55 protein-coding genes and 1 riboswitch (1 of these 56 running past the window's edge) are annotated in these 57542 nt (G+C 59.2%); of the genes, 15 read left to right on the top strand and 40 right to left on the bottom strand.

The window, feature by feature from the left end:
- From FHX15_RS19520 to epmA, 9 genes are all read right to left on the bottom strand, one after another.
- Positions 1-83: the 5' portion of an oligosaccharide flippase family protein gene (locus FHX15_RS19520; protein ID WP_184400017.1), read on the bottom strand. 3229 nt of this gene lie to the left of the window's left edge; 83 of the gene's 3312 nt are visible here — the first part of the coding sequence; its start codon is at positions 81-83; its stop codon lies beyond the left edge, outside the window.
- An 89-nt stretch (positions 84-172) separates the two neighbouring features.
- Entirely contained in the window at positions 173-1351 is a 1179-nt protein-coding gene (locus FHX15_RS19515) for a glycosyltransferase family 4 protein (protein WP_184400239.1), read from the bottom strand.
- A gap of 46 nt (positions 1352-1397) precedes the next feature.
- Positions 1398-3872 carry a glycoside hydrolase family 2 protein gene (locus FHX15_RS19510; RefSeq protein ID WP_184400016.1) on the bottom strand — a complete coding sequence of 825 codons (2475 nt, stop codon included), beginning with the start codon at positions 3870-3872 and terminating at the stop codon, positions 1398-1400.
- Positions 3873-3888: 16 nt separating this feature from the next.
- Positions 3889-4869 carry a DUF1839 family protein gene (locus tag FHX15_RS19505; RefSeq protein WP_184400015.1) on the bottom strand — a complete coding sequence of 327 codons (981 nt, stop codon included), beginning with the start codon at positions 4867-4869 and terminating at the stop codon, positions 3889-3891.
- Entirely contained in the window at positions 4860-5768 is a 909-nt protein-coding gene (locus tag FHX15_RS19500) for an amino acid--[acyl-carrier-protein] ligase (RefSeq protein ID WP_184400014.1), read from the bottom strand. Before FHX15_RS19500 ends, FHX15_RS19505 begins: the two co-directional genes overlap by 10 nt.
- 4 nt (positions 5769-5772) lie before the next feature.
- A complete protein-coding gene (locus tag FHX15_RS19495; RefSeq protein ID WP_184400013.1) occupies positions 5773-6954 on the bottom strand; it encodes an acyl-CoA dehydrogenase family protein in 1182 nt (393 codons plus the stop codon).
- A complete protein-coding gene (locus FHX15_RS19490) occupies positions 6954-7205 on the bottom strand; it encodes an acyl carrier protein (RefSeq protein ID WP_184400012.1) in 252 nt (83 codons plus the stop codon). Before FHX15_RS19490 ends, FHX15_RS19495 begins: the two co-directional genes overlap by 1 nt.
- 265 nt (positions 7206-7470) lie before the next feature.
- Complete coding sequence (locus tag FHX15_RS19485) at positions 7471-8523, bottom strand: lysine-2,3-aminomutase-like protein (protein ID WP_184400011.1); 1053 nt, start codon at positions 8521-8523, stop codon at positions 7471-7473.
- Complete coding sequence (epmA, locus tag FHX15_RS19480; RefSeq protein ID WP_184400010.1) at positions 8520-9584, bottom strand: EF-P lysine aminoacylase EpmA; 1065 nt, start codon at positions 9582-9584, stop codon at positions 8520-8522. Before epmA ends, FHX15_RS19485 begins: the two co-directional genes overlap by 4 nt.
- Before the next feature lie 149 nt (positions 9585-9733).
- Here epmA and efp point away from each other — a divergent pair, with 149 nt between their 5' ends.
- A complete protein-coding gene (efp, locus tag FHX15_RS19475) occupies positions 9734-10303 on the top strand; it encodes an elongation factor P (protein ID WP_184400009.1) in 570 nt (189 codons plus the stop codon).
- A 129-nt stretch (positions 10304-10432) separates the two neighbouring features.
- Here the strand turns inward: efp and FHX15_RS19470 are convergent, their stop codons facing one another.
- The 6 genes from FHX15_RS19470 to metA all read right to left on the bottom strand — a co-directional run bounded on the left by FHX15_RS19470 (position 10433) and on the right by metA (position 16326).
- A complete protein-coding gene (locus FHX15_RS19470) occupies positions 10433-11161 on the bottom strand; it encodes an SIS domain-containing protein (RefSeq protein WP_184400008.1) in 729 nt (242 codons plus the stop codon).
- Between the two features lie 10 nt (positions 11162-11171).
- The gene (gene nagA / locus FHX15_RS19465) at positions 11172-12323 is read right to left on the bottom strand and encodes an N-acetylglucosamine-6-phosphate deacetylase (RefSeq protein WP_184400007.1); all 1152 of its coding nucleotides are present in this window, start codon (positions 12321-12323) and stop codon (positions 11172-11174) included.
- Positions 12323-13354, bottom strand: a complete 1032-nt coding sequence (locus tag FHX15_RS19460) for an SIS domain-containing protein (protein ID WP_184400006.1) — start codon at positions 13352-13354, stop codon at positions 12323-12325. The genes nagA and FHX15_RS19460 overlap by 1 nt, the downstream gene beginning before the upstream one ends.
- A complete protein-coding gene (locus FHX15_RS19455) occupies positions 13351-14124 on the bottom strand; it encodes a GntR family transcriptional regulator (protein ID WP_184400005.1) in 774 nt (257 codons plus the stop codon). Before FHX15_RS19455 ends, FHX15_RS19460 begins: the two co-directional genes overlap by 4 nt.
- 117 nt (positions 14125-14241) lie before the next feature.
- Positions 14242-15264, bottom strand: coding sequence for an aldose epimerase family protein (locus FHX15_RS19450; protein WP_184400004.1), 1023 nt, complete (start codon positions 15262-15264; stop codon positions 14242-14244).
- A 138-nt stretch (positions 15265-15402) separates the two neighbouring features.
- A complete protein-coding gene (gene metA / locus FHX15_RS19445) occupies positions 15403-16326 on the bottom strand; it encodes a homoserine O-succinyltransferase (protein ID WP_184400002.1) in 924 nt (307 codons plus the stop codon).
- A 47-nt stretch (positions 16327-16373) separates the two neighbouring features.
- Positions 16374-16451, bottom strand: a riboswitch (SAM riboswitch).
- A gap of 148 nt (positions 16452-16599) precedes the next feature.
- On the opposite strand from metA, the gene FHX15_RS19440 reads away from it, so the two are divergent.
- A complete protein-coding gene (locus tag FHX15_RS19440; RefSeq protein ID WP_184400001.1) occupies positions 16600-18441 on the top strand; it encodes an ABC transporter ATP-binding protein/permease in 1842 nt (613 codons plus the stop codon).
- Between the two features lie 67 nt (positions 18442-18508).
- Here FHX15_RS19440 and FHX15_RS19435 read toward each other — a convergent pair whose 3' ends face one another.
- The 6 genes from FHX15_RS19435 to FHX15_RS19410 all read right to left on the bottom strand — a co-directional run bounded on the left by FHX15_RS19435 (position 18509) and on the right by FHX15_RS19410 (position 23718).
- Positions 18509-19135, bottom strand: a complete 627-nt coding sequence (locus tag FHX15_RS19435) for a hypothetical protein (RefSeq protein WP_184399999.1) — start codon at positions 19133-19135, stop codon at positions 18509-18511.
- A gap of 148 nt (positions 19136-19283) precedes the next feature.
- Positions 19284-19682: a VOC family protein gene (locus FHX15_RS19430; RefSeq protein WP_184399997.1), complete on the bottom strand. Its 399-nt coding sequence runs from the start codon at positions 19680-19682 to the stop codon at positions 19284-19286.
- Between the two features lie 103 nt (positions 19683-19785).
- Positions 19786-21606 (bottom strand): ABC-F family ATP-binding cassette domain-containing protein, encoded by a 1821-nt coding sequence (locus FHX15_RS19425; RefSeq protein ID WP_184399995.1) that lies wholly within the window; start codon positions 21604-21606, stop codon positions 19786-19788.
- A 3-nt stretch (positions 21607-21609) separates the two neighbouring features.
- A complete protein-coding gene (locus tag FHX15_RS19420; protein WP_246779003.1) occupies positions 21610-22266 on the bottom strand; it encodes a thiamine diphosphokinase in 657 nt (218 codons plus the stop codon).
- 156 nt (positions 22267-22422) lie between these two features.
- Positions 22423-23097, bottom strand: a complete 675-nt coding sequence (locus tag FHX15_RS19415; protein WP_184399991.1) for an OmpW family protein — start codon at positions 23095-23097, stop codon at positions 22423-22425.
- Positions 23098-23190: 93 nt separating this feature from the next.
- Positions 23191-23718 carry a MarR family winged helix-turn-helix transcriptional regulator gene (locus FHX15_RS19410; protein ID WP_184399989.1) on the bottom strand — a complete coding sequence of 176 codons (528 nt, stop codon included), beginning with the start codon at positions 23716-23718 and terminating at the stop codon, positions 23191-23193.
- Positions 23719-23835: 117 nt separating this feature from the next.
- Here FHX15_RS19410 and FHX15_RS19405 point away from each other — a divergent pair, with 117 nt between their 5' ends.
- Together FHX15_RS19405 and FHX15_RS19400 are read left to right on the top strand one after the other, a co-directional pair.
- The gene (locus FHX15_RS19405) at positions 23836-25380 is read left to right on the top strand and encodes an MDR family MFS transporter (protein ID WP_184399987.1); all 1545 of its coding nucleotides are present in this window, start codon (positions 23836-23838) and stop codon (positions 25378-25380) included.
- A gap of 380 nt (positions 25381-25760) precedes the next feature.
- Positions 25761-27305: a M48 family metalloprotease gene (locus tag FHX15_RS19400; protein ID WP_184399985.1), complete on the top strand. Its 1545-nt coding sequence runs from the start codon at positions 25761-25763 to the stop codon at positions 27303-27305.
- A 52-nt stretch (positions 27306-27357) separates the two neighbouring features.
- Here FHX15_RS19400 and FHX15_RS19395 read toward each other — a convergent pair whose 3' ends face one another.
- The 5 genes from FHX15_RS19395 to FHX15_RS19375 all read right to left on the bottom strand — a co-directional run bounded on the left by FHX15_RS19395 (position 27358) and on the right by FHX15_RS19375 (position 33658).
- The gene (locus FHX15_RS19395; protein WP_184399983.1) at positions 27358-28221 is read right to left on the bottom strand and encodes an RNA polymerase factor sigma-32; all 864 of its coding nucleotides are present in this window, start codon (positions 28219-28221) and stop codon (positions 27358-27360) included.
- Between the two features lie 379 nt (positions 28222-28600).
- Positions 28601-29173, bottom strand: coding sequence for a CarD family transcriptional regulator (locus tag FHX15_RS19390; protein WP_113319836.1), 573 nt, complete (start codon positions 29171-29173; stop codon positions 28601-28603).
- Positions 29174-29570: 397 nt separating this feature from the next.
- A complete protein-coding gene (gene fdxA / locus FHX15_RS19385) occupies positions 29571-29909 on the bottom strand; it encodes a ferredoxin FdxA (RefSeq protein ID WP_184399981.1) in 339 nt (112 codons plus the stop codon).
- Positions 29910-30104: 195 nt separating this feature from the next.
- Positions 30105-30509, bottom strand: coding sequence for an RNA-binding S4 domain-containing protein (locus FHX15_RS19380; protein ID WP_184399978.1), 405 nt, complete (start codon positions 30507-30509; stop codon positions 30105-30107).
- Between the two features lie 2 nt (positions 30510-30511).
- On the bottom strand, positions 30512-33658 hold the full coding sequence (locus tag FHX15_RS19375) for a helicase-related protein (RefSeq protein ID WP_184399976.1): 3147 nt from the start codon (positions 33656-33658) through the stop codon (positions 30512-30514).
- A gap of 834 nt (positions 33659-34492) precedes the next feature.
- On the opposite strand from FHX15_RS19375, the gene FHX15_RS19370 reads away from it, so the two are divergent.
- The 3 genes from FHX15_RS19370 (at position 34493) to FHX15_RS19360 (ending at position 35268) form a co-directional block, all read left to right on the top strand.
- Positions 34493-34648 (top strand): DUF3309 family protein, encoded by a 156-nt coding sequence (locus tag FHX15_RS19370; RefSeq protein ID WP_017962528.1) that lies wholly within the window; start codon positions 34493-34495, stop codon positions 34646-34648.
- A 26-nt stretch (positions 34649-34674) separates the two neighbouring features.
- Entirely contained in the window at positions 34675-34929 is a 255-nt protein-coding gene (locus FHX15_RS19365) for a YMGG-like glycine zipper-containing protein (RefSeq protein ID WP_183749815.1), read from the top strand.
- 192 nt (positions 34930-35121) lie between these two features.
- Entirely contained in the window at positions 35122-35268 is a 147-nt protein-coding gene (locus tag FHX15_RS19360; RefSeq protein WP_184399974.1) for a hypothetical protein, read from the top strand.
- Between the two features lie 88 nt (positions 35269-35356).
- Here FHX15_RS19360 and FHX15_RS19355 read toward each other — a convergent pair whose 3' ends face one another.
- Together FHX15_RS19355 and FHX15_RS19350 are read right to left on the bottom strand one after the other, a co-directional pair.
- Positions 35357-36082 carry a beta-ketoacyl-ACP reductase gene (locus FHX15_RS19355; RefSeq protein ID WP_184399973.1) on the bottom strand — a complete coding sequence of 242 codons (726 nt, stop codon included), beginning with the start codon at positions 36080-36082 and terminating at the stop codon, positions 35357-35359.
- Between the two features lie 66 nt (positions 36083-36148).
- Complete coding sequence (locus tag FHX15_RS19350) at positions 36149-37330, bottom strand: acetyl-CoA C-acetyltransferase (protein ID WP_184399971.1); 1182 nt, start codon at positions 37328-37330, stop codon at positions 36149-36151.
- Positions 37331-37563: 233 nt separating this feature from the next.
- On the opposite strand from FHX15_RS19350, the gene phaR reads away from it, so the two are divergent.
- Entirely contained in the window at positions 37564-38136 is a 573-nt protein-coding gene (gene phaR, locus FHX15_RS19345; RefSeq protein WP_184399969.1) for a polyhydroxyalkanoate synthesis repressor PhaR, read from the top strand.
- Here phaR and FHX15_RS19340 read toward each other — a convergent pair.
- The 5 genes from FHX15_RS19340 to mtgA form a co-directional block, all read right to left on the bottom strand.
- Positions 38131-38529 carry a hypothetical protein gene (locus tag FHX15_RS19340; protein WP_184399967.1) on the bottom strand — a complete coding sequence of 133 codons (399 nt, stop codon included), beginning with the start codon at positions 38527-38529 and terminating at the stop codon, positions 38131-38133. The two genes, phaR and FHX15_RS19340, sit on opposite strands and share 6 nt — an antisense overlap.
- 143 nt (positions 38530-38672) lie before the next feature.
- Entirely contained in the window at positions 38673-38858 is a 186-nt protein-coding gene (rpmF, locus tag FHX15_RS19335) for a 50S ribosomal protein L32 (protein WP_026186748.1), read from the bottom strand.
- A 156-nt stretch (positions 38859-39014) separates the two neighbouring features.
- Positions 39015-39662, bottom strand: a complete 648-nt coding sequence (locus FHX15_RS19330) for a glutathione S-transferase family protein (protein ID WP_184399965.1) — start codon at positions 39660-39662, stop codon at positions 39015-39017.
- A 12-nt stretch (positions 39663-39674) separates the two neighbouring features.
- The gene (locus tag FHX15_RS19325; protein WP_184399963.1) at positions 39675-40397 is read right to left on the bottom strand and encodes a DUF1868 domain-containing protein; all 723 of its coding nucleotides are present in this window, start codon (positions 40395-40397) and stop codon (positions 39675-39677) included.
- 96 nt (positions 40398-40493) lie between these two features.
- Positions 40494-41231: a monofunctional biosynthetic peptidoglycan transglycosylase gene (gene mtgA, locus FHX15_RS19320; RefSeq protein ID WP_184399961.1), complete on the bottom strand. Its 738-nt coding sequence runs from the start codon at positions 41229-41231 to the stop codon at positions 40494-40496.
- 155 nt (positions 41232-41386) lie between these two features.
- Between mtgA and FHX15_RS19315 the strand changes: the two genes are divergently transcribed.
- A complete protein-coding gene (locus FHX15_RS19315) occupies positions 41387-42301 on the top strand; it encodes a polyprenyl synthetase family protein (RefSeq protein ID WP_184399959.1) in 915 nt (304 codons plus the stop codon).
- Between the two features lie 57 nt (positions 42302-42358).
- Here FHX15_RS19315 and ispG read toward each other — a convergent pair whose 3' ends face one another.
- The 3 genes from ispG to FHX15_RS19300 all read right to left on the bottom strand — a co-directional run bounded on the left by ispG (position 42359) and on the right by FHX15_RS19300 (position 45733).
- On the bottom strand, positions 42359-43606 hold the full coding sequence (ispG, locus tag FHX15_RS19310; RefSeq protein WP_184399957.1) for a flavodoxin-dependent (E)-4-hydroxy-3-methylbut-2-enyl-diphosphate synthase: 1248 nt from the start codon (positions 43604-43606) through the stop codon (positions 42359-42361).
- Positions 43607-43701: 95 nt separating this feature from the next.
- Positions 43702-44895, bottom strand: coding sequence for an MFS transporter (locus tag FHX15_RS19305; protein WP_184399955.1), 1194 nt, complete (start codon positions 44893-44895; stop codon positions 43702-43704).
- 61 nt (positions 44896-44956) lie between these two features.
- A complete protein-coding gene (locus FHX15_RS19300; RefSeq protein WP_184399953.1) occupies positions 44957-45733 on the bottom strand; it encodes a DeoR/GlpR family DNA-binding transcription regulator in 777 nt (258 codons plus the stop codon).
- 211 nt (positions 45734-45944) lie between these two features.
- Here FHX15_RS19300 and FHX15_RS19295 point away from each other — a divergent pair, with 211 nt between their 5' ends.
- The 4 genes from FHX15_RS19295 to FHX15_RS19280 all read left to right on the top strand — a co-directional run bounded on the left by FHX15_RS19295 (position 45945) and on the right by FHX15_RS19280 (position 49284).
- Positions 45945-46814 carry a DMT family transporter gene (locus FHX15_RS19295; RefSeq protein WP_312861862.1) on the top strand — a complete coding sequence of 290 codons (870 nt, stop codon included), beginning with the start codon at positions 45945-45947 and terminating at the stop codon, positions 46812-46814.
- Between the two features lie 154 nt (positions 46815-46968).
- Entirely contained in the window at positions 46969-47742 is a 774-nt protein-coding gene (locus FHX15_RS19290) for an amino acid ABC transporter substrate-binding protein (RefSeq protein ID WP_184399949.1), read from the top strand.
- Positions 47743-47845: 103 nt separating this feature from the next.
- Positions 47846-48526 (top strand): amino acid ABC transporter permease, encoded by a 681-nt coding sequence (locus FHX15_RS19285; protein WP_184399947.1) that lies wholly within the window; start codon positions 47846-47848, stop codon positions 48524-48526.
- Positions 48523-49284 (top strand): amino acid ABC transporter ATP-binding protein, encoded by a 762-nt coding sequence (locus FHX15_RS19280; protein WP_184399945.1) that lies wholly within the window; start codon positions 48523-48525, stop codon positions 49282-49284. Before FHX15_RS19285 ends, FHX15_RS19280 begins: the two co-directional genes overlap by 4 nt.
- Before the next feature lie 43 nt (positions 49285-49327).
- Here the strand turns inward: FHX15_RS19280 and FHX15_RS19275 are convergent, their stop codons facing one another.
- The 3 genes from FHX15_RS19275 to FHX15_RS19265 form a co-directional block, all read right to left on the bottom strand.
- On the bottom strand, positions 49328-49900 hold the full coding sequence (locus FHX15_RS19275) for an NADPH-dependent FMN reductase (RefSeq protein WP_184399943.1): 573 nt from the start codon (positions 49898-49900) through the stop codon (positions 49328-49330).
- Between the two features lie 168 nt (positions 49901-50068).
- Positions 50069-53533: a pyruvate carboxylase gene (pyc, locus tag FHX15_RS19270; RefSeq protein WP_184399941.1), complete on the bottom strand. Its 3465-nt coding sequence runs from the start codon at positions 53531-53533 to the stop codon at positions 50069-50071.
- A gap of 117 nt (positions 53534-53650) precedes the next feature.
- Positions 53651-54391 carry a LuxR family transcriptional regulator gene (locus tag FHX15_RS19265; protein WP_184399939.1) on the bottom strand — a complete coding sequence of 247 codons (741 nt, stop codon included), beginning with the start codon at positions 54389-54391 and terminating at the stop codon, positions 53651-53653.
- 318 nt (positions 54392-54709) lie between these two features.
- Between FHX15_RS19265 and FHX15_RS19260 the strand changes: the two genes are divergently transcribed.
- Positions 54710-56473, top strand: a complete 1764-nt coding sequence (locus FHX15_RS19260; protein ID WP_184399937.1) for a glucan ABC transporter ATP-binding protein/ permease — start codon at positions 54710-54712, stop codon at positions 56471-56473.
- A 154-nt stretch (positions 56474-56627) separates the two neighbouring features.
- Here FHX15_RS19260 and FHX15_RS19255 read toward each other — a convergent pair whose 3' ends face one another.
- Positions 56628-56789, bottom strand: a complete 162-nt coding sequence (locus FHX15_RS19255; RefSeq protein ID WP_246779002.1) for a hypothetical protein — start codon at positions 56787-56789, stop codon at positions 56628-56630.
- A 164-nt stretch (positions 56790-56953) separates the two neighbouring features.
- Here FHX15_RS19255 and FHX15_RS30785 point away from each other — a divergent pair.
- A partial coding sequence (locus tag FHX15_RS30785) for a hypothetical protein (protein ID WP_210290780.1) occupies positions 56954-57542 on the top strand: 589 nt, incomplete at its 3' end.

Raw genomic sequence — 57542 nt, 5'->3', positions numbered from 1 at the left:
ATCGAGGACGCGAACCCCGTCACAAGAAGCAGCATGCCCGCCGCTGCATTCATCACCGAATTTGCAATAATGCCCTTCGACATCCGTCCATCCGCTAGAAGCCGCATCGCGGCCGAGAACAAGCCATCTCTAAATCGAAACCGTTAAAATAAAGGAGAGTGGCGCCCTCAGCTTAGCTCGCCTGCATCGCAGAAAGCCGGGAGAGCGCCTTGTCGTAGCTGTGTTCGGCGAGATGGCGCACCAGATAGTCTCGCGCGCCCTCCGCCTTCTGCTTCGCAGCGTCAGGATCGGAATAAATGCTCTTCAGATGCGCCGCTGCGGCTACCGGCGAAGGATCTGCCCAGACAGCATCCTTGAGACCGGCAAATTCCGGATGGTCGTCGACCACGGGAATGAGCGACGGTTCGACCAGCCAGGTATTTGCGGGATCGCAGAAATCAGCCGTACCCGACCATCCGGTCGAGACGACTGGCGTGCGATACATGATCGCTTCCGCGACCGTTAGGCCGAACCCTTCCGAACGATGCAGCGAGAGATAGGCGTCGGAATCACGGATAATGCCGTTGATCTCCAGGCTCGCCAGGTTGTCGGTAACGATCCTGATCTTTGGGTCGCCCTCAACGGACTGCATGAGCGTCCGAAGCGCCTCATCCCTTGCCGGGTTGCCGCTCGCCTTCATCAGCAGGAAGGCATCAGGGCATTCAGCGCCGAATAGCCTGAAAGCCTCGATCGCCGCCCGCGGATTCTTGCGGTTGATCGAGGAGCCGGCACTGAAGATGAAGGATACAAGGAAGGCATCGTCGGCGATCCCGAATTTCTGCCGGATATCCTCAGCAACCGGCCGCTCGGTCACCGGATGCGGCACGACGATGACGGGCGCCGAGGTCAGCGGCGCGATCGCCCGCCGGGTGAATTCCGAGGGTACGAAGACAGCGTTCATGTAGTGCATGGCATTGCGCCATTCAGCCGGCACCACTTCGAGTTCCCAAGCCCAATAGCCGATATTGAAGGCGCGCGTGAAATTGCCGAGACCCATTTTCAAAATCGCTCGCGGCAACATTGGTGGATTGAGATGCCATATCCGGCTTCCAGGCTGGCTACCGGAGGCTAGTGCTGGCGCCCATTCCACCAGCTTGCTCTCATCAGGATGTGTGCTGACATCGGCAAGCATGATCTCCCGGCCGGCCTGTGAAAGTGCAACGGCGCAAAGCCGCGCCGACTCTCCCACACCCGCCACCATCGAGAGATAGCCGACGATTTCGACCGGCCGGCGAGGGTTGAAGGCATGTCGTGACTTGATGATCAGGCGCTGCAGCAGATGTCCGCGCATGCTCCGATAAACGCCTCGCAACACTTCTTCCGCCTGCACTCGTATCGTCATCGCCGCACCCCAGCCTCTATAGCGAAAAGCGGCGCGATCCGCCGACGCTTCTGATTTCGCCCGCCGGCAGCGCATCGGCATCCGTGCCCGGAGCGGCAATCAGCTTCACCCGCTTGGCCGGCCCCGGGGCTAGATGGAACCAATCCTCTTCTGCCCGGTAGCCTTCGACATCGATATGTACCGACTGGGCCAACCTGTCGGACGCAAGCGTCATGAACCAATCATCGCCTTCGCGAATGAGGGATGCCTCGATCGTCGCATCATGGAAAGCCTTTGTTCGCCCGCGAGGAAAGTGGAAAGCCTGCGCCAGCAATTCGCCATCCATGGTCGATCGCAGCCATGCGACGCTCACATCATGCGAGGGCGCTCCGAACCGGAAGGCATAGGTCGCATCGAAGAAGCCGCCGAAGAGATCGGTGCATGCAATACGCTCCACGCTTCTCGGTCCGAGATTGAAAGCCTTGCTGCCGCTCGCCACCTGCTGACGGCCATCGCGCAGACAGGCCACGTCGAGCTCCAATGCGACGATCTTGTCCGTTTCGTTGATGATATGGACATAGAGGCCGCTCGTCCCCTCGTCCGTAAAGACCGCCTGTATCGGACGAAAGGCGCGGCGCATCGCATGCCAGACAGGTTTCGGTTCGCCGGTGGAATCGATGACACCCCAGCCGGCACCCGGCAGCAGATCCTGCAGTGTCCAGACGAGCGCACCGTTGCAGGGCGATCCCTTACGCCGCCACTCGGCGAATGTCTCCTCCAGAACTTCCCCCGTCACAGCACGCGACAGATCGAGATAGCGCGCGGGGTCTTCCCGGCGCAGCATGGCCGGATCGGTATCGTAAAGAAGCCTCAGGTAGAAATCGCGGACATCCTCGAAATCCCACGAAGCGCCACGGTCGCGCGGCACGCGCTCTTTCCAGAGCGGACTGTGAACTGCTGGCACGTCGAGATGTCGCTGCAAGGTTCTCTGCTGCGGCACATGCGCAAAGGCGAGGCTCTCGGCCGCAAAACGGACCTCGGCACGGCGGGCATCGTCGAGCGGCCGCATATAGGCGCCGACACCGTAGTAGTGTGTGATGCCAGAATTGGGCGAAAAGGGCATGGCGCCGCCATAAGGCGAATTCGGCACATAGGGCACATCAGGCCGCATGCGCTGGCAGATCGCCGGGATGATCTCGTCGGTGATCGCCCCGCTCCAGAAATCTGCCGGCAGGCCGAACATCGCCGCCTGCTGGTGGATTTCGCTGCCGCCGCAGAGCACGGCAAGCGAGGGCGAAAGCTGCACCCCGTGGAGGAACTCTTCAATCTCGGCATGCACATGGCCGAAAAAGGCCTTGTCGTTCTTCGGATAATCGAAATTGGCGAACATGAAGTCCTGCCAGACCATCAGTCCCAGCTCATCGCAAAGCGCAAAGAACTCAGGTGTTTCGTATGCCATGGTCCCGCCGATACGGACCATGTTCATACCGGCCTCCGCGGCCAGCCGCAGGAAGGGCTCATAGTCAGGCCTCTCGCCGGGCAGCCGAACGATATCGGCCGTCGTCCATACCGCCCCGCGGCAGAAAATTCGCTCGCCGTTGACGACAAGCGCGAAATCACTGCCATCAGAGCCGAGGTCGGCCTCGATCCGCCGGAAACCGGCTTTGCCGATGGCCTGCTCTTCGCCATCCAGAACCAGCGTCAGATCGTAGAGGCGCGGCACACCATGGGTATGCGGCCACCACGCCTCGATATCAGGCAATTTGAGAATCGCTGAATAATGCCGGTCGCCGATCTTCTCAAACCCCTGTTCGACGCCGGCGCAGCGAAGCGCCATAACCGGCTCTTCGCCATCGATATGAAGGGAAACGCTGAGCCGCCCCACCCCGTTTTCATCCAGCACGGCGCGTACCGAGACATTGTCGACCGAGATCACACCTCGCCGCACGAGCGAGATTGGCCGCCACGGCCCGACTGCGTGAATTTCCGGGCACCAGCCAGGCATATGCCCGAGCACCGTCGTACGGATATTTTTCAGCCCCTGCGGCGTGATCATCTGCGGTCGCCAGCGGGCACGCGGTCCCGGTTCGACAAGACGTGGGCCAAGCGCCCGGAAGCAGAGCGCCAGCTCGTCGCCGCCTGTCAGAGTCACCGGAATCTCGTGCGCGGTGAACATGCTCTCGGAAAACAGGATTTCCTGACCGTTCAGGAAAACATGGCAAATCGTCGCCAGCCCCTGGAAGCGCAGGATTGCCTCACCGGGTTCCGTATCGAAGAGGCGGGTCAGATACCAGGCGTCCTTTGTGTTCAAGGCCTGCGGGTTTTCCCGGTCGAAAAGTCCGGCCCTTTCAAGCGCACCGGCAACCGTGCCCGGAACAGGCGCCGGAATGAACTGCGCAGAAAGATGGATATCGTGCGGTGTCGCGCAGGCGTCAGGCTCGGTCAGAACCAGGTTCCAGCCTTCGGAAAGCAGACTTTCCTCGGCCCCGATGCTTGCCAACCGCCCCCGCATGGTCAGATCTCCGGCTTCAGACTCGCTCGACGAGCGACGCCATCATCGAATCCCACGCATCGGCCGCCGGATCAAGGGCTGCTTTCAACGGCTCGAACTTACGGCGGGTGACAGCGCGGGCAAGCTGGAATTGAACAGACTTTGCCACTTCCGAGATGCGACGCGCCTCTTCGGCCGCGACGGCAAAATCGCCGGGCGACAGCCAGCTCAGATGATCGACCGCGAGTTCGAAATTCGCCCCGATCTGCCGCAGTGTGTTGAAAGCATATTTATGGAAGAAGCCAAAAGGCCTGTCGGCTACCGCTTCGACCTGCAGCGGAAAGACTTCCGCAAAGGCACGGATCGGATTGCTATTCGGACGACGACCGAAGTGGAAACCAAGGAGCCGGCGGGAAACCTCGCGCAGATGTGCTTCGCCAACGGGGCGTTCCGGGAACTTGGCGAATTCCGCATAGGGCAGGAACGGTGCATCCTCATCCGTCAGATGGGACTGGAACAGCCCGTCGAAATCCTCGCCCTCGATGCGGAAATAGCCGGCATTGTGAAAATAGTCGACGCGCTTGCCGGCAAAGTCCAGACGGTTGATTGCAACCGTCGTCTTACCGTGTTCCTGCCGGTAAGCAGTACCGCGCGTATCCGGCATATAGAAGGAATCCATCTCGATAAGGCAGAGCCGCCCGCGGGCGATCTGCACCTCGACATGCCGCTCGACGCGGTCATAGATCGCGAGTTCGGTGGCGCGGATGCCGTAGAGAGCTTCGAGATCTTCCAGCGGCACCTTGAAGAAGGTGAACTGGTCGCCTTCGAAATCCTGCGTCAGCGTGAAACCGAGCATGGCCTCCGGCGCAACGCCGAAGGTCGAGAGAACCTCGATCCAGAGATCGATGTAACAATTGGTTTCGGGCCACATGCGTTCGCCGGAATGCAGCCCATGTTGTCTGTAGGTATCAGGATCTATACCTGCAAAGACCGACGCCATGGAACCGCTCAACCCCACAGCACTTTCCGCACGTTTGCAGGCCATTCCTTCACGTCGAGGCCGTGGGTGTGGAAGAGCGCGAGCGCGATACGTTCCAAGCCGAAGCCGACGCAAGCGGTATGGGCGACGCTGCCGTCTTCGAGGCTCAGGCCCCATTTCACGCCGAACGAATCCTGATGGTAATTAAAGCTCATGCAGGCCGTCGGCTTTGCTACCGATGTAATCGGGATCAGCAGCTCGAACTTCAGGTTCTGATCACGCTGGTTGTTGACCATCATTTTGCCTGCGCGGCCGAAGAATGGGTCATTCGCAACATCGATGGTTACGTCGAGACCAACCTGCTTCATCATCTCGACGCCGCGATCCATCCAGCGCTGACGGAAGTCCGTCACATGCTGTTCCGTACCCATGCAGACATATTCGCGCATGCGGAAGAGCTGCTGGCGGGCCGGATCCTTGGAAGGCTCGTGGCGGAAGCAATAGGATTGGAGGTCGAAAAGGCCGCCCTCGGCCGGCAGGTTGCCGCGCTTGGCAACGGTCGGATAGAGCGGATAGCAGGCCGCCGGCGTCAGCACGATATCGGTCGCCTTCTGGTCCTTGGTCCAGTCATCGCCGACTTCCATGCACTGCAGCAGGCTCATATGATCAAGCTCGCTGCCGCAGAAGCTGTGCACCGTGCCGGCAAGCTGCGGGAAGCTCTTCATATAACCGCTCTTTTCGAAGAGCGCGCGGTTCATGCCGGGCGGAAAACGCATCGCCTCGGCGCCGTCGGCGCCGCCGAACGTGTCGATCAGCCGTTCGAAGGCGGCAATGACGTCTTCGAACTGGCCGCTGCGGCCATAAAGGCCGTCAACGCCGGTATCGATCAGCAGGCCGGACTCAAAGAGCCTGTCCAGAAACGATGTCTGCATATCCATGACGTTACCCCAGTAGGCTAGTGTCCTGCTTATGGACGAGGAGCATGCTCGACGTATTGCCGAGGATGCGGTCGTTCGAGATCATGAGCTGCGCGGAATGGGCATCGCGCAAGTGACGTCCGAGGCTGAAAGGCGTACCGTTCTTGTAGCCCATGATGCCGCAGATCAGCATGGCATGATTGACAATTTCCAAGATCGTTTCCGAAGACGCGATCTTCACGTTGTTCATCGCTACCGCAAAGCCCATCGAGGAGAGTTTGTCGCCATCGGCCTTGGCCCCTTCATAGGCCTTGAGACCAGCAACGACATTCGACTTCACCATCTGCAAAAGGTTGGAAACCTCCGCGAGGCGAAGCGCGCCCGGCGGTGTGGCATCGGGAGATTTGCGGGCGGCAGCACGTACGAATGCCTGTGCACGGGAAACGGCATCGACCGCGATGCCATACCAGACACCGCTCCAGAGCAGGTGCGAGGATGCAAGCATCGACTGTGCGGCGATTTCGGCGAAAGGCTTCGGCAGGATCTGCGCGGCCGGCGCTTCACCCTTGAACAGGAAGCCGTCGGAGCAGGTACCGCGCATGCCGAGCGTGTTCCAGGCATGCGTCTTTTCGAGCGTGTACTGGTCCTTCAGAAATGCCGTCAGCACCTGATCGGAGGAAGCGGCCTTCGGATGGCTGCGTGAAGTGATGAGAATAGCGTCGGCATGCGAGCCATAGGAAATGACGGTCGCGTCCTTTTGCAGCCTGCAGATATCGCCGTCGATTTCGATGGCGCAGATGCTGTTGCGCAGGTTGCCGCCAATTCCCCCTTCGGTGGTGGCGGAAGCGATCAGGAGCTGTTCGGCAACGATGCGGCGCATGAAGGCGCAATGCCATTCACTGTCGACGCCGTGTTCGACGAGGCTCGAAAGCTTGATCTGGTGCATCGCGAATACCATCGCACTTGCCGCGCAGGCTTGGCCGAGCATCGAACACAATTCGGCAATATCGGTCGTGGAAGCGGCCTCACCGCCGAGATGGCGGGGAATCTGGATGCCGAGCAGGCGCTCGGCCTTCATGGCGTCGACGGACTCTTGCGGGAACCGGCCTTCGGAATCGACGGCATCCGCATATCTTGCCGCAATTTCGGCGACGCGGGCAGCCCTTGCGACTAGGCTGTCTTCCGTGATCTTGACCGGGATGTTCATCAGGCGACCTTTCGGCCATCCCGGATGAGATCGATCGTCTTTGCGATCGCCGAGATGCTCGCGAACGACTTGCGGTTCAGCAGATTGTCCGGAAATTCGATATCGAATGCCTCTTCGATGCCAAGCATGAGCTGCACTGAGGCGAAGGACGTCAGACCCGCAGCATAGAGATCCGCATCATCGGCAACCTGATCAACTGGCACAGGAAGCTTACCGAACTTGGCTACAAGGTCGCGGATAGTCTTGTTCATCCCATTCACTCCAGATTTTCATGATCCTGAGGCGGCGCTCATTGCCTTTTCATGGGGAGTGCTTTTAGTACGGAAAACAGAACATTCCGCTAATGCATTTAGTTAAATATGACTAAGGCTCATACTTTGCATTTTAGAAATCATACCCATTCAACGCCTAATACTTCATTTCCATCAATCGCTTGAAGCGACCTGCGAAAACCGTCCGTAAATGGCTCCAGCAATGTCGAGTGCGGAAATGGCACGCCGAGAGCGCGCTTTTGCGTTAATCGGCGGGCGGATAGGAATGTTCGCTGCCGCGATAATCCGAAATCGAATAACACCCGTCACCGGTTGCCCTGACTGCACCCTCGCCGATCACCGCCTTCCCATGGCCGCCTGGAATATCGAGAATATAGGTGGGCTGGCAGAGGCCGGAGATTCGGCCGCGAAGCGAGCTGACGATCTTCTGTCCTTCTTCTATAGACAGCCGGAAATGGCTCGTGCCGGGCGCAAGATCCGGATGATGCAGATAGTAAGGCTTCACGCGCGTCTCGACGAAGGCCCGCATCAGTTCGGCCAGCACATCAGGATCATCATTGACGCCCCGTAGGAGCACCGACTGGCTGACCATGACGATCCCGGAATCCACAAGGCGGGCGCATGCGGCCCGTGCTTCCGTCGTCAGCTCGCGCGGGTGGTTGGCGTGAAGCGCGACATAGATGGTCTTGCCGCTCGCCTTCAGCGCCCCGATCAGATCCGCGTCGATCTTCTGCGGATCGACGACAGGCACGCGCGTATGAAAGCGCACGATTTTCACATGCTCGATCGTTGCGAGTTCGCCGAGAATTTCACTGAGGCGGCGAGGCGAAAGGATCAGCGGGTCGCCGCCGGTCAGGATGACCTCCCAGATCTCGCCATGCTCGCGGATATAATCGAAAGCTCCGGACAGAGCGACGGGATCGAGCGTGCCGAGCCCCTGCGGCCCGACCATCTCGCGTCGGAAACAGAAGCGGCAATAGACGGGGCAGACATGCACCGCCTTCAACAACACCCGGTCCGGATAGCGATGCACGATGCCTTCGACCGGACTGTGGGCGTGGTCGCCGATAGGATCGGCCCGCTCGTCAGCCGTCACGAAAAGCTCCGCCGCGTTGGGCACGAATTGCCGGGCAATCGGATCGGCTGGGTCGGAATGATCGATCAGTCTCGCCACAGCAGGCGTCAACGCGATGGCGTAGCGTGCCGCAACGTCATCAAGGGATTGATGCTCTGCTGCCTCGACAAGCCCGGCTTTGACGAGGTCGTCGACGCTCTTGATCGGGCGCATGACATTCACCGGCCATACTCCGCAACCGGCGCCCACAGTACCTGGTCGATCCGCGATGCGCCGGTTGCCAGCATCACCAGCCTGTCGAAGCCGAGTGCAATGCCGCTTGCTTCCGGCATGACGGCGAGCGCCTCCAGGAAATCCTCGTCAAGCGGATAGGTCTCGCCGTAGACCCGCATCTTTTCCGCCATCTCGATCTCGAAACGGCGCCGCTGCTCGGCGACATTGGTCAGTTCGCCGAAACCATTGGCGAGTTCGACGCCGCAAGCATAGAGCTCGAAACGCTCTGCCACCCGTGGGTCGCGAGCCGAGGGTCGTGCGAGCGCTGCTTCAGAAACCGGATATTCATCGAGAATGGTGACGCGGCCGAAGCCGAGGTGCGGTTCGACCTTCTCCAACAGTATCCGACTGAAGAGATCAGCCCAATGGTCGTCATCGGCAACGCGCATGCCGACCCGCCGCATTTCGGCAGCCAGATGCTCGCGGTCCGTCGAACCGTCGGAGGAAACCGACGCCAGAAGATCGATGCCGGCATGGCGATTGAAAGCCTCCGCGACGCTCATCCGATCCGGCCCTGCGTAAGGATCGCACTCGGCGCCGCGATAGATGAGTTTTGCCGTCTTGACCGTCTCGGCGGCGAGCGCCAGTAAACGCACGCAATCCATCATTAGGCTCTCATAGCTTTCGCCTGCCCGGTACCATTCAAGCATGGTGAACTCGGGATGGTGCAGTGGCCCACGCTCGCGGTTGCGATAGACATGAGCAAAGCAGGCGATGCGCTGCTCGCCGGCCGCCAGCAGCTTCTTGCAGGCAAATTCCGGTGACGTATGCAGGTAAAAGGGTGCAGCCTGCCCGTCCGTCGTCAGCGCCTGCGTGGCAAAGGCATGCAGGTGTGCCTCATTGCCCGGAGAGACCTGCAAAGTGGCGGTATCGACCTCGATGAAATCCTCACGGGCGAAATAGCCACGCAGCGCCGACTGGATCGCATTACGTCCGATGAGGAATGGGCGGCGATCGGCATGCATTGATGGTGTCCACCAGGGAGACGCTTTGGCGCTCGTGAGGTTCATTCAACGCTTTCCTTGCCGTATTCGGCGGGGGTGGGGTGGCTATTTCCGCGATTTTAGGTTAGTGCGCCCCCGAAGAAAAACATTTTGCGTCTTCAGGGCCATTCCGACAGTCCTCTACGACGCCGAAAGCCGACTTACAAGGAAGTCTTATGGTCAAGATCATCGCCTCTTCCGTCCGCAAGGGCAACGTTCTCGAGGTTGACGGCAAACTTTATGTCGTTCTCACTGCACAAAATTTCCACCCAGGCAAGGGCACGCCGGTCACGCAGGTCGACATGCGCCGCATCGTCGATGGCGTAAAGGTTTCCGAGCGCTGGCGCACGACCGAGCAGGTCGAGCGCGCCTTCGTCGAAGACGTGAACTTCCAGTACCTCTATGAAGACGGCGAAGGTTTCCACTTCATGAATCCGGCAACTTACGATCAGGTGGTCGTCAGCGCCGAAACCATGGGCGACCAGAAGGCTTATCTCCAGGAAGGCATGACCTGCATCCTGTCGATCCACGAAGGCGTTCCGCTTGCTCTCGAACTGCCGCGCCACGTCACGCTCGAGATCGTCGAAACCGAGCCGGTCGTCAAGGGCCAGACGGCATCCTCCTCCTATAAGCCGGCCATCCTCTCCAACGGCATCCGCACCTCGGTTCCGCCCCATATTGACGCCGGTACCCGCGTCGTCATCGCAACGGAAGACAATTCCTACGTCGAGCGCGCCAAGGACTGATCGCATCGGTTTCCAAACATTCGAACGGCCTGAAGCACCCGCTTCGGGCCGTTTTCATTTGGTACCGAAGATTATGAAACAACGCGTTTAGATAGAGGAAGGCCAGCAAAAAATGCTGGCCCTTTTGCCTTAAAGGTGCGGATTGCGTGGCCGGTATTTCTTGACCAGCTTCTGGTTGATTTCCGCAGCGCCCGGCATGTTGGCGCTGAGATAGACAGGCGCGTCGCCGGATTTGGAGAGTTCGGAAGCGACTTCCGCAAAAATGGCATTGATCACAGTAACGCCGACAGCTGTCGACACAGGTCCAACGCGAAGCCCCGTTCCATCAAGATCAAGGACGGCATCGCCCGGCGGCAAGCCGTTGTCGAGTATTACGTCCGCGACATCAGCCAGCCGCCGACGGCCATTGGCGATTGCTGTCGAATAGGCAATCGACGTGATGGCGATCACCTTGGCACCTATCTCGCGCGCATAATCGGCCGCTTCGATCGGCGCAGCATTCACGCCGGAATTGGAGGCGATGACGATGACATCGCCCGGCTGCATGCCGTAGCGCTCCAACATCGGCCTCACCAGGCCCTGCGTACGCTCATAGACCGAGCTGATCACCGCCCCCTCATGCAGCATTGCCGAACCGACGAGAACAGGCACCGTGAAGGCGAGCCCGCCGGCGCGATAATGCACCTCTTCCGCCAGCATATGCGAATGGCCGGTACCGAAGACATAGACACGCTTGTCGCCACGCGCGGCCTCAAGGATCACGGCAGCGGCCTGCGCCATCGGGTCGGCAAGTGCCTGTTTCAGCTCGCTCAGCCGACCGATAAGATTGGAGAAATAGGCATCCGTGATAGCGGTCATCTACTGCTCCCTACGACGCTTCGCCGCTGAGCCAGGTGGCCTTCACTTCAATCGCGTCAGTGAAATGTACAAGATCGGCCCGCGCGCCCGGCGAAAGATGGCCGCGATCGGCAAGCCGCAGGAAACGCGCCGGGTAGAGCGTTGCCATCCTCAGCGCTTCGGCAAGTGTCAGTTCCAGGTAGGTGACGCCGTAGCGGATCGTCGATGCCATATCGACATCCGAGCCCGCCAGCGTACCGTCCGAAAGCACCAGTTTCGAACAGAAGCCACCCCTTTCACGCCTTACCGTGCGGCCGTTCAACGTGAACGTGTCCTTCTGCGAACCGACGAGCGACATGGCATCGGTCACGAAAAACAGCTTGCCTTCCCCGCGCTTGGCGCGCAGTGCCGTGCGCAGCGCCTTCGGATCGACGTGGTGGCCATCGGCGATAATGCCGCACCACACGGCTGGATGATCGATCGCCGCACCAACGAGGCCCGGTGCGCGATGCGCCAGCTGGCTCATCGCATTGAAGAGATGCGTCACACCCCGCGCACCAGCATCGAAACGGGCTTCTGCGGCCTCGCTCGTGCTATCGGAATGACCGATGCTGACGATCACGCCGGCTTCGCTGAGCTCGCGCACCTGCGAAACCGTGATCTGCTCCGCCGCAATGGTAATGAGCAGCGTGCCGATCGCCTCACGTGCGGCGATAAAAGCCTTAACGTCCTTATCCTCGACGGAGCGCATCAACTCCGCGAGGTGTGCGCCTTTCCGCGCCGGCGCCAGATGCGGACCTTCGAGGTGCAGGCCCGCAACACCGCGATTGGCCTTCACGGCGACTTTTGCCGCTTCGATCGCCGCAGCCGTTGCGTCGGCCGTATCGGTGATCAGCGTAGGCAGGAGTGCCGTCGTGCCATAAGGGCGATGGCCATCGCCGATCATATACATGGAGGCCGGTGACGGATCGTCATTCAGCATGCGGCCGCCACCGCCATTGACCTGCGCATCGATGAAGCCGGCGGACAGCACGCCTCCATCAAGCGTCACGACCTCGCCTTCAGGCAGATCGTTCCGGCCAATGATCGCCTCGACGCGTCCGTCCTTAACGATCAACGCCCGCTCGTCATGGAACCGTTCGCCATCGAAGATACGTGCACCGACGAAGATCTTGCGGGTCATCAGACGGTCTCCGTCACCTTGAGAAGGTTGGCCGGCTTGTCCGGATCGAAGCCCTTGCGGCGTGTGACGGACTCGATCAGCCGATAATAGACGAGCAGGGAAACGAGGGGATCGATAAGGCCGCTACCTGTCGTCGGAACCTGCAGATTGACGCCGGCGAGCGGTTTTGTCGAGAGAGGCACCGTGGTGGCGCCAAGCTTCTGCAGCCGATCCAGCGCCTTCACATTGTTGTCGAAGGCGGCATCCTCGGGCACGAAGCCGACGATCGGGAAACCCGGCTGTACAAGGCGCATCGGCCCATGCATCAGTTCCGCAAGAGAGAAGGCCTCGGCATGCAGACCGGCCGTCTCCTTGGCTTTCAGCGCTGCTTCGAGAGCGATGGCGAAAGCCGTGCCGCGACCCCCAGTGTAAAGCGATACGGCACTGAACAGCACATCCTCCGCAGCGGTCGTATCGATGCCCGACGTCGCGGACAACGCGGCCGGAAGCTTCTCCAACGCAGCCTGCAACTCGGCCTTGCCACCGATGGCCGCGGTGACACCGGCCAGGGCAGCAGCGGCTGCGATGAAGGACTTGGTTGCCGCGACGCTCTTTTCAGCGCCGGCATTGAGGCCGAGAACGATATCGGCCTGCTTGGCAAGCGGGCTGTCGGTGACGTTGACGACGGCAATCGTCGTTGCTCCGCCTTTCTTGGCCGCTTCCTGCAGCGCGACGATATCCGGGCTTGCGCCTGACTGGGAAACGGTGAAGTGGATGCCGCCCTTCAGATGCAAAGGCGCGCCATAAACTGAAGCGATCGAAGGACCAATCGAGGCGACCGGCACGCCGCAGGTGATCTCGAAGAGGTATTTGAAGAAGGTCGCAGCATGATCGGACGAACCGCGTGCCGCCGTCGTCACGACGCTTGGGCGGGCGGACGAGAACAGCCGGGCAATTTCGGCGAAGACCGGCTTTTCTTTTTCGAGCAGGGTGGCGACCACTTCGGGCGACTGGCCCGCCTCCTGCAGCATCAGCGACTGGTTCTCACTCATAGGTCATCTCCAATTCTCAGTTCGGCGACGAAATCATAGGCATCGCCACGATAGTGCGAGCGGGTATATTCAACGACGCGCTGGTCTTCCAGGCGTGAAACGCGTTCGATCAGAAGGGCCGGCGCACCGGCTTTGACGTTCAGGATAGCCGCTGACGAAGGATCGAGCGTGACGGCAGTCAAACGCTGCAGGGCGCGCACCGGCTTATGGCCGCTCTGGGCGAGCGCGTCGTAGAGCGAGCCTTCACCGCCGGCATCATCGCCCAAAAACTTGACCGGCACGACGGCGCGTTCGATGGCGAGCGGCAGCCCGTCGGCCAGGCGAAGGCGGTCGAGCCGCAGCACCGGCTCATCCACACCGAGGCCGAGCAGGAAGGATTCGTCCGGGGAAGGGTTATTGACGGTGCGCGACAGGATCTTCGCCGCCGGGGAGCGGCCACGTGAACGCATGTCCGCCGAGAAAGAGGAAAGCCGCCACAGCGACTGCTCCATGCGCTCCACTTTGCTGGAAACGAAGGTGCCGCTGCCGTGGCGCGATTCCAGTGCCCCCGATGTCATGAGATCGCGGTAAGCTGTACGCACGGTCACGCGCCCGAGCTTCAGGGCTTCGGCAAGATCGCGCTCGCCCGGCAGCGCCGCGCCGGGCTTCAGGAGACCTTCTTGGATGAGGCCAGTCAGCGCCAGCGCCAGCCGTTTGTAAAGCGGTCCCGTTGCCGCTTCATCGCGCAGCCCACGAGCATTCAGTTCCGCTACCAGACTGGTTCTATCCATGGACCCATAATAGAACCTATTTAGAACCAGACGACAAGCCAGATTCGTGTCGGCCAAAAGAAAAACCCTCGCAGTCGCACTGCGAGGGTTTCATCGATCCTGAATGGATCGGCGAGTTCAGTTCTTCGTGAAGATATAATCCGTTTCCTGACGCAGCACTTCGCCGGGGCGCAGCACGGCATTCGGGAAGCCCTGGTGGTTGATCGCATCGGGCCAGATTTGCGTTTCCAGGCAGAAGCCGGCGAACGGACCGTATCTGCGGCCGTCAAGGCCCGGCACCGGCACGTTGAGCTTGAAGCCGGCATAGAACTGAACGCCCGGCTCGGTCGTGCGCACTTCCAGCGAAACACCGGAATGCAGGCTGCGGGCAAGCACGACGGAACGCTTGGCGGTGCGATCGTTCGAAATGCAGAAATTATGATCGTAGAGCGCCTGTTCGTGCCCAACGAAACGCTTCATCGGCGCCATCTCACGGAAATCGAATTCGCTCCCTGCAACGGAGCGAACTTCACCGGTCGGGATCTGCTTCTCGTCGGTCGGCAGGAAGTGGTCAGCGGCGATCATGATGTCATGCGCCAGCGCATCTTCGCGACCGTCGAGATTGAAGTAGGAATGCTGGCAGACGTTGGCGATCGTCGGCTGGTCCGTCGTGGTCTCGTAGTTGACGGAAAGCTCGCCGTTGCCATGCACGCGATAGGTCACCTGGATCGTGCAATTGCCGGGATAGCCGGCCCGGCCATCGGGATCGACGACCTTCAGCATCACGCGGTCGGCCTCGTGCTCGACGATCGTCCAGACGAGCGTCCCGATATTGTTGCTGCCGCCATGCAGATGCGTGACGCCTTTCTCGTTGAGTTCGAGCTGATAGGATTTGCCGTCCAGCTTGAACTTGCCGTCGCCGATACGATTGGCGCAGCGGCCCGGCGTTGCACCGAAGAAGGGCGAATGGGCGAGGTAGCTCTCGAAATTCTCAAAGCCGAGCACCAGCGGCGCACCATGCCCTTCGAGCCGCGCATCTTGAATGACCGCACCCCAGCTCAGCACCTTGACCGTCAATCCGCCGCCGCGAATGACGACGCGATGGACGCTCTGCCCGTCCTTTGTCTGTCCGAAAACTTCCCGTTCCAACTTGTCCGCCATGATTGACGCTACTCCATCCCTAGAATTGAGGAACCGGACCCTGCCCCCATTTCCTGCAAACCGCAACCGGTCGGAACCGGAAAACAAAACGCCGGCGCAGAAATGCGGCGACGCTTTTTTAAACCTGCCCGATGACGCTTAGATGTCCGAGCCGATCTCTTCGATGTCGTAAGGCGTCGTCTGGTAGATCTCGTTGATCCAGTTGCCGAAAAGCAGATGCGCGTGGCTGCGCCAGCGGTTCTGCGGCGCAAGCGTCGGGTCATTATGCGGGAAGTAGTTGTGCGGCATCTTAATCGGTACGCCGGCGTTCACGTCACGGAAATATTCGTCCGAAAGCGATGTGGAATCATATTCGACATGATTGAAGATATAAAGCCGCCGGCCCTTCGGTTCATGGACGAGACAGACGCCCATCTCGTTCGACTCCATGAGGATTTCGAGCCCGTCTACCTTCTCGATGTCGGCGCGGCGCACCTCGGTCCAACGAGACACCGGGACCTCGAAATTGTCGGAGAAACCATTCAGATAGACGGAGGAAGATTTGAGGTTGGTGTGGCGATAGACGCCGAAGGCCTTTTCCTTCAGCTCATACTTCGGCACGCCATGGAAATGATAGATCCCTGCCATAGCACCCCAACAGACATTCATGGTCGAATGCACATTCGTCTGCGTCCAGTCGAATATCTGCTGCATTTCCTTCCAATAGGTAACATCCTCATAAGGCAGCGTCTCGATCGGCGCGCCCGTGATGATGAAGCCGTCGAACTTGCGGTGCTTCACTTCCTCCCAGGTCTGGTAGAAAGCGAGCAGATGTTCTTCAGACGTATTCTTGGCTTTGTGGTTGCCGACGCGAACCAGCGAAAATTCCACCTGCAGCGGCGAAGCGCCGACCAGGCGCGCCATCTGCACTTCGGTCTTGATCTTGTTCGGCATGAGATTGAGCAACCCGATCTGCAACGGGCGGATATCCTGACGGATCGCTACCGTTTCGGTCATCACGCGCACCCCCTCTTTCACGAGGGTTTCGAAGGCTGGCAGCGTATCGGGGATCTTGATGGGCATTGCGGTCAACTCGATCAAAATAAAAAACCGGCGGCGAAAGAATCGCTACCGGTCCGCACGCGGCCCTTTAGCGACTTATTTAACGTGGCTGCAAGCCGGCCGGCCAAATCACCACGAGGCATCCTAGATAGCGCCAGTCAGGCTGCGAATCAACTGTCAATGCAGATAGCTGCAAAAGCCATCACGCTTTCTATATAGGTGGTGGAATCTGTTGATGGACCAGTAACGCCCCCATGTTATTAATGTAAGGATGGGCGGATTTGGAAACTTGTAATGGCAAATGACATAAAAAGGGGGAGGGGCATCCAGAGTCAGGACCGGGTAGGGTATGATCTCAGCCTGACATATCGGCTTGGAGTGATGTTCTCCGCATTCTGGAATTCGCAGGTCCGCGGCAAGGTGCTGCTGCTGGCGACGCTGCTCGTTATCATCATTCTGGCGACGGCCTATGGACAGGTGATCCTCAACGAATGGAACGCCCCCTTTTATGATTCCCTGGAGCGCCGTGATCTTGGCGAGTTCTTCCACCAGCTCGAAGTCTTCGCGATAATCGCCGGCGCGCTGCTGTTGCTCAACGTACTGCAGGCCTGGCTGAACCAGATGACCGCGCTCTATATGCGCGAGGGTCTGTCACGTGATCTCGTCGATCAGTGGTTGAAGCGCAAGCGCGCGCTGAAACTCTCGACCATCGGCATCATCGGCGTCAATCCCGACCAGCGTCTGCATGAAGATTCGCGTAACCTCGCCGAAAGCACCACGGGGCTCGTCCTCGGATTGTTGCAATCGACCATCCTGCTCGTCAGCTTCATCGGTGTTTTGTGGGAGCTTTCGAGCGGCTTCATCTTCCACATCAGCGGCCATAGCTTTTCAATTCCCGGCTACATGGTCTGGGCGGCGATCTTCTACGCCGCGTCGGCCTCAGTCTTGAGCCAGGTTGTCGGCCGCAAGCTCGTCAAACTCAATGCGGACAGGTTTTCCCAGGAAGCCGAATTGCGCTTCGCGCTGATGCACGCCAATGAGAACATGCCGGCGATCACAGTGGCGCACGGTGAGGAGAACGAGCGCAAGCGTATCAATACCGATATCAGCAACGTTCTCTCGGTCATCAAGCGTCTCGCCATGGCCAACACAAACCTGACCTGGGTTTCGGCAGGTTACGGCTGGTTGGTTATCGTCATTCCGATCATCGTTGCAGCGCCCGCCTATTTCTCCGGCGGCCTTACCTTTGGCCAGCTGATGATGTCGGTCGGCGCCTTCAACCAGGTCAATACGGCGCTGCGCTGGTATGTCGCCAATTTCGGCCCGATTGCCGAATGGCGTGCGACGCTGATGCGCGTCACCGATTTCCGCCAGGCGCTTCAGGAGATGGACGATAGCTTTGATGTGAGGGACGCCATCGTCTACGAAGAAACCGCACCTGACACTCTGACGTTGAAGGATATCGTCATCATCGCCAAGCTCGGCGAGGATATCGATGATTGCGGTGGCTTCCGCATGCGCGAGACAGATGTGACGATCAAGGCGGGTGAAAAGGTCATGATCAACGGTGATCACAGCGTCAACCGCCGCCTGCTCTTCGAAGCCATGGCTGGTCTCTGGCCCTCTGGCATGGGTACGATGGGCCTGCCGCCGCTCGACGATATGCTGTTTATCCCGCAGGTCGCCTATGTTCCCGGCGGCTCGCTGCGCGAGGCGATCGCCTTCCCTGAAAAACCCGAGACCTATGACAATGCAGCCGTCGAAGCCGCGCTTGAAGCCGCTGGCCTGCATTCACTGATCGCGCGTCTCGATACGAAGGCCCGTTGGGACAAGATCCTTGATGCCGACCAGCAGAAGGCCATCGGTTTTGCTCGCCTGCTTCTTGTCAAACCGCGCTGGGTTGTTTTCGACGAAGTGCTCGAAGGCATGGAGCCGGAGTGGCAGCATACGATGACAAAGCTGCTCGCCAGCATGCCGGATACCGGCATGATTTATATCGGCCGTTCGGAAACCTACATGGAAGCGCTGCATCCGCGTACGCTGCACCTCTTGGCCCTGCCTTCGAAGCCAGACGAGGAATCGCCCGCAACGGCGGCAGCGGGATCGAGTGCGGTGGCCGCCGCCCCGGCCGCCTGAGCAAGCTCCAGCAAAGTCTCAGCGGTTCTGTGTGCGGAATTGCGTGAAATCAAAGCTCCGGAAAATCTTACATCGGCGGCATTACGCCATTGACGCCGACTGTCACCTGCGCTGCCGAGATGCTGCCGTCAGCTGCCTTTTCCGCCATGACGATCACGCCGGCGCCGGGCTTCAAGTCATCCTTCGTTGCCGGCGCGAATGTGACGATCGGGGTGCCGTCAGCAATCGAGATGATTTTTTCCTTGCCCTGATAGGTGAGCGTGATCGTATGACCGTCGACCGCCTTGACGGCATTGCTCACGGTCGCATTCGTCATTGAACTGTTCGGCTGAACATCCCACCGCCGGTTGCCTTCGCCGGTGCCCCTCATCGCAGCCGGAAAGATCAGCACTTCGATTGCGCCGTCGGGCCCGGTGCCTTTCGGCAACGAGGCCACACCGACAAAATCGCCAACCTTGATGTCGTCGACCGAGGCATTCTTGATGCCACCGACCTTCCATCCCGATTTTAGCGCAATCGCCGCATCACTGCCTTCGCGGGTTTTGACGGTCAGCGTATCGCCATTGAGCCCCTCGATCGTGCCACGCACGCGCACTCGCTGCATTTCCTGAGCGCTCGCCTGCGAAAGGTCGAGCACGATGAAACCGCTGGCGGCAAACGCCACAATTATTCCGGTATAGGATTTGCGAGGCATCTGACTCTTCCTTTTTGCCTTTGGTAGGCGCGATCCCCGGCTGCCGGAGCGGCACTCTAGGCTGCATGACACTGCATGGGCCAATCAAGGAAAAGTGAGGGCCTCCGGCAGCCGCCGGAAGCCCGCGAAACATCCTGTAAAAATACAGTTAGCCGGCCGAGGACATATCCATGTACATAATTTCCCAGACATGGCCGTCGAGGTCCTGAAAGCTGCAGCCATACATCGGTCCCATGTCGAGGATCGGCTTCCAGGGTTTGCCGCCAGCTGCCAGCGCCTTCTTGAGGTAATCGTCCACTTCGGCGCGGCTGCCGGCCGAAAGGCAGGTCAGCACTTCCTTGCCCTTGGATGTATCGGCGATGTCGCCTTCAATAAACTGCTGGAAATGACCATGGGTCAGCAGCATAACATAGATATTTTCCTCGACGATCATGCAGGCGGCATCGTCGTTGGTGAAGGCAGGATTGTAGGAAAAACCGAGCGCCGAGAAGAATTCCTTTGACTTGACCAGGTCCTTGACGGGCAGATTCACGAAAATCATGCGCATGAAAAATCTCCGTTATGACGTGATGGCACCATGCCGTTGATCACGGTCGGCTCAAAGACGGATGAAAACCGCCCGATCCGACACTTCTGGAAATTTTATCGGATCATCCTTCCAATTCCTCGCGCAGCATTTCAAGCTCCAGCCATTCCTCTTCCATTTTTGTCAGGCTTTCGCGCAGCTTCTCCATCTCCGAGGCCAACCGGTTGAAGGTCGCAGGATCCTTCGTGAAAAGATTGGGATCTGCCATCTTCTCCTCGCGCTTGGCGATCTCGGCTTCGGCCTTCGCCATTTCCTTCGGCAAGTTTTCAAGCGCGAATTTCTGCTTGTAGGAGAGCTTGCCCTTCGAAGCGGGAGAAGCGGCAGCGGCCTCCTGCACCTTCGGCTTTTCCGCCGCCTTCTCGGCCCTGCGGCGCTCGTCGGCGGCGCCCTTACGCTGTGCCAGCATATCGGAATAGCCGCCGGCATATTCGATCCAGCGCCCATCCGGCGTCTCCGGATTGGCAGGCGCGATCGTCGAGGTCACAGTGCGATCGAGGAAATCACGATCATGGCTGACAAGGATGACGGTACCAGCAAAACCGGTAACGATCTCCTGCAGCAGATCCAGCGTCTCGATATCCAGATCGTTGGTCGGTTCGTCGAGAATGAGCAGGTTTGCCGGTCGCGACAGAATGCGCGCCAGCATCAGCCGTGCGCGCTCGCCGCCCGAGAGGTTCTTGATCGGTGTGCGCGCCTGCTCCGGCTGAAACAGGAATTCCTTCATATAGCCGGTCACATGCCGCTGCTCGCCATTGACCAGCAGATTTTCGCCGCGCCCGTCCGTCAAATAGTTGGCGAGGGTATCCTCGAGGTTCAGGTCCTCACGCTTCTGGTCGAGAGTGGCGATCTCCAGATTGGTGCCGAGCTTCACCGTGCCGCTATCGGGCGCAAGCTGTCCCGTCAGCATCTTCAGAAGCGTCGTCTTGCCAGCGCCGTTGGGACCGACCAGACCAATACAATCGCCCCGATGAACGCGGATCGAGAACGGCGCAACGATCGGCCTGTCATCATAGCTCTTGGTGATCTTGTCGGCCTCGATCACCAGCTTGCCGGATTCCTGTGCGTCCGATGCCGCCGCCTGCACAGTGCCTTGCGGACCCTTATGACCGCGATATTGCGCACGCATGGTCTGTAGCTCGCCGAGGCGGCGCATATTGCGCTTGCGGCGCGCCGTCACGCCGTACCGCAGCCAGTGCTCCTCGCGCTCGATCGCCTTACCGAGCTTATGCTGTTCCAGTTCTTCGGCCTCCAGCACCTGATCCCGCCAGGCTTCGAAAAATGCAAAGCCCCTGTCGAGGCGCCTCGACATGCCGCGATCGAGCCAGACTGTCGCCGTGGAAACCTTTTCAAGGAAGCGGCGGTCGTGCGAAATCAGTACCAGTGCACTGCGCGTCTTCTGCAGTTCGCCTTCCAGCCATTCGATGGTCGGCAGGTCGAGATGGTTGGTCGGCTCGTCGAGCAGCAGAATATCTGGCTCCGGCGCCAGCACGCGTGCAAGCGCAGCGCGGCGCGCCTCGCCGCCGGAAAGATTCCGCGGGTTTTCCTCACCGGTCAACCCGAGATGCGACAAAAGGTAAGTGACGCGGTAGGGATCATCGCCCGGCCCAAGCCCCGCTTCCGCATAGGCCTGCACGGTCTCGAAGCCGGCAAAATCCGGTGCCTGCTCCAGATAACGCACCGTGGACGCCGGATGGCGAAACACCTCACCTGACTGCGCGTCAACGAGCCCGGCAGCGATCTTCAGGAGCGTTGATTTGCCCGAGCCGTTGCGACCGACAAGGCAGATCTTGTCGCCGGGCTCCACCTGCAGTGCGGCACCTGCCAGAAGCGGCGTGCCGCCGAAGCTCAGAAAGATATCGTCGAGTTTCAGGATGGGAGGCGCCAAATATCAGACTCCGGAAAGATCATAGGGCCGCGCGAGCACGATAGCCCTGCCGCTGGCAAGCGAGAAGCGCACGGGGCCTTCTGCCACATTGGAAATGGTGCGCGACGAGCCGAACGGCAAATGGAAGTCGACGAGCGGATAGCGGGCATTCTCGATGAAGAGCCCGGTGAGTTCGCTGAAACCCGGCACCGAAAACAGGCTACCCGGCGGAAGATCGATCTCCAGCGAGCCGGGAAGCAAAGGTACCGCCTCCTCACTGCCCGAGGTCAAAAGCACATCGAAGCCTTCCTGCGCCAGTTCAACGCCATAGAGCAGATGCTGAAGCGCATGGTCGGAACGTTCGCCGCCCAATGCGCCGGCAAGAATCAGACGTTTTGCGCCACGCTCGATTGCCGCGGAAACGGCGATCTCGCCATCGGTCGCCGCCTTCGCGGCCGGATAAGGCTGGCGCGGCACATTGAGAAAGGCGCCGTCGAGATCGGGCGGTGTGGAATCGAAATCGCCAACCCACAATTCCGGCACCACGCCCAACGCCTCCGCGTGGCGCATGCCGCCGTCGGCAGCGATGAACCGGCTGTCCTGCACGGTATCACGTAAGCGATCCGTCAGGCTGAGTGCCCCGCCGAGCAGAATGGTGAACGTGGATTGGCTCATGGGCATTGCCCATAGCGCAAACGGGGGGTGAAGGGGAAGAGGCGCCGGAAATCCGGTGCCTTTCTCTTGGAGCGCCGTGCGTCCATTCGGACGCGCTAACCTCTTTGAATCTACGCATCAGGCTTTCCGCAAGCGTGCAGCGGTCTCGAAAACGGAAACGCTCTAGAAACGATAGGTCACACCAGCGCCGATCAGCCAGGGATCGAGTTTCGCCTTGCCGCTGACATCGGCGCCGCCGACGGTCGCGTCGAAATCCGGGCGCAGGAAGATCTTCTTCACATCCAGGTTCGCACCCCAATGCTCATCGAACATATAGTCGAAGCCCGCCTGCAGCGCGACGCCGAACGCGTTCTTCACGTCGAGGCTGTCGGCGCTTTTGCCGGATTGATTGTAGAAGACCGTATAGTTCACGCCCGCACCGAGATAGGGCTGGAAGGCGCCGAGATCAGTGAAATGGTATTGCAGCGTCAGCGTCGGCGGCAACAGCCATGTCTTGCCGATATCGCCGAGGCCGGCAATCGAGCCTTCGCCATGCACATTGGCATAGGTCGTGCCGAGAATGAGTTCGGCGGAAATATTGTCGGTGAAGAAATAGGAGATATCCGCTTCCGGAACCACCGTGTCTGAATAGGAAAGACCGGATCCGGAAATACCGTCGACCGAGCCATTATCCCGCGTGATCACACCAAGCGCACGCAGGCGTACCTGCCACGGGCTTTGCGTGGCCGTTGGCGAGCCCGCCGAAGGCGCCAGATCAGCCGAAAGCGCCGCATGCCCGAAGGATGCGAAAACGATAGCGGCAAAAATACCCCTCAGCCGAAGCGGATGATGTTTCATGTGAATCTCTCCTGATGTCGTCGAAGGAGGAGAGACTTAGGCTTGCCTTAGGCGGGTCGGCTTGAGCGAGATCAAACGCTCAGACTATTTTCTTCAGCCTGGCGTATCCTTGTCACGAGACAGGAAGATTGCCTCATAGCCGCCGATGAATTTCTCGAATAAGACGGAGAAAGTGTCGATCTCTTCCTGGGGCCAGTCCCGCACGACCTCGGTAACAAAGGCAAGCTTCTGGGCCTGGATTTCCGCCAGCAGGTTCTGTCCGACCGGAGTCATAACGACGACGATACGCCGTGCATCCGCCTGCGACGCCTCGCGGCGCAGAACATTACGGCTGACCATGTCGGACACGACCCGGCTGGCCCGCGACGGATCGATGCGCAGTATCTCGGCGATGGCGCCAACGGTTACCTCGCCGTTTGCCTGCGCCCGCCTGACCGCATCGAGCACATCGAGATGCGAAAGTTCGAGATCCGGTGCCACGCTCTGAATTGCCAGGCGGCCGATCAGCCGGCGACCCGTCATCATCCGCATGCGCGTCATCGTGCGGCCGATGCGCGGCACGCTATCCTTAGACGGCTCATCGAGCACAGCCGTTCTTGTCTTGGTCAGAGTTTCATTCATCGCGAAATCATAACAGACGGGAATCAAAATTAAAATATGCTCATGTCAGCAACATGCTGTTGACAAATACATGACATCAGCACATAAAAATAGCCGTTATAAAGAATGGCTCCATCCATGGACATGCAACTTGCCCCCGCACCGCTCGTAACGGATCCCCGTCGACGGCTCATTCTCTTCTTCTTCCTGATGACCGCCATGTTCATGGCAACACTAGATAATCAGATCGTGTCCACCGCACTGCCGACCATCGTCGGCGAATTTGGTCATCTGGACCGCTTCGGCTGGATCGGTTCTGCCTATCTGCTGGCGCTCAGCGCCGTCATGCCGCTTTACGGTAAGCTCGGCGATCTCTTCGGCCGTAAATATGTGATGATGACGGCAATCGCGATTTTTACGACCGGCTCCGCCGTCTGCGGTCTCGCAGTCTCCATGAACACATTAATTGCCGCCCGCGTGCTGCAGGGTTTCGGCGGCGGCGGCATCATGGTTTCGATATTCGCCGTCAACGCCGACCTTTTCGAGCCGCGCGAACGCGCCCGTTACCAGAGCTATTCCAGCCTCGTCCTGATGGCCTCAGGCGCGATCGGCCCGGTCCTCGGCGGTACGATGAGCGATCTCTTCGGCTGGCGCTCGATCTTCCTCGTCAACGTGCCGATCGGCTTCATCGTGCTGACCGGCCTTGCCTTCATGCTGCCCTACCGCAAGCCTCATCGCCGTCCTAAGATCGATTATGCTGGTGCATTGCTGCTAGCCCTGACGACAACCAGCGTCGTACTTGCGACCGACAGCAGCGAACTCTTCGGGGCGTTGATTTCGCCGCAGAGCATCGGCATCGTCGCCTTTGGCGTCGTGTGTGCGATCATCTGGGTTTTCGCCGAGCGCCGCGCGCCGGAGCCAATCGTGCCGCTGCAGCTATTCCGCAATTCCACCTTCAGCCTGCTGTTGGTAATCTCGATTATGAGTGGTGGCATCGCCATCGGCATGGTCAATTATCTGGCCCTTTTCCTGCAGACGACGACGGGTCTTTCTCCCTCGGGCGCTGGTCTCCTTTTCATCCTGCTGACAGGTGGTCTCGTTGTAGGCTCCTTGAATGCCGGTCGCATTATTTCAAAGACCGGGCGCTACAAACCCTTTGCCATCGCCAGTATGACCTGCAGCGCCATTGCATTCGCGCTGATCTCTCAGGTTCATGCCGGCACCCCCATTGTCCTCATCGGCGCGATCATGCTGCTGCACGGCATCGGCATCGGCCTTGCTCAGCAGGTTCCGGTCATCGGTGTGCAGAACGCAGCACCAGCCCGCGACGTGGGCGCGGCGACGGGCTCGGTCACGCTGTCGCGCATGGGCGGCGCTTCGATTGCCATCTCCATCTATGGCGCGATCATTGCATCGCAGCTCGGCAAGATCGGTTCCGCCATTCCCGGTGTGGTTAATATTGAAGAACTGACGCCGAAAATGATGACCACGCTTCCCGAGGCCAGCCGCCAGGCCGTCGCGGATGCCTACGCCGCCGCCTTCTCACCGCTGTTCCTGACCTCCTGCAGCATTGCCCTCATCGGTCTGATTGCCACGGTCATGCTGAAGCCTGTTCAGCTGCCCCGCGCAAGCGAACAGAGGGCCACTCAGGTCAGCGCCGCAGCCGAAGCTGCTGCTGAATAAGCTCAGGCGCGCCGCCTGAGGCGCCTCTTCATTTCAGTGAAGCCAGAATACGACTCACAATTGCATTCCTCGCGTGGATGTCATGGTTGCCCGCATCGGTCGCCGTGTCGACCAGTTTTTTCCGCAGTGCAGCCGGAATCTGGTCTTGCGATGGAACTTTCGCCATAATTTCATTGGAGCGAGAGGGTGCCTCGACGGCGAGGCATTGCCGAAATGCAACGGCGTGACATTTAGATAGAGTCTCGCTATGCAACCCACGCGGAAATCGGCTACAGCAGGACTTGGATCGGCCGATTGTGCAGCGCGAGAACCGAGGCGGAAGCCTATTGATCTTTGCTGGCAGCGGCCGGCCCAAAGATGGGGCAGACCGGCGGCTTAAAATGATGCGGAGAGACAGACTGGACAGCATGACGACGTGGAAATCGCCCGCGCTTTCCAGTGATGCCTCTTTCGCGCCGCTCCGTTGGGGGCGCCTTCTCCTGTTGCTGTCGGCTTGTGCCGTCGCACTGAACGGTTGCCAGCCGCTGATCGAGCAGTCCTATCAACCGACGGTCGGCCCATCGTCCAACCCACAGATCGTCGATGAAGTGCAGAAGAACGATCCGCGCGCCGCCATGGGTGCCCGGGAGCATCCGCGCATCGTCGCAAGCTATGGCGGCGAATACAAGGATGCCAAGACCGAACGCCTCGTCGCCCGCATCGCCGGAGCGCTGACGGCAGTGTCGGAAAATCCAAGCCAATCCTACCGCATCACCATTCTGAATTCGCCGGCTATCAATGCCTTTGCCCTGCCTGGCGGCTATCTCTATGTCACACGCGGCCTGCTGGCGCTCGCCAACGACGCGTCGGAAGTGGCGGCCGTTCTTTCGCATGAAATGGGCCACGTTACCGCAAACCACGGCATCGAGCGCCAGAAGCGCGAGGAGGCGGAAGTCATCGCCAGCCGCGTCGTCGCTGAAGTTCTGTCGAGCGATATCGCCGGCAAGCAGGCGCTTGCGCGCGGCAAACTGCGTCTCGCCGCCTTCTCCCGCCAGCAGGAACTGCAGGCCGACGTCATCGGGGTGCGCATGCTCGGCGAAGCCGGCTATGATCCCTACGCCGCAGCTCGCTTTCTCGATTCGATGGCTGCTTACAGCCGCTTCATGTCGGTCGATCCCGAAGCCGACCAGAGCCTGGATTTCCTCTCGAGCCATCCGAATTCCGCCCAGCGCATCGAGCTTGCCCGCAATCATGCCCGCGCCTTCGGCCAGGAAGGTTCCGTCGGCGACAAAGGTCGCGGCTATTATCTGGATGGCATTGACGGCCTTCTCTATGGCGACAGCCCAGAGGAAGGCTATGTGCGCGGCCAGACCTTCCTGCATGGCGGCCTCGGCATCCGCTTCGATGTACCGCCGGATTTCAGTATCGACAACAAGGTCGAAGCGGTCATGGCAACCGGTCCGAACGATATCGCCATCCGCTTCGACGGCGTCGCCGACAACCAGAACCAGAACCTGACGAATTATATCTCCAGCGGCTGGGTTACCGGGCTTGATCCCGCAAGCATCCGCCCGATCAACGTCAACGGCATGGAGGCCGCAACCGCACGTGCAACGGCTGACCGCTGGGATTTCGACGTCACCGTCATCAAGAACAACAACCAGATTTTCCGCTTCCTGACGGCAGTGCCCAAAGGCAGCCCATCGCTGGAACCGACAGCAGACGTCCTGCGCGCGAGCTTCCGCCGCATGACGCCAGAGGAGGCCGCCTCTTTGAAGCCGTTGCGCATACGCGTCGTCACCGTTCGCCCCGGTGACAACATAACCACGCTCGCCTCTCGCATGATGGGTACCGATCGCAAGCTTGATCTCTTCAAGCTCATCAATGCTTTGCCGACAGGTGCTGCGGTGTCTCCCGGCGACCGTGTGAAGATCATCTCCGAATAAAAGAAGCCCGGTATAAGCCGGGCAAGTCTGTGCTGCTGGGAGTAATACCTGGTCAGGCGTAGGCCGCCATATGCGGATCGGCACTGACAAGCGCGGTGCGCAGCTTTTCCATCGCACGGCTTTCGATCTGACGCACGCGCTCCTTTGAAATGCCGAGGTCGGCGCCGAGCTCTTCAAGTGTCGCTCCGTCTTCGGCCAGCCGACGAGCGCTGATGATTTTCATTTCCCGTTCATTGAGGTGCTTGAGTGCCGATGCAAGCCAGACACGACGACGCTCCCCATCGATCATGTTGGAGACCTGCTCGTCCGGCAGTGGTTCGTCGCTCACCAAAAAATCCATCTTCTCGGCACTATCGGCGTCGCCGGAAACCGAAGGCGCCTGCAGCGAGGCGTCATTGCCGGAAAGGCGCGCATCCATGGTCTGCACATCAGCAAGGCTGACACCGAGGGCCGCAGCAATTTCCTGATGAATGGACTGCAGCGTCAGTTGGGTATCGCCCTTGGCAAGCTTGGCGCGCAGGCGCCGCAGATTGAAGAACAGCGCCTTTTGGGCCGAACTCGTGCCGCCGCGCACGATCGACCAGTTGCGCAGAATATAATCCTGGATCGAAGCGCGTATCCACCAGCTTGCATAGGTGGAGAAACGCACATCGCGCTCCGGTTCGAAACGAGCGGCCGCCTCGAGAAGCCCGACATAACCTTCTTGCACGAGATCGCTCATCGGCAGACCGAAATTTCGGAATTTGCCTGCCATGGAAATGACGAGACGCATATGTGCCATGGCGATCTGGTTGCGGGCACCTCGGTCTTCGTGATCCTTCCAGCGAGTGGCCAGATCATGTTCTTCTTCACGGGCGAGATAGGGAGCCGCCATTGCTATTTTGATCATGCGCCGATCTGCAGACATGTTCTTCATATCGCTCTCCTGAACAGGCCACGTGCCTAAAATTGAACAAACAAACACCGTTTCCGGAACATCGCTGCGCCGGAGCAAACTGGGCTCCTGAATGCATAAAGGCCCCGCTCCTGGACTTTTCAGGAGGGGGCCCTATCTCTCATCATATGCCGGTAAGACGGCAGGATTGGATCTGTTTCTCTGGATTGCCGGGAAGGCAAATTCTGAAAATCATGATCCGCTCCTCATCGAACGCTGACAGCTTTTGCGGAATTCAAGCCGGCCTTACGGGATCGGGCAGGTCCGCGTTACTGTGTATGAACGCTGCAGCGACTGAAAAGTTCCAATAAAAAACCCGGCTCGGAGGCCGGGTTTTTTCAATAACAAAAACAATGCGCTGTTAAGCGGCTTCATCCTGCGAATCGTCTTCTTCTATTACCTTGCCACGCTTCGGGCCCTTGTTGAGATTGGTCTCGACGAGGCGAACAGCTTCGGTTTCAGACATCTTGTTGACGGCAGCGATTTCGCGAGCCATGCGATCAAGCGCAGCTTCATAGAGTTGACGCTCAGAATAAGACTGCTCCGGCTGGTTCTCAGCGCGGTAGAGATCGCGAACGACTTCTGCAATGGAAATCAAGTCGCCGGAATTGATCTTGGCATCATATTCCTGGGCACGGCGGGACCACATGGTGCGCTTGACGCGAGCCTTGCCCTGCACGACTTTAAGAGCGCGCTCGACGAAATCGGTCTCGGAAAGCTTGCGCATACCGATGCTCATGGCCTTCGCGACCGGAACCTTCAGACGCATCTTGTCCTTTTCGAAATCGATGACGAAAAGTTCAAGCTTCATGCCGGCGACTTCTTGCTCTTCGATAGCCGTGATGGTACCGACGCCGTGTGCGGGATACACGATCGATTCACCAGTCTTGAAGCCGTGACGTGCGGTAGAAGGTTTTTTCTGCTGGATGGTCATTCTAATCAAAAACTCCCTGTTACGCTGCCGGCGACAGCCGGAGCCGGGTCAGTCAGGCCCGGATGAGACGGTTAGATCCGTCGGGTGACTTCACTCTGGTTCCACCAGACAGAAGCAAAAAACGTCCTTGCGCGCGATCTTGGGATCCGACAACTCAAGTTATTGATATGTCACGGAAACCGCGTGCGGATTTGTCTTACTTTCGTGATGGCTTTGGGCATATGTTATGCCACAAGTGGAACAGTGTGGTGAAGTTATCACAAAAATATGAGGAAATCAATAATTTGCTTAACGTGAGTCATGTGGGCAACACATAGCCCCCATGTGACTCACGCGTAATTTAAAACGTTTAACCAGCGCCTGAACCCGGTTTCAGAAGCGCTGCCCTTAGAAAATTTCAGTCACCGTTACCGGGCTTTTCCGAGAAGTATTTCTCGAATTTTCCGGCCTCGCCGTCCAGTTCCTTGGCCTCCGGCATCGGCTCTTTCTTGACTGTGATATTCGGCCAGATGCTCGCATATTCAGCATTGATTTTCAGCCACTTGTCGAGACCCGGTTCTGTATCGGGCTTGATCGCCTCGGCGGGACACTCCGGTTCGCAGACGCCGCAGTCGATGCATTCGTCAGGATGAATGACGAGGAAATTCTCGCCTTCATAGAAGCAGTCGACGGGGCAGACCTCGACACAATCAGTATATTTGCAGCGAATGCAATTGTCGGTCACGACATAGGTCATGAAGAACTCCAGGATTTCCATGCGGGCGGGGCCGGGCAACCTAGAACGTCGCGCCTGTCCCCTGAGCCGGAGAGAAAGCGCGAACTGGCTTGGGAGGCAAGCACGCTACCCGGCAGGTTGTGTGTCACGTATCGACTTTGCAGCAGGATTTCAAGGACAAACGATCTTCCAACGGCCGGCGGCAGAAAGAGTTTTCTAATCTTCGTCCGACAGCAGCTTGTCGATAGCACGTCGCTCCTTCTTCGTTGGTCTGCCTGAGCCTGCCGCCCGGATCGCCTGCTCATAAGGAGTGAGGCGTTTTGCCTCATCGGGAGGTGGCGACAGGTCCTCATAGAGGAGCCGCGCTTCCTCGTAGGGGCCACGGCGGTCACCGGGCAGCCGGACGACGAGGATGACGTCCCGCCGCTCCAGTGTCAGCTCGACGCGGTCGCCAGCTTTCACCATCTGGCTCGGCTGCACGCAGCGCTCCCCATTGATGCTGACATGGCCGGCCTGGACGTGGGACTGCGCCAGCGAGCGAGATTTTACCATGCGCGTGAAGAACAGCCACTTGTCGATGCGCTGGCGCGAACCGTTTCCTGGCTGTGTTTCTCCGCTCATGATTATTTCTTCATCTGCTCCTTGAGCGCTGCAAGCTTGGCAAAGGGCGAATCCGGATCGATCGGCTTTTCCCTGCGCGGCGGTTTGGCCTCGAAGCGCAGCGGCTGCGAATTGCCGCGGTTGTTATTGTTACGGTCGTTGCGATCGCCACGATCCTTGCGGTCCTGACGGTCGCCGCGTTGTTCGTTACGATCGTTGCGCGCGTGCTGCGGCCTGCCCCCATCGCGGTTGCTCCCGTCACGGGTACCGCCTTCGCGACTACCGTCGCGATTGCCGCCATCACGGTTGCGGTTGTTATGACGGCTGCCGTCGCGAGCCTCGCCGCCTTCACCGCCGCCGGAACGACGGTTGCGGTCACCGCGTTCCTGGCCCTGGCCATGACGCTCGCCCTGACTTTGTCCGCCGCGGCGGTCGCCATGACCGCGCGCCTGCCGCTGGTTCTCGTTGCGGCCGCCAAGACGCCAGAGGAGAACCGGCTTTGGCTCTACAGCCTCGGACTCGCCCGCCTCGGTCGGCCCTTCGGCGACGACCGGTGCCTCTACGGGCACCGTCGCGACTTCCGCGGCAGGCGTTTCTTCCGAAGCGTGATCTGCATCGTCATGGTCAGCCTTTTCGGCAGCTTCCTCTGCCGGTGCCTCAGCCGTTGCTGCAGGAGCAGATGCAGCATCCTGCGTCGCGAGAAACGCTGCGGCCTCTTCGGCTTTCACGGCGTCAGCGCGATAGCCAAGACCCTTGAGGATTTCTTCCATGTCTTCCAGCGTCGCGCCGAGAATGGACAGCATCGTCGTCGTCGTCGTGAACCGACGTCCGTCATAAGCCCCTTCCGGACGGCTGGCCTGACCCGGCTTCCACTGCAGGAGCGGACGGATGAGGTCGGCCAGACGCTCGAGAATATCGATGCGCACCGCGCGCTTGCCGAGGAACCGGAAGCCGGCGAGCTTGTAGAACATGCGCTCGAAGCTCGGATCGGTTACGACGGAGGTACGCCCGGCAGCCAGCACCGGAATGAGATCGCCATAACCCGGCTTGTCCAGCCCATCGTTCTTCAGCGCCCAGAGCAGGGTGATGAGCTCGGCCGGCGCCGGCTTTAGAAGCGCAGGCACGAAAATGTGGTAGGCGCCGAAGCGAATGCCGTAACGGCGCATGGAGGCGCGCGCATCTTGATCCAGGGATTTGACCTCTTCCGTCACATCGCGACGGAAGAGCACGCCGAGATTCTCGACGAGCTGGAAGGCCAGCCCCTTGGCGAGACCCTGCAGGTCTTCAGCGCGCGACAGATCGTCAAGCGGCTTCAGCACAGTGCTGATATGATGATTGACAAAACGCTCGATACGGGCGGCGACATGGTCGCGCGCATTTCCTGTGAGCTGCTCATCAGCCAACAGAATGACGCGCGGACGCATCACGTGATCGCTGCCGGAAAGGCGACCGACAGGATCGCCGAGCCAACGCACAAGCCCGTCCGAGCCGATCGCCAGATCGGCATTGCCGGCGGCATGCAGACGTGCGGCACGGGCCTCGAATTCGAGCGCGAGCGCCTTTTGCGACGCAGCCTGAACCGCCTTGGCGTCCGGCCCGTCCGTTCCCCCGACAGGCGTGAAACGGAATCCGGTCAACTGCCCCACATGATGTCCCTCAACGAAGACATCGCCATTCACACTGATTTCAGCTTCCAGCATCGCATTCTCTCTCAGGCGCTTCATGAGCACAGATGTCCTGCGATCAACAAAGCGTTTCGTCAACCTTTCATGTAACGCGTCGGACAATCGATCTTCGATTTCCCGCGTCTTTTCCTGCCAGTGTGTCGGATCGGCAAGCCAGCCGGGCCGATTCGATACATAGGTCCAGGTTCTTATCTGCGCGATTCGCGCCGAAAGCGTGTCAATTTCCCCATCTGTACGGTCCGAGCGATGAACCTGTTCTGCGAGAAACTGCTCGTTCACCGTGCCATAGCGCACAAGATCGGAAAAGAGGGTAGAAATAAGATCGGCGTGTTGCGCAGGCGTTATGCGCCGATAGTCTGGCAGAGCGCAAGCCTCCCAGAGCTTTTCGACCCGCGCCGGCGTATTTGCAAGATCAATGATTTCGGGATAGCGCGATAAATGTTCGAGCGCTTGCTGATCAACCGCCGGCAGCGCTCGCGTCAGACCCGGCACGCGGGGGCCAGTCTCGAGGCTTGCCCGCAAGGATTGTACCGAGGAGAAATCGAGATCCTTGGTCCGCCACTGCAGAACCTTGATATTATCGAACTCGTGGCCCTCGATGCGTTGCACCAGTTCTTCGTCGAAGGGCGAGACCTGACCGGTCACACCGAAGGTTCCGTCGCGCACGTGGCGCCCGGCGCGGCCGGCGATCTGGCCGAGTTCGCCCGGATTGAGATTGCGGAACTGGTAACCGTCGAACTTCCGGTCCTGGGCAAATGCCACATGGTCGACATCGAGGTTGAGACCCATCCCGATAGCATCGGTCGCGACGAGATATTCGACGTCGCCTGCCTGATAGAGCGCCACCTGCGCATTACGCGTACGGGGGCTGAGCGCACCAAGCACGACGGCTGCCCCGCCCCGCTGGCGTCGGATGAGCTCCGCGATCGCATAAACCTCGTCCGCCGAAAAGGCGACGATCGCCGACCGTTGCGGCAACCGGGTGATCTTCTTCTGGCCAGCATAAAGAAGGTGGGAAAGCCGCGGCCTCTCCGTAACCGTTATTCCGGGCAGAAGCTGCTGGAGTATCGGCCGCATGGTGGCGGCGCCAAGCAAAAGCGTCTCGTCGCGGCCGCGCAGATGCAGGATCCGGTCGGTAAAGATGTGCCCGCGCTCGAGGTCGCCCGCGAGCTGCACTTCATCGATGGCGACAAACGCGGCTTTGGTTTCCCGAGGCATCGCCTCGACCGTACAGACGGAGAAACGCGCATTCGGCGGCGAGATCTTTTCTTCGCCCGTTACCAGCGCCACATTCTGAGAGCCGACCTTTTCTACCACACGCGTATAGACCTCACGCGCCAGCAGGCGAAGCGGCAGGCCGATAACGCCCGTGCCGTGCGCAACCATACGCTCGATCGCGTAATGGGTCTTGCCGGTATTAGTCGGTCCAAGCACCGCGGTCACGCCGCGCCCGCTCAGTATCATCGGCTGCGAAGTCAGGTTCATGGTCCATGCAAGTGAGGCGGCGGCGCCCCGGGGTCAAGTCAGCTCCTGCGGGTGAAGCAGAGAACACATGGACAGCCGGAGCTCCAAACGCAAGGGCAGAATTGAAATTGGTTCTGGATTCGGTATCGAAGCCACGGCGTGCTAAGTCCTTGATTTAAGATTCGGAACAGTCTGAGAACGAATCGGAGACGAATCGCTGACTCCGCCCGATTCAGCTTTTGTTCACGGCTAAGTATTGATTTTGAATCGCTTTTTCACACCAGATGCTGAATCGGAAGGTTTCCCGGAGAATAGATTTTATATCTGCGATTACCGCCCCTAAAGATCGGAATATCAGGTCCAAAATTAACAATTCGACCAAAGCCGGAACGAAGCGGAGACGAATCGCCGATATCGATGCTTTCGATTTTCGTTCACGGCGAGTGTTGTGGGTCTTTTGCCGTTACCGCCAAGATACGGGCTCAGCGGTTCGGCAAAGCCGACAGAAGGGAGAATCCGATTAATCTTTTACATGCCAAATTTACAATCTTTTAACGACGCGGGCGGGCGCAGCCGGTGGACGATCAAACCCGGAACGAATCGCTGACGAATCAGAGACAATTTCCTTTTCTCGCTTTGTTCACCGCAACCTATTGTATCCAAACGCATTTTTAACCATACGGATAAAAGTCCGCATAATTCTTTGCCGACTTGGCTTTTGAGGAACCGGCTAAACTGGTTTTTCAAAAAACGACCGATAACGTCGCCGTGATATTCCCGGAGGTTAGCCGGGAACAAAAATCGAAGACGCGTGTTTCTAGTCCAACCGAAATGAGGATGAACAGGACGAACACCATGCTAGGCACGATACTTCTTATTATCCTTATTCTGTTATTAATCGGCGCCTTGCCGAATTGGGGTTATAGTCGCGGCTGGGGCTATGGACCTTCAGGTGGTTTAGGGTTAGTTCTCGTCATCATCATCATTCTTGTATTGATGGGCCGAATTTGAAAGGCCGACAACCTGGGGAGTTAGACATGAAAAAGATTATTCTTAGCTGCGCTCTCATCGGCGCTCTCGCCTCCTGCACCCCGACCGAACAGGGCACCGCGATCGGCGCCGGCACTGGCGCCATCATCGGCGGCGCTGTCAGCAACAGCTGGGGTGGGGCGGCAGTCGGCGCAGTCGCCGGCGGTCTGACGGGCGCTCTCATTGGCCATTCGGTCGAGCGCCAGGGCTACTGCATCTATCGCGACCGCTACGGCCGCCGTTACGAAGCGCGTTGCCGCTAATCGACCCCGGTTCACCGGAATTTTTGAACGGGCGCTTCTGCGCCCGTTTTTCTTGCCCACTTTTGTTGTCAACATCACGTTGACGATCGGTCGCTAAAACCAAATCTACCACGCTACCGAGGCCGCACGCATATTTCTTTCAAGATCGCGCGGGCAAAACACATGTCCCCGCCAACGGAAAGGAACACCATTATGGCCCAGACTCTGCTGAATTCGGCCGTCACGGTCCTGATCGCCACGGCCTTTCTCATGACCGCAATCGCCGCCCTTCGCAATCAGGATCCCGCCGTCCAGAAGGTGCCCGTCAAGGCCAAGAGACGGCATCAGCCGAACGCCTGACAGCATCAAGAAACTGATACATCTGCCGGCCCCGCAACGGACCGGCAACTTCCCGAGCGGCTATGCTTACGGCCCGTGAGAAATAGGTTCAGACGAAGAACTGTCCGCCATTGGCCGTCAACGTCGAGCCCGTGATGAACCCGGCATCATCGGAAACGAGGAAGGTTACGCAGCGGGCAATCTCCTCCGGTTCACCAAGACGCCCGACGGGGATCTGTGGAATAATCTTCTCATTCAGCACTTTTTCCGGCACAGCCAGCACCATCTCCGTTCCGATGTAACCCGGGCAGATGGCGTTGACGGTGATATTCTTGATAGCGCCCTCCTGAGCAAGCGCCTTCGTAAAGCCGAGATCCCCGGCTTTGGCGGCCGAGTAATTCGCCTGCCCCATCTGGCCCTTCTGGCCGTTAATGGAAGAGATATTGACGATACGTCCGAAGCTGTGGTCACGCATGCCGCTCCAGACCTGGTGCGTCATGTTGAAGAGACCAGTCAGATTGGTATTGATCACCTCATGCCACTGCTGCGGCGTCATCTTGTGAAACATCGCGTCGCGCGTGATACCGGCATTGTTGACGAGGATTTCGACCGGGCCAAGCTCGGCCTGAACCTTCGCAATACCCTCGCCGCAGGCGACATAGTCGGATACATCCCACTTGAAGACCGGAATGCCGGTGACATCGTGAAATGCCTTGGCCTTTTCGTCGTTGCCAGCATAGTTGGCGGCAACTCTATAGCCGGCGTTTTTTAGCGCCATCGAAATTGCCGCACCAATGCCGCGCGTACCCCCAGTGACCAAGGCCACTCTGCTCATGTTCCGCTCCCTCTTGTTGCCATCCCGCTCTCAGGCGGGCCTCAAGAAATATGCATCTTACGCTATTTACATTGCCTCGAAGCACATCGCGACACCCATGCCACCACCAATGCAGAGTGTAGCAAGACCCTTCTTGGCACCGCGGCGCTTCATCTCGAAGAGCAGCGTGTTGAGGACGCGCGCACCCGACGCGCCGATCGGATGACCGATTGCAATCGCGCCGCCGTTGACGTTGACGATGTCAGGATTCCAGCCGAGATCCTTGTTGACGGCACAGGCCTGGGCGGCGAACGCCTCATTGGCTTCGACAAGGTCGAGATCGCCGACGGACCAGCCTGCCTTTTCCAACGCCTTGCGCGAGGCAGGGATCGGGCCGGTTCCCATGACCTGAGGATCGACACCAGCCGTCGCCCAGGAAACGATGCGGGCAAGCGGCTGAATGCCGCGGCGCGAGGCTTCCGCTTCACTCATCAGGACGGCTGCGGCAGCCCCGTCGTTGAGGCCCGAGGCATTTGCCGCGGTTACTGTGCCGTCCTTGTCGAAGGCAGGACGCAGCTTGGCCATCGCCTCCAGCGTCGCACCGTGGCGGATATATTCGTCCGCATCGACGGTGACGTCACCCTTGCGACCCTGAATGACGAAAGGAATGATTTCGTCTTTGAATCGGCCGGCCTTCTGAGCAGCTTCGGCTTTGTTCTGAGAGCCGACGGCGAACTGGTCCTGATCGTCACGTGAAAGCTGCCATTGGCGTGCGATATTCTCCGCAGTCACGCCCATATGATAACCGTAAAAGGCGTCAGTCAGCCCATCTTTGATCATAGTGTCGATCATCTTCATGTCACCCATCTTCACGCCACCGCGCAAATGCGCTGCATGCGGCGCCATCGACATGGATTCCTGGCCGCCCGCGACGATAATTTTCGCGTCGCCAAGCGCGATCTGCTGCATGCCGAGCGCAACGGCACGCAACCCGGAACCACAGAGCTGATTGACGCTCCAGGCCGTCGCCTCCTTGGGAACGCCTGCCTTCATTGCCGCTTGGCGAGCGGGGTTTTGGCCTTCGCCGGCCTGCAGGACCTGGCCGAGAATGACCTCGTCCACCTCTTCGGCGGAAACACCTGCCCGCTCCAGCGCGCCTTTGACGGCAGCCGCACCGAGCTCGTGAGCGGGAATTGTGCCGAAAGCACCGTTGAAGGAACCGACAGCGGTGCGCGCTGCAGAGGCGATGACGACGGATGAACTGCTCATGGGATGGTTTCCTCGTTTCTCGTCACACATATAAGTGGAAACTGACAAAGCTGCGGGCGCAAGTCAAATGCCAACACCATTCCACCTTTTGCTGCAGCGCCCTCGAATGGATTTATCCGTACAGGGAAAGGGCTTGCCGCATCGCACAAAGAGATTGTCACCACCCTTCTTTTGCGTCTACAGTCACAGGTGGAGGAGTATCCATACAATCAGACGGGGTTCGGGAGACTGATATGGCGAAGACTGAGGGTCAGATCGTAATCAAGAAATATGCCAATCGCCGACTATATAATACGGGCACCAGCACATACGTGACGCTGGAAGACCTGGCGGAGATGGTGAAGAAGGGGGAGGATTTTGTCGTTCAAGATGCCAAAAGCGGCGACGACATCACACATTCGGTACTGACCCAGATTATTTTCGAGCAGGAATCGAAGACGGGTAACACGCTGCTTCCGATCTCCTTCCTGCGTCAGCTGATCACCTACTATGGTGACCAGATGCAAATGGTCGTTCCGAGCTTCCTCGAACATTCCATGCGCGCCTTTACGGAGCAACAGTCGCAGATTCGCGAGCAGGTGAACCGTGCTTTCGGCGAAACGCCCCTTGGCAAGAATCTGCAGCTTCCCATGCAGATGATCGAGGATCAGGTTCGCCGCAATACGGAGATGTTCCAGAAGGCCATGCAGATGTTCTCGCCCTTTATGACGCCGCCGCCCAAGGAAACCCGCAAGGCGGAGGCCAAGGATATCGACGAGCTGAAGGAACAGCTTCGCGCGCTGCAGAACAAGCTCGATAGCCTATAGGCCGATAGAGACGTCCCTGTCGGCGCTGCGGATGGACACCGCGAGGCCACCGATCACGTCGATCAGCGCAATGGTCACCAGGATGAAAAAAACCTGGGTCGCCGCATCCTGGACGAGTAAAAACTCGAGCAGGAAGGCGATGAAGACCAGCATCGACAACATGTGATCGATCAGATTGCCGTTCCGGGTCGCCTTGAGGATATCGAAGAAGAGTACGACAAGCGCCACGACGATGAAGAGATCGCCGAGCGTCATGCTCCAGACTGCCCCCGAAAGCATAGACAGCACGATCACGTCATTCTGGAGCGAGGAAATTCCGCCCCCGCCCACCAGGCCCAGTATCGCCAGATTGTAAAGAGTAAATGGAATAACCATCAGCGGTGTAGCAGTCATGCAGAACAATCTCCCCAACCCTCGGGGAATACTGCATGACATCACCGCCCAGCTTCAAGACATCGAGACTAGAATAAATCTTGAAAAGAAAAGGCCGGCGTCGAGCCGGCCTTTGAAACACTACCAGAAAAAAGCATAGAAAATTATGCATTTTCCTTCGGCGTCAGAACCTGACGGCCACGGTACATACCGGTCTTCAGATCGATATGGTGCGGGCGGCGCAGTTCGCCGGAGTTCTTGTCTTCGACGTAGGTCGGAGCCTTCAGCGCATCTGCCGAACGGCGCATGCCGCGCTTGGACGGGCTCGTTTTTCTCTTCGGTACAGCCATTTCTCTTACTCCACTTGCGGGCAAAACATTTCCACGGCCAGACCGGCGGCCGAAACGGACATGTCGCGATTTCGGAAATTTTGCGCGCTTATACATGCAAGGGGCGGCCTTGACCAGTCCCCATATGTATTTTTTGCGATGCCGGTGATTCTCCGTTCAGACTTCGTCTTCCGGTACGATCCATGGCTCGGCGCGGGCCGCGTCTTCCCACTTCCGCCAGGCTGGATGTGCCTTCATCACATCCATGTAGGCCAATATATCGTCGCGGCTCACGAGATCATAGATGTCGAAGCGGTTGACGACGGGGGCGAACATCGCATCCACTCCGCTGAATTCACCAAAAAGGAAAGGCCCGCCGGATTTCTGCAGAAGATCGCGCCAGATCGTCTCGATGCGGCCGATGTCGGCGGAAACCCCATCAGGAAGCGCGATCTTCCCCTTCGGCCGACGGATATTCATCGGGCAGGCGCTGCGCAGCGCCCCGAAGCTCGACATCATTTCCATCGACACCGAGCGAGCAAGCGCCCGCTGAGCGCGATCCTCCGGCAGCAGCCCGGCGTCGGGATATAGCTCCGCCGCATATTCGATGATCGCGAAGGATTCCCAGATTTTCAGAGCACCATGCTGCAGCAGGGGCACATGGCCGCTCGGCGAGACAGCCTTTATGTTGGGATTGCCGTTAGCATAATCGAAGGGTATCAGCACCTCTTCGAAATCGATGCCGACACCCGTTAGCGCCATCCACGGTCGGAAGGACCAGGAGGAATAGTTCTTGTTGGCGATATAGAGCGTCAGCTTGTCCATGGTGTTTTCCTGTCAGGGTTCAAAATCGAAGATCAGTAGTTCGTGGAAATGGTTCATGTCTTCGAACACGCAGAAGGCCGGCGGATTGAGTTCCAGCACAGGCGCCCTGCTGCGGATATACTCGGTCACCTCGTCGAGCATAGCCTGCCAGCGCGGTAGCGCCTCGTCTTCCAGCCGCTCGACGGGATAGGCAAAGGTCATGTGGAACTTGTAGTTCTCATGGTTGGGCTGACGATAACCCAGGAGACCTGCGAATGCGTCGCGCCAGGCGCGCATCACCTTGCGGTCGCCCTCGGTCGCCCCCTCGATAAGCAGGCCGGATGGACGGGCCTCTACAATTGCCACCTTGAAGGGATCGGACATCGTGAAACCTTCGAGCCTCGCCGCCATGAGCTCGGTCATGTCGTCGATCGGCGCATCGAGTGGAATATCATCGGGCCAGTGGTTTTTCTTACGGCCGGTGTCTATCACGCCTTCGAAAAGCGTCATGTGGAGGCTGGTGATCGGCGTAAAGACGAATTGCGCTGCCTCAGGCATAGCCAGATATTTCTCACGCGCTTCGATCAGCACTTGCAGCGTTTGTGATCTCCTTGGGGGATGGCAGACAATCGTGTTGCCCTGCTCCGGCAGAAAGCCCCCGAGATTGCGGTAGCGGGAACCGAGATGCGCTGGCGGAGCGGAATTGTGGGTCTTCGAATAGTGGAGAAGCTCGGGCGAAAGCGTCATAGATGTCATGTGCGACTCGGGGCTTTGGTTGCTGATGCACCAGCCCATATGGCAAAACCAAGAATGTCAGATGACGCTTGCCGCCTCCAACGACAAGTTCTGATGTCAATCATAGATACACTTGATGTAATCGCCCGAACCCTGCGCTCGCCGCTCGATGATCGCCGCGAGCCTGCGCAGCCCTCGCCCGGGTTTTCCGGCATTGCGGTCGATCGGGTTTGGCAGAGAAACCGCGAGCAACGATGCCTGCCGGCGCGTTAGCCTCGAAGCAGGCACCTTGAAGTGATGCTGTGCCGCTGCCTCGATACCGTAGATGCCCGGCCCCCATTCGGCGATATTGAGATAGATCTCCATCAGCCGCCGCTTGGACCAGACGAAATCGGAGCCGACCGCCAGTGGCAGTTCCAATCCCTTGCGGATGAAGGAGCGGCTGTTCCAGAGGAAGAGGTTCTTCGCCGTCTGCATCGGGATCGTGCTGCCGCCGCGCGTCTCCTGGCCCTTGAGCGTGCCTTCGATGAGCATGCGCATTTCGTCCCAGTCGACGCCGCCGTGGAAACAATATTGTCCGTCTTCCGACATCATCACCGACTGCACCAGAACGGGCGCGATGTCGTCGATCGACACCCACCGCCGGTCATAGCCGCGCAGAAGCACAAGGTCGCGCAACATCAGCGTCGAAAGCGGATGAATAAAGGGCAGTAGATAGAGGAAGATCAGGACATAAGGCAAAAGCAGCAGGACCAGCACGGCAAGAACAATGCGCTTCAGCACCCGGCGGTCTCCAAACCAGCGCCGGCGAGCCGGCGCCTCGGCGCTCTCCACTGTCTCCGACGCTATATCCACTGTCTCCGGCGCTATATTCAATGTCCCAGTCCGTTTTCGCCCTCTTCGCTGTCATACCGCCTGATAACCCGTATTGCCAGACTGCAGCGGAAATCTCGGCACTGTGATCGACAATTCCGTTGCCAGCAGCGGTTCCCCCGTGCCAAAGAGCGCGCATGGACGCGAAACGGGAAACATTCGAGACACGGTTGAAAAGCGGTGCCGCCGAGATCGAGGCGCTGCTCGATGTGCTGCTCTCTCCCGCCGTTCTGTCCGACGAGATCGCCCGCCCCGACCTCTTGCGCAACGCCATGCACTACGCCGTCCTCAATGGCGGCAAGCGTCTGCGCCCGTTCCTAGTCGTAGAGGTTGCCACGCTTCTCGGCGGCAACCGGCAGGCGGCTTTGCGCGTCGGTGCGGCGCTTGAATGTATCCACTGCTATTCGCTCGTTCACGACGATCTGCCCGCTATGGATGATGACGACCTGCGCCGCGGCAAGCCGACCGTACACATCAAATTCGACGAGGCGACCGCCATTCTGGCCGGCGACAGCCTGCTGACCTATGCCTTCGATATCATCGCCGCTCCGGAAACCGATCTGCCTGACCGCAGCAAGACAGAACTCGTTCTGGCACTTGCCCGGGCCGCGGGCCTCGGCGGCATGGCGGGCGGCCAAGCGCTCGATCTCGCGGCGGAGAAACAGGCGCCGGATGAGGCCGGCATCATCCGGCTGCAGGCAATGAAAACCGGCGCCCTCATTCGCTTCGCTTGCGAGGCCGGCGCCATCATCGCGGGTGCTTCCTCGCAAGACCGGCAGCGCTTTCGACGCTTCGGCGAGAAGATCGGCCTCGCCTTTCAGCTTGCCGACGATATCCTCGACTTGACCTCCGATATCGAGACGATGGGCAAGGCGACCGGCAAGGACACCGCCCGCGGCAAGGGAACGCTCGTAGCGCTTCACGGGATGGATTGGGCGGAGAAACAACTGCGCCAGCATGTCGAAGACGCGGAAGACCTGCTTGGGCCCTATGGCGAGGGCGCTGCGGTGCTGAAAGCCGCGGCCCGCTTCGTCGCAGAGCGCAAGAGCTGACATAGCCGAAGGGCGGCGCTTCCAGCCCACCGTATCAATCATCGAAAAGCTGGATGATCACTCCGCCGCTGTCTTCTGGCCAAAACGCTTCTCGATATAGTCTATGACGAGCGCCTCGAAATCCGATGCGATATTCGGGCCGCGCAGCGTCAAAGCCTTCTTACCGTCGATGAAGACGGGAGCAGCCGGCGTCTCGCCGGTGCCGGGGAGGGAAATGCCGATATCGGCATGCTTGCTCTCGCCCGGTCCGTTGACGATGCAGCCCATGACCGCGACGTTGAGCGCTTCCACGCCTGGATATTTTTCACGCCAGACCGGCATGTTCTTGCGGATGTCGTTCTGGATGCTCTGCGCAAGTTCCTGAAACACTGTCGAGGTCGTGCGGCCGCAGCCGGGACAGGCCGCAACGACGGGTATGAACTGACGGAAGCCCATGACCTGCAGCAGCTCCTGCGCTACCTGCACCTCACGGGTACGGTCGCCGCCCGGCTCCGGTGTCAGCGAAATGCGGATCGTATCGCCGATGCCGTTCTGCAGCACATAGCCCATGGCGGCGGAGGAGGCGACGATGCCCTTCGTGCCCATCCCGGCTTCGGTCAGGCCGAGATGCAGCGCGTGGTTGGAACGTTCGGCGAGCATCGAATTGACGGCAACCAGATCCTGAACCTGGCTGACCTTGGCCGACAGGATGATGCGGTTGCGCGGCAGGCCGATCTCTTCGGCGAGCTGTGCCGACAGCAGGGCCGACTGCACGATCGCCTCGCGCGTCACCTGTCGGGCCGAAAGCGGCGAGCCCTCGGCCTGGTTTTTGTCCATCAGCTGCGTCAGCAGTTCCTGGTCGAGCGAACCCCAATTGACGCCGATGCGAACCGGCTTGTCGTAGCGGATCGCCATCTCTATGATTTCGGCGAACTGCTTGTCCTTCTTATCCTTAAAGCCAACATTGCCCGGATTGATGCGGTACTTGGCGAGAGCCTCGGCACAGGCCGGGTGATCGGCGAGCAGCTTGTGGCCGATATAATGGAAATCGCCGATCAGAGGCACGTCCATGCCGAGCCGCAGCAGGCGCTCGCGGATCTTAGGCACCGCAGCCGCGCTCTCGTCGCGGTCGACGGTAATGCGGACAAGCTCGGAACCGGCGCGATGGAGTGCTGCAACCTGGGCGACGGTGGAATCCACGTCCGCCGTATCGGTGTTGGTCATGGATTGCACGACGACCGGCGCGCCACCACCGACGATGACGCCGCCGACATCGACAGCAACGGAAGCGCGGCGCGGTTTCGGATCGAAATCGAAAGCAGACATGAAGAGCTCTTACACCCGGAAAACAGAGCCTTTCAGGTGGATCAAGCCCGCAGGCTTGTCAACCGCCCCGTATATCACTTTTGTTTGGAAGCGGCTCAGTGACCAGCTCCCGAGACTCCATCGGCATATTGTGCAAGCCTGGAGAATGCGAGGACCACGAGTAGCAGCACCGGCAACGCCATGAAGACGACTGCAAAGCCGACATGCTCGGCTACAAAGCCGATGACAGATGGCGCAACCAGCATGCCGGAATAGCCGATGCTCGTGACGACGGAAATGCCGATGCCGGGCTTCAGGCCGGGGATATTGCCCGCCGCCGAAAAAGCGATCGGCACCATGTTTGAAATACCGATACCGCATAGCGCGAAGCCGAGGACAGCGATTTCGGCATCCGGCGCAAGGCTTGTAAGCAGCAAACCCACGATGGCAAACAGCGTGCAGATGCGCAGCGTCTTGACCCCACCGAGACGATCGCGGACGAGATCGCCGGCAAAGCGCATGGTCGCCATCGCCGCCGAGAAGGCAGCAAAGCCGAGGCCCGAGAGAGCGACCGATGCGCCCATTTCCTGCCTGAGGTAAAGCGCACCCCAGTCGAGAATCGCACCCTCCGGCACCATGCACAACAGCGCCATCAAACCGAGCAACCATGGCAGCGGCACCATCGGCAGCTTCGTCTTCTCCTTCTTGGTATCGGGATGCGGCGGATCGGCCAGTACCATCGGCCAGGCAGCGGCAAGGAAGATGGCGGCCAGCACGGTTGCCAGTTCCGCATGGCCGAGAATGCCGAGCTTCGAGATCGCCAGGCCGCCAAGGCCAGAGCCGATCAACCCGCCAAGGCTCCAGAAAGCATGGCAGGATGACATGATCGCGCGGCGCATGGATTTTTCCACCGCCACGGCATTGGCGTTCATTGCCACGTCCATCGCGCCGATGAAGCCGCCGAACAGAAAGAGCGAGATGGCCCCTGTGATGACATTGGGAGCAAGGGTCAGCACCAGAAGCATTGGCAGCAAACAGACGGCGAGCGCCCGCACGACAACGCGTGAGCCATGCTTGGCGATCTGCGTGCCGATAACCGGCATCATGACGAGCGAACCGACCCCGAAGACGAGGATCATCAGCCCGAGCTCGAACTTGGTCAGCGCCAGCCGCTCGGCAAAGTCGGGAATCTTCGGAGCCCAGCAGCCGACGACGAAACCGTTCATGAGAAAGAGCAGCGAGACCGCTGCCCTGCTTCTGGTGATGAAACCGCTCCGTGCTCCCCGAGCCACATTCACATTCGTGTCCATTTCCTTGTCTTTCCTCTCAATCAGGCTTGCCTACCTGATCCCCATAACAGGCGGAGCGGCTTCAGGCCGTCTTGTCCGCAATGATCGTCCGGCACCCGCGTGCACGGTATTCCCCGAGCATTGCAACGTCCGCGTTGTGCTCCACGACAAGACATTCGCAATGCGCGACCGGCAAAACGCTATGTGGCGCGGCTGTACCGAATTTCTCCGATGTGGCCGCCACCATGATCCGCTTGCTCCTGGATGTGGCGAACCGCTTGAACTCCGCATCCTCAAAACCGAAGGTCGTCAGCCCCGCCTCGAGATCGACACCGCAGGCGCCGAGAATGCAGAGGTCGGGCGAGAGCTGCTCCATATCGCGCAGAGCCTTCGCACCGAGCGAGCCGCCAGTCTGGCGATCGACCAGACCGCCGATCAGGATGACGTTGACTTCGGGTTTTTCGATCAGCGCCGCAGCAATCGCCGGCGCATTGGTCGCGGCTGTTAGCGCGAGATCAGCCGGCAAGGCATTTGCAATGGCCAGATTGGTGCTGCCTGCATCGAAGAAAACCGTCGCGCCGGCGGCGATTTCGCGCGCCGCCGCGCGTGCCAGAGCCTGCTTTCGGTCAGCGGCAAAGCCCATCCGCTGGCTCAGGCTCCCGCGCGCCGGCGAAACGGGCAACGCCCCGCCATAGACACGCTCGCAAAGGCCCGCTGCGGCCATCTCGCGCAAGTCACGCCGCACCGTGTCTTCCGAGACCCCGAATTCCATTGCCAGTTCCGCGGCCAGGACGCGGCCATGCGTCTTGAGCCGCTCGGAAATGACGGTCTGACGTTCACGCAGCAGGAAATCTTGCATGTTTATACCGAATTAATCTTTCAGAATCTCAAATCAGGTATAAACGCTGATGATCGTGCAGGCAATGTGCACGATTGCACGTTTTCTGACGCTTTGAGACAAAGCTCTACTGCCAGGGCCAAAATCTCGCCTATTGACCGGTTGTGAGGGCACGAATATCGATCAGGCATTCTCTATTCCTGTTGGCATATCCCGCCTCTGGTGCATTCCCGTGAAAAACTCCGTCAGCTTGGGCATCGTGCTCACGACATCAGCCTATATGGCGTTCACCTTTCATGACGCCATCGTCAAGGTTTTGACGTCGGCGATCCCCGTCTGGCAGATCCTGTTTTTCCGCAGCCTCACTATCCTCGGCGGCTGCCTCGCTTATGGTCGCGGCAAACTCGTCCATGAGACGCTCACTTCGCCGATCATCAAGCCAATGATCGCCCGGAGCATCCTTCTGCTCTGCGCCTGGCTTTCCTATTATACCGCCGCAAGCCACCTGCAGCTCGCCGAAGTGACCACGCTCTATTACGCCGCCCCTGTCGTCGGCACTGTGCTTGCCTGGTTCATCCTCCGGGAAGAAGTCACTCCCGCACGCTGGCTCGCCGTCGGCATCGGCTTCATCGGTGTGCTCATCGCCTGCAATCCCGTCGGACTGACGATCTCCTGGTCGGTCTACCTGGCGCTGCAGGCAGCCGTGCTCTGGGCCTCCGCCATGGTGCTGCTGCGCAAGACCTCGCTGCATGAGAAGACCATCATTCAGCTTGCCGTCTCCAACGTCTTCTTCCTCGTCATGACGGGCATCGCCGTCATTTATAGCTGGCACACTCCAACCTTGACGCAATTCGGCCTGCTCGTCGGCACCGGTGTCGTCGCTGGCTGTGCTCAGTTTGCGCTTTTTGAAGGCATGCGTCAGGCGCCGGTCTCGGTGCTTGCACCTTTCGAATATACATCGCTCGTCTGGGCCTTCGTCCTCGGCTATCTGATCTGGGCCGACATCCCGACGCCTAATGTTGTCGTCGGCGCCGTCATGATCCTTGGGGCCGGCTTCATCATCATCGCCAGCGAAAGACTGCGCCGTCGCGCCGCGGCCTGATACCGGTTTCAACCGGATTCATGGCTGGAACGGCGGCTTGAGAAAAATATTCGCAGTTGCCGCTTTTATTTGCAGTTTTCTACGCTCCCGTTGCCGCAATTTTCTGCGATGTATCGCTCATCCGAGCACACTCTTCCCAAGGATGGAAAGAACAATGAACTGGTTGAAAACCGTGGCCGCCGCTGCACTCATTCAGGCTGCAGCCCTTCTGCCCGCCCATGCCGGCGAAAACCTTAACGCCATCAAGTCTGCAGGTGTCTTCAAGATCGGCACGGAAGGCACCTACGCGCCGTTCACCTATCATGACGAGAGCGGCAAGCTCGTCGGCTTCGACGTCGAGATCGGTGAAGCCGTCGCCGCCAAGCTCGGCGTGAAGGCTCAGTTCGTCGAAGGCAAGTGGGACGGCCTGATTGCCGGCCTCGACGCCAACCGCTACGATACTGTCATCAATCAGGTCGGCATCACTGATGCGCGCAAGCAGAAGTACGACTTCTCCGAACCCTATATCGCCTCCAAGGCTGTTCTGATCGTCCGCGACGGAGACGACAGCATCAAGTCCTTCACCGATCTCAAGGGCAAAAAGTCCGCTCAGTCGTTGACCAGCAACTTCGGCAAGATCGCTACGGAAGCCGGCGCTGAACTCGTCGGCACTGACGGCTTCGACCAGTCGATCCAGCTCGTGCTGACGAAGCGCGCAGACGCTACGATCAACGACAGCCTTTCCTTCCTCGACTTCAAGAAGCACAAGCCGGACGCACCGGTGAAGATCGTCGCCCAGCAGGAAAATGCCGATTACTCCGGCATCATCATCCGCAAGGGCGAACCGGAACTGCTCGCAGCGATCAACAAGGCGCTCGCCGAGATCAAGGCCGACGGCACCTACAAGAAGATTGCCGACAAGTATTTCGGTCAGGACGTTTCGAAGTAGGCCCCGAATCCGGCGGTTTCGCGCCGCAGCCATATCCTTTATAGCTGCATGAGAAAGCGTCCGGCGACCCTCGCCGGACGCCTCTTTTCTTGAGGACAAGCCCTTGCCGCACTGGCTCCAACTGATGGCGGAATCGCTCCCCTCGCTCCTCTGGGCGGGGCTGATCTTCACTATCCCCTTGACATTGCTTTCCTTCGCTTTCGGTCTGATCCTAGGTTTGATCACCGCGATTGCCCGCCTCTTCGGTCCGGCGCCCGTCGCAGCCAGTGCCCGCTTCTATGTCTGGGTCATCCGCGGCACGCCACTGCTCGTCCAGCTCTTCGTCATCTTCTATGGCTTGCCGAGCATCGGCATTCTGCTCGACGCCTTTCCGGCCGCCTTGATCGGCTTCACGCTGAATATCGGTGCCTACAGTTCTGAGATCATTCGCGCCGTCATCTCTTCGGTACCGAAGGGCCAATGGGAAGCGGCCTATTCGATCGGCATGAGCTGGCGCCAAGCCATGAGCCGCACTATTCTGCCGCAGGCCGCTCGCGTCGCCGTGCCGCCGCTGTCGAACACCTTCATCTCGCTGGTCAAGGACACTTCGCTTGCAGCCGCCATCACAGTGCCTGAGCTCTTCCAGGCCGCGCAGCGCATCGTCGCCACCACCTATGAGCCGCTGATCCTGTATATCGAAGCGGCCCTCATCTATCTCGTCCTGAGCTCCATTCTCTCGCAGCTGCAGGTGCGCCTGGAGCGCCGCTTCGCGCGTTATGGCGGCATGCTGGAGGCAAATGCATGATCGAGCTTTCCAACATTGAAAAGCGCTTCGGCGACGCCGTCATCCTGAAGGACATCAGCATCCGCATTCCGGAAGGCAGTGTCACTGCCCTCGTCGGCCCGTCCGGCGGCGGCAAGAGCACACTGCTCCGGTGCATCAATCTTTTGGAGATCCCGACAGCCGGCGCTATCCGCCTCGGCGAAGAGACGCTCTCCTTCGCGCCCGGCAAGCGCGTCGGCTGGCAAGCGATCCAGAAAATCCGCCGCCAGACCGGCATGGTCTTCCAGAACTTCCAGCTTTTCCCGCATCAGACGGCGATCGAAAACGTCATGGAAGGCTTGGTCACGGTTCTGAAATGGCCGAAGGAAAAGGCCCGTGAGCGCGCCATGGAACTGCTGACCAAAGTCGGAATGGCGCACAAGACCGATGCATGGCCTTCGACACTTTCAGGTGGTCAGCAGCAGCGCGTGGCAATCGCCCGCGCTCTTGCGCCTTCGCCGCGCGTATTGCTCTGCGACGAGCCGACGTCTGCGCTTGATCCGGAACTGTCAGCTGAAGTGGTAGACGTGCTGGGCCAGCTTGCCCGCGAGGGCACGACCATGGTCATGGCGACCCACGATCTTCGCCTCGCCTCCAAAATTGCCAATGACGTGGTTTTTCTGGAAGCCGGCAGCGTGGTGGAAACCGGCAGCGCCAGAGCGATCTTCAATACGCCGGAAAAGGAGCGCACCAAGCGCTTCATCTCGACCATCAACGCCGCACATACTTACGATATTTGAGGCGATGCCGGGATGCGGACATCCCGGCATACAGAAATTCCGATCAGGCGGCCGTGACGACGGCACGCGCTGCCTTCAGCGCATTGGCCCACCAGGTCAGCTGATCGAGCAGGTTCTTGGCAGCTTCGTTCAGATGCGCGTAGTCGCCGAGGCTCTTGCCTTCCTTGAGGACAGAAAGATATTCACCGAACGAGATATGAACGGCCGTCTTGACGGACGCCGCGCTCATTTCGACGAAGATCAGACGAAGATGCTCAACCGCACGTGCGCCACCGACGCCGCCGTAACCGACAAAGCTAACCGGCTTATGGATGAATTCCCCGAGATCGATCGCGTTCTTCAAAACAGCCGTCGGAGCATGGTTATATTCGGCGACAGTGAAGATGAAGCCGTCGAATTCGCGCAGCTTCTTCTTCCAGCGCTCGGCGGTTTCGCTTTCCGCCGTGGTGGCGCGCTCTTCGCCGAAGAAATGCATCGGATAGTCGAGAAGATCGAGAACTTCGACTTCGAGATCGGAACGCTGGCCGACGAGTTCGGCGATCCACTTGGCCGGATGTTCGGCAAAACGGCCAATACGCGTGCTGCCGACGATGACGGCAATCTTCAACTTGCTCATGAGATGATCCCTGATTGGTCTTGGGGAGGGCGATGAGGGAGCCGAAGTCTACGGGAAAGCCTCCTCGCCCGACAAGGCGGGGAGGCTGCCAACTCTTAAAAAAACCAGCTTTTTAACAGCCCGACTAAACACGATCGGGTGATGCCGGAGATAAACGTCGCCTTCTCCTCAACCGGCATAGACGACGAGCAGATCCTTGGCATCGATCTGGTCGCCGGCCTTGACCAGCACTTCCGAAATCGTGCCATCCTTCTCCGCATGTAGCGCCGTTTCCATCTTCATCGCTTCGATGGAAACGAGCACGTCCCCGGCATTGACCACCTGTCCCGGGACGACGAAGACACGCGAGATGACACCCGGCATTGGTGCGCCGACATGGACGGCGTTGCCGGCTTCCGCCTTCCGGCGGGCCGCAGCCCCCGAAGCGCCGTGTGCCCGATCCGGCACCTTGATGCGGCGCGGTTGGCCGTTGAGCTCGAAGAAGACCGTAACCATGCCCTGACTGTCGGTGCCGCTCATCGCCTGGTTGACGATGACGAGCGTCTTGCCCTTCTCGATATCGGCAAACAACTCTTCGCCATCGGCGAGACCATAGAAGTAGGCAGGCGTCGGCAGAACAGACACAGGACCATAAGTGTCCGAGGCCAGCGCGAAATCGGTGAAGACCTTTGGATACATGAGATAGGAGGCGAACTCGAAGTCGCTGACCTCGCGCTCAAGTTTGGTCTCTATCGCCTTGCGCTCCGCATCGAGATCGGCATCATCAAGCAGTGAGCCGGGGCGGACCGTATAGGGCTGCTCGCCCTTCAGCGCCTTCTTCTGCAACGCTTCCGGCCACCCCGACGGAGGCTGGCCGAGATCCCCCTTCAGCATCGAAACCACAGATTCCGGGAAGGAGACCTCCCTATCCGGGCTGACGACATCGGCAACCGTCAGGTCTTGGCTGACCATCATCAGCGCCATGTCGCCGACGACCTTGGAAGACGGCGTCACCTTGACGATGTCGCCAAACATCTGGTTGGCATCGGCATAGGCCTGGGCGACCTGGTGCCAGCGGGTCTCCAGTCCCAGCGAGCGCGCCTGTTCCTTGAGATTGGTGAACTGCCCTCCAGGCATTTCATGCAGGTAGACTTCCGAAGCCGGGCCCTTGAGGTCGCTCTCAAAAGCCGCATACTGATTGCGAACCGCTTCCCAATAGAAGGAGATGCGGCGGATCCATTCCGGATCGAGACCCGGATCGCGCTCAGAGCCGCGCAGCGCCTCGACGATCGAGCCGAGGCACGGCTGCGACGTATTGCCGGAAAGGGCGTCCATCGCCGCATCGACGGCATCGACGCCGGCATCGACAGCAGCAAGAACCGTGGCGGCGGCAATGCCCGACGTATCATGCGTGTGGAAATGGATCGGCAGGCTGGTCGCTTCGCGCAGAGCCTTGAACAGCACCTTGGCGGCAGCCGGCTTCAGGAGGCCCGCCATGTCCTTCAGCGCAATGATATGCGCGCCGGCCTTTTCGAGCTCGACGGCAAGGTCGGTATAATATTTCAGGTCATATTTCGGACGGGCCGAATTGAGGATATCGCCTGTATAGCAAATCGCCGCCTCACAGAGCTTATTCTCCTCGGCCACGGCATCCATCGACACGCGCATGTTTTCCACCCAGTTCAGGCAGTCGAAGACGCGGAAGAGATCGATGCCGCCCTTGGCAGCCTGACGGACGAAATATTTGACGACATTGTCGGGGTAGTTTTTGTAGCCGACGCCGTTTGCTCCACGCAGCAGCATCTGCAGCAACAGGTTGGGAGCCGCTTCGCGGATCAGCGCCAGACGCTCCCACGGATCCTCCGTCAGGAAGCGCATGGAAACGTCGAACGTCGCGCCCCCCCAGCATTCCAGCGAGAGCAGGTTCGGCAGCGCATGCGCATAGGTGCTGGCGATTTTAGCAATATCATAGGTGCGCATGCGGGTGGCGAGCAGCGACTGATGGCCGTCGCGCATCGTCGTGTCGGTCAGCAACACCTGTTTCTGATCGCGCATCCACTCGCCGAATTTCTTCGGCCCGAGCTGATCGAGAAGCTGCTTCGTGCCGTCGAGGACCTTGCCACCGTTTGCATAGGGTACGACCGGTTTGGCCGCATCCTCTGACGGGCGCGGACGATCCTTCGCTTCGGGATGACCGTTGACGGTGACGTCGGCGAGATAGGTCAAGAGCTTGGTGGCGCGATCCTGGCGCTTGACCTGCTGGAAAAGCTCCGGAGTCGAGTCGATGAAGCGCGTCGTGTAGCTGTTATCCTGGAACTTCGGATGCGTGATGATCGCTTCGAGGAAGGTCAGGTTGGTGGCGACACCGCGTATGCGGAATTCGCGCAATGCACGGTCCATGCGGGAAATGGCTTCGAGTGGATTGGGCGCCCAGGCCGTCACTTTGACCAGCAGCGGATCATAGTAGCGGGTGATGATCGCGCCGGTATAGGACGTGCCGCCGTCAAGGCGGATACCGAAACCCGATGCCGAGCGGTAGGCGGTGATGCGGCCGTAATCGGGAATGAAATTATGCTCGGGATCCTCAGTCGTGATACGGCACTGAAGCGCATGGCCGTTGAGGCGGATATCGGCCTGCTTCGGCACGCCGGATTCTTCGGTGCCAATGGCAAAGCCGTCGAGAATGTGGATCTGCGCCTTGACGATATCGATGCCGGTCACGACTTCGGTGACCGTGTGCTCGACCTGGATGCGCGGATTGACTTCGATGAAGTAGAATTTGCCGGTATCGGCATCCATCAAATACTCGACGGTGCCGGCGCCAATATAATTGGTCGCCTCGGCGATCTTCAGCGAATAGGCGGCGAGTTCCTGTCGCTGCGCCTCCGTCAGATATGGCGCGGGTGCGCGCTCGACGACCTTCTGGTTACGGCGCTGGATGGAGCAATCGCGCTCGAAGAGATGCACGACATTGCCATGCGTATCGCCCAGAATCTGGCTTTCGACATGGCGGGCGCGCTCAACCAGTTTTTCGAGATAGACCTCGTCCTTGCCGAAGGCGGCCATCGCTTCGCGCTTGGCCTCAGTCACTTCGCGGGCAAGATCGGCTTCGGAGCGGATGACGCGCATGCCGCGCCCGCCGCCGCCCCACGAGGCCTTCAACATGACGGGATAACCGATTGCTGCCGCCATTTTGGCAACTTCGGCCATATCGTCAGGCAGCGGCTCGGTGGCAGGCACAACCGGAACGCCGACGGAAATCGCGAGATTGCGCGCTGCGACCTTGTTGCCGAGCTGGCGCATCGTGTCGCCTTTTGGCCCGATAAACGTAATGCCTGCAGCACTACAGGCGTCCACGAATTCTGGGCTTTCCGAAAGCAGGCCGTAGCCCGGATGAATGGCGTCGGCGCCTGAAAGCTTAGCGACTCGGATCACTTCGTCGATCGAGAGGTAGCTCTCGATCGGCCCGAGGTCGCGGGCAAGATGCGGGCCGCGGCCAACCTGGTAGCTCTCGTCGGCCTTGAAGCGGTGCAGGGCGAGTTTGTCTTCTTCTGCCCATATCGCGACCGTTTTTATGCCGAGTTCGTTTGCCGCGCGAAAGACTCGAATGGCGATTTCGGAACGGTTGGCGACAAGTATCTTCGATATGGGCAATGTACTCTCCTCAAAGCACGAAAAACGGGGCATGCTGCACCCGCGAAGAGAATTCTTAACGTGCTGTTACGGAAAGTTCAATTTCCTCGGCTTCGCCGAGACGGAATTTCTGAAAATCTAGGTAATCAGCCCATAGCGAAAAGCAAGAGCCACCACCTGCTGCCGGTTTTTTGCCTTCAGCTTGTCCTGCAGCCCGTTCATATACCAGTCGACGGTATGATTGGAGATTTTTAAATGCTTGCTGATCTCCATCGAAGTCATGCCCTCGGCAAGATAGTTCAGGATTTCCATCTCCCGCCGGGTCAGCTGCGCGTCGCTGATCGGCACCGTTTCCAGCACCGCGGCTTCACCCTGCATGTCAAGCAGCCGCCAGAAGGCCTTGCGGGCGATCGCCTCGAAAAGCGAGACCTCCGCAGGTGAAAGTTCAATCGGCTTGCCGCCGACGCTCAGGCTGCCGAGGATGCCGTTTCGCCCATAGATCGGGAAGATATAGCCGTCTTCCAGCCCATAACCGTAGGCATCGACCATCATCTGCTCCATGCGGCGGTGATGCGGGTCCTCCCTGAAAGCAGCCATCCCGTCGCTCCAGCGGAAGGGCCGTTGTGCATGTGCAAGATACCGCACCGTCGGATCGACGAGTGCGTATTTTTTGGCTGCATAAACATGCGCCCATCCCTCGGGCCATCGGCTGGCCATAATCACACCTGATGGGTTGTCTATTCGCTTGGGATGGCGAAGCAGGCCGTAGAAATCGAATCCCCTCCCGCGGATCACTTGTTCAAGTTCATCGGCCACACGTTGGCTTTCGGAACTTTCCTCTAAAATTACAAGTAATTGAATTAAAGAATGAATTTGCACAAAAATGCCCCTTGCCCGAACAAACGACGCCGCCGGAACACGTCTGTCGACCCGCCGCTGAACGGTCCTTCTTAAAATTGCAGTTCGCAAATTAGATGGTGCGCTAGACGCTCCAGCGAATGCAAGCGCAAATTGTCATGATGTATACCTAAGCAACAATTTCGAAATTATGGTCACTTATCGCACTTTACGATCACGCAGACGCAAGAATTTCGAAGCCGGATTCCAAACCTGAATATCCTGTTAATCGTCGGTTCAGGTAGATTTTCGTAGCATCTCACCATCCCGTTTTTTCGCAGATGCAAAAGAGGTCCCGACGTGTCGTTATTCAAGGTCTATGCAAGGGCTCTGCGCTATCTCGGCGCTTATAAGCTCCGCGTATCCCTCGTCGTTATCGCGAACATCGTATTGGCGGCCATCACCATCGCCGAGCCGATCCTGTTCGGCCGTATCATCGACGCGATTTCCGGCAAGGGTGAGGTCAAGCCGATCCTCATCATGTGGGCGGCTTTTGCCGTCTTCAACACCATTGCCTTCGTCCTTGTGGCGCGCGAAGCCGACAGGCTGGCTCATGGCCGCCGCGCGACGCTTCTGACAGAGGCTTTCGGTCGCATTATCTCAATGCCACTTTCCTGGCACCACCAGCGGGGTACGTCCAACGCACTGCATACGTTGCTGCGCGCTTGCGAAACCCTGTTCGGCCTGTGGCTGGAATTTATGCGCAACCATCTTTCGACGGCAATTGCGCTTGTCCTACTCGTACCGACCGCGATCTCGATGGACTACCGTCTCTCCGGTGTCCTGATCCTGCTCGGTATCGCATACTGGCTTATCGGCCGGGTGGTCATGAGCCGCACGAAGGATGGCCAGGCTTCGGTCGAGAACCACTACCATACCGTCTTCGGCCATGTCAGCGATTCCATCAGCAACGTTTCGGTGCTGCATAGCTACAATCGTATCGAAGCTGAGACCCGCGCGCTGAAGTCCTTTGCCGATCGCCTGCTGCAGGCGCAGTATCCGGTGCTCGACTGGTGGGCTCTCGCCAGCGCGCTGAACCGCATGGCTTCGACGATCGCCATGATGGTGGTGCTCGTCATCGGTACCGTGTTGGTCCAGAACGGCGAATTGCGTGTCGGTGACGTCATTGCCTTCATTGGCTTTGCCAACCTGTTGATCGCGCGCCTGGATCTAATGCGCCAGTTCGCCACGCAGATCTTCGAAGCCCGCTCAAAGCTGGAAGACTTCTATGGTCTGGAAGATTCCGTGCGTGAACGCGAAGAGCCGGCCGGTAACGGCGAGATCAAGGACGTCAAAGGTGATGTCGAATTCAATAACGTCTCCTTCGGCTTCGCCAACAGCTCGCAAGGCCTGCACAACGTGTCCTTCAAGGTGAAGGCCGGCCAGACGGTCGCGATCGTAGGTCCGACCGGCGCCGGTAAGACGACGCTCGTCAACCTGCTGCAGCGTGTTTACGATCCGCAGAGTGGCCAAATTCTCGTCGATGGCACCGATATCAGCAAGGTCACGCGCAAATCGCTGCGCCGCTATATCGCCACCGTCTTCCAGGATGCAGGCCTGTTGAACCGCTCGATCAGCGACAATATCCGCCTGGGCCGCGAGAATGCCTCGGAAGAAGACATGCGCCGCGCCGCCGAAGCCGCTGCCGCTGCCGACTTCATCGAAAACCGCGACGAGCAGTACGATACGCATGTCGGCGAGCGCGGCAACAAGCTTTCCGGCGGTGAGCGCCAGCGCATCGCGATTGCCCGCGCCATCCTCAAGGATGCGCCGATCCTGGTGCTGGACGAAGCGACCTCCGCGCTCGACGTCGAGACGGAAGCCCGCGTCAAGGCTGCGATTGACAACCTGCGTCAGAACCGCACCACCTTCATCATCGCCCACCGTCTCTCGACGGTACGCGAAGCCGATATGGTGCTGTTCCTCGACAATGGTCGTATCGTCGAAAATGGCAGCTTCGACGAGCTCAGCCACTCCAACGGCCGCTTCGCTGCCCTGCTGCGTGCTAGCGGCATCCTGACGGACGACGAAGTTCGCAAGGCCCATACGACTGAAGCTGCCTGATCGGCTTCGAGCGGAAATAATGAAAAGCCGGAAGGGCGATATCCTTCCGGCTTTTTTGTTGGATAAGATTCCACGTGAAACATTGGGATGCAGACATCGTCACCGCCACTGCCGACCGACGCCCTGAGAGGCTCTACATTCAAGCCGCTCTTTCCTAGACAAGATCAGCTGAAACGATCCATTCGCCCCGTTTGAGCGACATGACATCAAGCCTGCCGCCGCGATCCCTGGCAGCAACGCCGACGAAGCGATGGCGGCAGCCGTTCTTGTCGATAACCACGTCAGCGATCAGCTTGCTGCGACGATGACTGACCACGGGACCATCTGCCTTTGCGGCATCGAGCAGAAAATATTCGTGAGGATATATCGCCTAACCATCACGCGCCCCCTCCCTCCGGATAGTCAGGCTGACTATCGGTTTGTCGTCCTTGTCTTCATCTTGATGCCCGGGCAATTGGCCTCAACAGAAGCCGTTTTGCGGTGAAAGTGCTTCGTCTTCCTGATCTCGGCAACGAACGGCTTTCGCTGCGGTCTCATAATCTACCTTTCAGTTTGAAATACTGTCACGCAAAGATGCATTCGACCTGTCCGAGCGAGGATATCTCCTGTCGCATCCTTGAGTTCGAAGGTCTCCATTTCATTGGCATTGCCTCTACGAGCCAAAATGGAGCGTGGCGCATATCCGATCCATTCCTGATGGCTCATAGTGGTCTTCATGACTTACTGTCGCGCCTGGCAGCTCGGAGCTCAGGTCGTCTTCGTGGCTATGCCGACCGCCGTCTCGGCACATACAACGAATTTGCCAGCATGAGTGAGCCGAGGACCGAAAGCGGCTATGAGGTCGTCATCGCGGATATTGCAGCACCATGCCCCATCGAGCTTCCGAAAATAGAGCCAGCTTTAGCCGCTCACCTAACATCGCGTGGAAAAGAAAACGCCGGCAGCCTCTTCGACCGCCGGCTTCATGACTTTAGGCTCCAGACTCAATCAAGTCCACCAAATGACGATGGCGGCGATGTAGCAAGTTGCGGCGAAGTTGAGCATGAGCTTGTCATATCGTGTTGCGACA

The sequence above is a fragment of the Rhizobium sp. BK650 genome (genome assembly GCF_014195325.1).
Classification (GTDB): Bacteria; Pseudomonadota; Alphaproteobacteria; order Rhizobiales; family Rhizobiaceae; genus Rhizobium.
Note: the sequence above shows the minus strand (reverse complement) of the source record. Positions and strands in the feature narration are given on the sequence as shown.

Excerpts from the sequence above, each read along its gene's own strand:
- FHX15_RS19510 (WP_184400016.1), bottom strand. The coding sequence starts at position 3,872 with ATGCGGGGGCGGTTGGCAAGCATCGGGGCCGAGGAAAGTCTGCTTTCC.
- FHX15_RS19500 (WP_184400014.1), bottom strand. The coding sequence starts at position 5,768 with ATGGATATGCAGACATCGTTTCTGGACAGGCTCTTTGAGTCCGGCCTG.
- FHX15_RS19495 (WP_184400013.1), bottom strand. The coding sequence starts at position 6,954 with ATGAACATCCCGGTCAAGATCACGGAAGACAGCCTAGTCGCAAGGGCT.
- FHX15_RS19490 (WP_184400012.1), bottom strand. The coding sequence starts at position 7,205 with ATGAACAAGACTATCCGCGACCTTGTAGCCAAGTTCGGTAAGCTTCCT.
- epmA (WP_184400010.1), bottom strand. The coding sequence starts at position 9,584 with ATGAACCTCACGAGCGCCAAAGCGTCTCCCTGGTGGACACCATCAATG.
- efp (WP_184400009.1), top strand. The coding sequence starts at position 9,734 with ATGGTCAAGATCATCGCCTCTTCCGTCCGCAAGGGCAACGTTCTCGAG.
- FHX15_RS19470 (WP_184400008.1), bottom strand. The coding sequence starts at position 11,161 with ATGACCGCTATCACGGATGCCTATTTCTCCAATCTTATCGGTCGGCTG.
- nagA (WP_184400007.1), bottom strand. The coding sequence starts at position 12,323 with ATGACCCGCAAGATCTTCGTCGGTGCACGTATCTTCGATGGCGAACGG.
- FHX15_RS19460 (WP_184400006.1), bottom strand. The coding sequence starts at position 13,354 with ATGAGTGAGAACCAGTCGCTGATGCTGCAGGAGGCGGGCCAGTCGCCC.
- FHX15_RS19455 (WP_184400005.1), bottom strand. The coding sequence starts at position 14,124 with ATGGATAGAACCAGTCTGGTAGCGGAACTGAATGCTCGTGGGCTGCGC.
- FHX15_RS19450 (WP_184400004.1), bottom strand. The coding sequence starts at position 15,264 with ATGGCGGACAAGTTGGAACGGGAAGTTTTCGGACAGACAAAGGACGGG.
- metA (WP_184400002.1), bottom strand. The coding sequence starts at position 16,326 with ATGCCCATCAAGATCCCCGATACGCTGCCAGCCTTCGAAACCCTCGTG.
- FHX15_RS19440 (WP_184400001.1), top strand. The coding sequence starts at position 16,600 with ATGGCAAATGACATAAAAAGGGGGAGGGGCATCCAGAGTCAGGACCGG.
- FHX15_RS19435 (WP_184399999.1), bottom strand. The coding sequence starts at position 19,135 with ATGCCTCGCAAATCCTATACCGGAATAATTGTGGCGTTTGCCGCCAGC.
- FHX15_RS19430 (WP_184399997.1), bottom strand. The coding sequence starts at position 19,682 with ATGCGCATGATTTTCGTGAATCTGCCCGTCAAGGACCTGGTCAAGTCA.
- FHX15_RS19420 (WP_246779003.1), bottom strand. The coding sequence starts at position 22,266 with ATGCCCATGAGCCAATCCACGTTCACCATTCTGCTCGGCGGGGCACTC.
- FHX15_RS19415 (WP_184399991.1), bottom strand. The coding sequence starts at position 23,097 with ATGAAACATCATCCGCTTCGGCTGAGGGGTATTTTTGCCGCTATCGTT.
- FHX15_RS19410 (WP_184399989.1), bottom strand. The coding sequence starts at position 23,718 with ATGAATGAAACTCTGACCAAGACAAGAACGGCTGTGCTCGATGAGCCG.
- FHX15_RS19405 (WP_184399987.1), top strand. The coding sequence starts at position 23,836 with ATGGACATGCAACTTGCCCCCGCACCGCTCGTAACGGATCCCCGTCGA.
- FHX15_RS19400 (WP_184399985.1), top strand. The coding sequence starts at position 25,761 with ATGATGCGGAGAGACAGACTGGACAGCATGACGACGTGGAAATCGCCC.
- FHX15_RS19395 (WP_184399983.1), bottom strand. The coding sequence starts at position 28,221 with ATGAAGAACATGTCTGCAGATCGGCGCATGATCAAAATAGCAATGGCG.
- FHX15_RS19390 (WP_113319836.1), bottom strand. The coding sequence starts at position 29,173 with ATGACCATCCAGCAGAAAAAACCTTCTACCGCACGTCACGGCTTCAAG.
- fdxA (WP_184399981.1), bottom strand. The coding sequence starts at position 29,909 with ATGACCTATGTCGTGACCGACAATTGCATTCGCTGCAAATATACTGAT.
- FHX15_RS19380 (WP_184399978.1), bottom strand. The coding sequence starts at position 30,509 with ATGAGCGGAGAAACACAGCCAGGAAACGGTTCGCGCCAGCGCATCGAC.
- FHX15_RS19375 (WP_184399976.1), bottom strand. The coding sequence starts at position 33,658 with ATGAACCTGACTTCGCAGCCGATGATACTGAGCGGGCGCGGCGTGACC.
- FHX15_RS19370 (WP_017962528.1), top strand. The coding sequence starts at position 34,493 with ATGCTAGGCACGATACTTCTTATTATCCTTATTCTGTTATTAATCGGC.
- FHX15_RS19365 (WP_183749815.1), top strand. The coding sequence starts at position 34,675 with ATGAAAAAGATTATTCTTAGCTGCGCTCTCATCGGCGCTCTCGCCTCC.
- FHX15_RS19360 (WP_184399974.1), top strand. The coding sequence starts at position 35,122 with ATGGCCCAGACTCTGCTGAATTCGGCCGTCACGGTCCTGATCGCCACG.
- FHX15_RS19355 (WP_184399973.1), bottom strand. The coding sequence starts at position 36,082 with ATGAGCAGAGTGGCCTTGGTCACTGGGGGTACGCGCGGCATTGGTGCG.
- FHX15_RS19350 (WP_184399971.1), bottom strand. The coding sequence starts at position 37,330 with ATGAGCAGTTCATCCGTCGTCATCGCCTCTGCAGCGCGCACCGCTGTC.
- phaR (WP_184399969.1), top strand. The coding sequence starts at position 37,564 with ATGGCGAAGACTGAGGGTCAGATCGTAATCAAGAAATATGCCAATCGC.
- FHX15_RS19340 (WP_184399967.1), bottom strand. The coding sequence starts at position 38,529 with ATGACTGCTACACCGCTGATGGTTATTCCATTTACTCTTTACAATCTG.
- rpmF (WP_026186748.1), bottom strand. The coding sequence starts at position 38,858 with ATGGCTGTACCGAAGAGAAAAACGAGCCCGTCCAAGCGCGGCATGCGC.
- FHX15_RS19330 (WP_184399965.1), bottom strand. The coding sequence starts at position 39,662 with ATGGACAAGCTGACGCTCTATATCGCCAACAAGAACTATTCCTCCTGG.
- FHX15_RS19325 (WP_184399963.1), bottom strand. The coding sequence starts at position 40,397 with ATGACATCTATGACGCTTTCGCCCGAGCTTCTCCACTATTCGAAGACC.
- FHX15_RS19315 (WP_184399959.1), top strand. The coding sequence starts at position 41,387 with ATGGACGCGAAACGGGAAACATTCGAGACACGGTTGAAAAGCGGTGCC.
- ispG (WP_184399957.1), bottom strand. The coding sequence starts at position 43,606 with ATGTCTGCTTTCGATTTCGATCCGAAACCGCGCCGCGCTTCCGTTGCT.
- FHX15_RS19305 (WP_184399955.1), bottom strand. The coding sequence starts at position 44,895 with ATGGACACGAATGTGAATGTGGCTCGGGGAGCACGGAGCGGTTTCATC.
- FHX15_RS19300 (WP_184399953.1), bottom strand. The coding sequence starts at position 45,733 with ATGCAAGATTTCCTGCTGCGTGAACGTCAGACCGTCATTTCCGAGCGG.
- FHX15_RS19290 (WP_184399949.1), top strand. The coding sequence starts at position 46,969 with ATGAACTGGTTGAAAACCGTGGCCGCCGCTGCACTCATTCAGGCTGCA.
- FHX15_RS19280 (WP_184399945.1), top strand. The coding sequence starts at position 48,523 with ATGATCGAGCTTTCCAACATTGAAAAGCGCTTCGGCGACGCCGTCATC.
- FHX15_RS19275 (WP_184399943.1), bottom strand. The coding sequence starts at position 49,900 with ATGAGCAAGTTGAAGATTGCCGTCATCGTCGGCAGCACGCGTATTGGC.